This window comes from Neptunomonas japonica DSM 18939 (assembly GCF_000422765.1).
GTDB classification, from domain to species: Bacteria; Pseudomonadota; Gammaproteobacteria; order Pseudomonadales; family Balneatricaceae; genus Neptunomonas; species Neptunomonas japonica.
Map to the genome: position 1 here is coordinate 57,672 of NZ_AUGR01000018.1, position 49,108 is coordinate 106,779.

The window sequence follows — 49,108 nt, forward strand, 5'->3', positions numbered from 1 at the left end:
ACTGGTGAAAAAGTAAGCAATGTTAATAAGTTAACTATCATCAGTGGTTGCCGGGCATGCTTGTGTTGGTTCTATGTATACTACGAATTGACCAGTACTCTAGACCTAATTCTTCAAGACTTTTCACAAAGAATCCGTATAATTCGCGCCAATATGTCCCATGTGAATGACAAATTGTCACATTCATATGTTTTTAGTCGGCACGAAAATGCTGGGGCAGGCATCCGGTTGTTGGCGAAACCAAAAGTTTCGTTGCAGTGTGGCTTCTGAGTGATTTGCTTATGAGAGCCAGTACTATCGGGTGTGATTTTCAGATCCCATATTTATATTTGAAATGGTGAAGATCAAAATGATAGCAAAATCGGCAGATGTATTGTTAGTTGGCGCAGGTGCAATGAGCACTACCCTAGGTATGCTTTTGAAACAGCTTGACCCTAACATAAATATCGTGATGGTAGAGCGTTTGGGCCATGTTGCTCATGAGAGTACAGATGGGTGGAATAATGCCGGCACAGGGCATGCAGCATATTGTGAGCTGAACTATACCCCTAAAAAAGCTGATGGCAGTATTGATACTAGTAAAGCTTTTGCCATTAATTCCGCGTTTGAAGTCAGCCTACAGTTTTGGTCTTACTTAGTTAAGCAAGGTGCGCTACCAAAACCAGAAAATTTTATTCATGCGACACCTCATCAGAGTTTCGTTTGGGGTGAAGATAACGTTGAGTTTTTACGTAAGCGTTATGAAGCTCTAAGTAAGTCAGCGCAATTTGCCGACATGGAATACAGTGAAGATCCTCACGTTTTACGTGAGTGGATGCCGCTTATTGTTGAAAATCGCGATCCTATGGAGCCTGTTGCTGGTACAAGAGTTCGTTATGGTGCGGATGTAGATTTCGGCTCTTTAGCACGTAATATGTCGACTCACCTAGAGCAGCAAGATAACTTTGAGTTGCTGCTTAGTAACTCGGTTACAGACCTAGAGCAACAAGAAGATGGTTTGTGGCAGGTGGAGTTGAAAAACTCTAAAACAGGCGCTGAGAGAACAATTACATCTCGATTTGTCTTTTTAGGCGCCGGTGGTGGTGCATTACCTTTGTTACAGTTATCAGGTATCCCTGAAGGTGATGGTTATGGTGGGTTCCCTGTAAGTGGGCAGTGGCTGGTTTGTAAGAAGCCTGAGATTGTGGATAAGCATTTAGCAAAAGTTTATGGCCTAGCACCGATCGGTGCGCCACCAATGTCTGTTCCGCATTTAGATACACGTATTATCAGTGGGCAAAAAGCCCTGCTATTCGGGCCTTTCGCTGGTTTTACTACTAAGTTCCTAAAGCAAGGCTCTATGCTTGATCTACCAAAAAGCCTACGTATTAATAATTTAGTGTCAATGTTGTCTGTCGGTAAGAACAACATGGACCTAACTCGTTACTTGATTAGCGAAGCGATGCAGTCTCATGAAGAGCGTGTTGACTCTCTTCGTAACTTCTATCCTGAGGCTAAGAATGATGATTGGGAGTTGGCTGAAGCGGGTCAACGCGTTCAGATCATCAAAAAAGATGAAGAAAAAGGTGGGAAACTAGAGTTTGGTACTGAAGTAATTGCTTCGGCAGATCACACTTTGGCTGCTTTACTTGGCGCCTCTCCTGGTGCGTCAACAGCGGTGAATACTATGATTGATATTGTTGGGCGTTGTTTCCCTGAGCGTATGGCAACGCCTGAGTGGCAAAGTAAAATGAAGGAGATGGTTCCTTCTTATGGTGAGTCTTTACCAGATAATCCTGAGTTATTGAAAAGTGTGCGTCAATATACACTTTCAACGTTGGAGCTGGATTAGTAGTCGTGTTTGATCACTAAGTTACAGCTGTAAAAAAGCCGACAATCGTCGGCTTTTTTATTTGCTCATTGAAGTGACTTATTTATAGCCAGTCATCACGGCGTTTCTTCTTTTTAGGTAGGTAAGGTACCAGTAAGCCTAGTAATACGCCTCCTAATGCAACTAAACCGCCATAAGTGAACCAGCGCATGAGGTTGCTCTCATCCATATTGTCTATCTGGCGATTCAAATCTTTGATTTCGGTATTTAGTTTAGTTAGTTGGCCTGAGTAAGTTCCGTTTTCAGTTTTGAACGTATCTAATTCTCCTCTGAGGGTTTGGATTTCAGAAGATTGTTGTTTAACCAGTACTTGGCTTGTCTCTAATGCTGTTTCAAGCTTGGGTACTCGAATCTGGATGCTGTCACCATTATCCACATTGGTTGCATCTACCCAGCCTGTTTTTCCTGAAGCTGTGCGGATTTGAATAAATTTCCCATCACTACTCTTCCTGAGTATGTTTATCGGTGATCCACTGCGAACACGCCCGGAAATTTTGTACTGATTACTCGGTCCGCCATGAACAAAAACAAAAACATTGTCGGCAATATGGCCTTTTTCAGCATGGACGGGAAGGGATGCTGAGATGATTGCAGCAGCAAGTATATATTTCTTCATTAGTCAGAGAGCCTTTGTCTCGGATGAATGTATTGTATGAGTATCTCTGAGGAGAGCCTATAGTAAACGATTTTGTATCAAATACGATTGAAAATCTCTACTAAAGTTCCTTTTGATGTAGGTTTTTTTACTCCACACATGGATAATGCCGCTCTGTTTGTATAAGACCAATTAGACGAAGGAGTCATAAGTGGAAAAATTTCTAGATCCAGCGATGTTGATTAATATTCAGAATGAATATGTTCTACCTTGGGGTATTAATATTGTTATGGCGCTGGCTGTATTCATTATCGGACGGATTGTTATCGGACTGGTGATGAGGCTTGTAAGAAAGTTATTAAATAAGTCCAAAATGGACAATATGTTAATTAACTTTGTGACGTCCATTTTAGGCTCTTTATTACTACTCTTTGTTATTGTTGCATCGCTTGACCAACTGGGTGTGAATACCTCTTCTTTGATAGCGATTGTTGGTGCTGCTGGGTTGGCCATTGGTTTATCTTTGCAGGATTCTCTAAAGAATTTCGCAGCCGGTGTTTTACTGGTTGTGTTTCGCCCGTTTCGTGAAGGTGACTTCGTTGAGGCTGCTGGAGTATCTGGAGTCGTAGAGAGTATTTCGATTTTTAGTACAGTCATGCGTACGGGTGATAATCGTGAAGTGATTGTGCCAAACGGCCCTATCTATAGTGGTGTTATCACAAACTATTCAAAACGTGATACACGACGAGTCGATATGGTTTTTGGGATTGGTTATGAAGCAAACCTTCTGCAAGCTAAGCAGTTACTGGCAGATATTCTTGCTGAAGATGAGCGTATTTTAGCCGAACCTAAGAGTGTGATCGCTGTTTCAGAGTTGGCTGATAGTAGCGTGAACTTTGTAGTGCGTCCTTGGGTAAGAACTGGAGATTATTGGGACGTTCTTTGGGACACCACTGAAAAAGTGAAATTACGCTTTGATGAAGCGGGTATCTCAATTCCATTCCCGCAAATGGATGTACACGTACATAAGCAGGGCTGAGGTAGTGGACGCTAAATTCAAAAGTGAGTTTAGCGTGCCGTCATAAAGTCTATTTAAGTGAAGGGTTGCGAGGCAGCTGGGTTAGTTGGCTTCTCAATTCTTCATTTTCTTGATTAGCTCGCTGTGCTTCCATTCTGTATTTGAAAATCTCTTCGTACCTATCTTCCAGTTTTGTTTCGAGCACTACAATCTCTTTTTGTTGACCATTGACAGTGCCTTCCAAAGTGTCAATTTGAGACTGTAAATCTGACAGCATACCGAAACCGTTCGGCAGCAAATCTTCTTCATCGTTGTTTTTTTTCTGAGTGATGCTTTGTGTGCCTAGCTCGTTAACAATGTGGCTATATAGCGCTTTGAGATCGCTGGATTCGCGTTCTGTGTAACGAATGGTTTGTTCTAGCGCGCTGTGTGCGCTAGCTGCACCAATAGAGCCTGCCAATAAGTGCTCTAGCATACGATGGAATTCGATCAGCTCAATGATGGTTATATGTGTCTGACCAAGTACCTGTAGATCTTCAGCAATGGTGTATACGGATTCTCTGGCTTTGTCTGCGCTAAGGTATTGTGAGAGTAAGCTTTTAGCCTCTTCAATTTTGGTGTTCAGTGTTATATAAGCATCTAACCCAGTTGGGCGGGCTTTGTGGCCGGTTTTCTGTGGCTGAAGTGCTGTCATAAACTCAGTGGTGAGCGTTCTTTCATCTTTATGAGGCTGGTATACAAGAGAGCCAATAATATAAAAACTGATGTTGAAAAGTAGAGTCCAAATAACACTGTGTGTGAGTGGGTGTAGCCCATCTAGTCCTAAAAGGGCTTCTGGGTTTAATAACTCAATGCCCCAGGGGCCATGAATCAAAATATCTGGGTTCAACCAACCTTGTTTTATAAATGTGGGCAGGCCTAGTGTATAACACCAAAGGGCGAAACCTGCGAGCAGGCCTGCAAAAGCGCCGCCACTGTTGGCGCGTTGCCAAAACATTCCACCGAAGACGGCAGGAGCAAACTGCAAAATAGCAGCAAATGAGAGTAGGCCTATAGCCGCTAAAATGTAGGAGTCACTGAACTCGCGTTCAAACCAATAGCTACTAATTAAAATTAAACCGACCAATATCCAGCGAATTTGTAATAAATAGGCGCGTAACCGTTGCGCTGATGTAACGGATTCGATAATGGGTAAGACTAGGTGGTTCGATACCATGGTTGCTAGTGTCATCGTTGTAATGATGATCATGCCTGTGGCGGCTGAAAACCCTCCAATAAAAGCAAACATGGTGAGGCCGCTATAGCCCGCTTGTTGTGGTAAAAGTAATACAAAAAAGTCTGCGGATTCAGAGGGTAAGCCACTGAGTAAGCCTGCCGCCGCCAATGGTATAACAAATAAATTGATAGCAATTATGTAAAGCGGAAACAACCACATGGCCGTTTTTATATGCTGTTGGTCAGTATTCTCAATGACTGCCACATGGAACTGACGAGGTAAAAGGAAGATGCCGGCAAAACTTAATACAATAAGTGTCAACCACATGCTGGCGCTGTTCGTAGAAACGTCAAACTGGGTTAGGTATGAAAGGTTTGCTTCTGCCATACGTGTACTGATGTCGGCAAAACCATCATAAAGAATGAAGCAAACAAATAATCCTACACAAATAAAGGCGGCCAGTTTTACAATACTTTCAACGACAAGCGCTACAATCATTCCTTGATGGCGCTCTGTGGGGTCAAGCCGCCTTACGCCAAACATGATGGTGAAGGCTGTCATCAAAAGAGTTACTAGAAGACCGCTATACTCTCCGTTTGATCCTTGCTGATGGGTGATTATATCAAACGAATTAACAATAGCTTTGAGTTGTAGTGCGATATACGGAAGGATGCCAATAAGGGCAATGAGTGTTACTAGGCCTGCAATACGTTGTGAGCGTCGATATCGAGTGGATATAAAGTCGGCAATGCTAGTGATACGGAATGTTTCTTTTATGGCAACCATTTTTCGCAGAGTAACCCACCAAAAAACGATACCAATGAGCGCGCCAACATAAATACCTAAAAACAATAACCCAGAAGTGCTAGCGAAACCTACGCTTCCATAAAATGTCCATGAAGTATGAAACACAGCAAGCGATAGTGCATAAATCCAGGGGCTTTTTAGGGGGGTTCCTGTCTTGGTTATTCGCTTTTCAACCAGTTGCGCTACTACAAATAGCATTAGCATGTAGAGGATAACGGTTGAAATGACAGCTAAGGGCGAAAACATCAAAATTTGCCTTTCAATAGTGCTATTTTTGGAGAGGTATAACTTAGTTAGATATAGCCTAATTGTAACGCGTTTTTAGCGATAGGCTTAAATACTATTTCTTCGAATGTTAGGGGGAGTGCTCATTGTGAGGGCATTTGCAGGCAGGCGGTACGGGATCTATTCCACCTTCATGCCACGGATGGCACTTTAGTATCCTACGAGAACCCAGTCCAATACCTTTTAAAATGCCGTGGGTTTCAATTGCTTCGAGCATATAGTGCGAACAGCTAGGGTAAAAGCGGCAGTTACTACCAAGAAAGGGGCTGATGGCGTATTGATAAATACGGATTAAGCCTGTTAGTACTGCCGTTATAGCTTTTTTCAAAATATTAACTCTCGGCGCAGTTTTTTTCTGCGCGTAAAAGGAAATCATCAAATTGATGATCAGCTTCATTATCTAGTTCAGCGCCGCCAAAGCTTATATCAACCGGAATATTAGTATCTGCAATGGTTATATCTCGATTGGCAACGGCGGTTTTAATGCGGTGAGTGACAATTTCGATTTGTTCTAACGTTGCATCAATTAAGCAAATAACAAAACTCTTATTATCTAACCTTGCAGCATAGTCAGATTCGCGTAATACGTCTTTTAAGGAGCGTGATAAGTTGATCAGAATATGATCTCCCATCGCGTAACCGTAGCTTTGATTGATGTGGCGCATATTGGCTATGGTAACGACAAGAATGGATACTGGGTTCTTGTAACGTTTTGAACGGGCAATATCTTGGGCGCCCATCAAGAAAAGCTGTTGCCTATTGAAAAGACCGGTTAGTGGATCATGCGTTGCTTGTGCTTGCAGTGCATTTTCAGTTTTTACTTGGGAGCTAATATCTTGAAAAAAGACATAGACTTGTTTTTGAGCAAAAAAGAAGGTTGCATCGTAGTAACGAATACCTGCGCCGCTCATCAACGTTATATGCTGTTGATGTGAGCTTTTAGATTCGATTGCTTGCTGCGTATTTTGTGTTAAAACAGCAAGGCTTTCTTCGGATTGGTTTAAATTCGTTAAGGCTAGATTGATTAAGTCAGATACTTGAGTATGAAATACATGCCCAGCAGCTTCATTGGCATACACAATTTGCATATTTTCAACCACGAGAATGGCATTCGGGTTGAACTCTACTAAAGGATTTGAAGCGTGTTCTGTTAAAGCGGTCTCAATACTCATATAAAATCCATGTGTTTGCTTTGTGCTTCCATAATACGAACTAATAAACAGAATGAACATATAAAAAAGCTGCTGGAGTTGATCTCCAGCAGCTGGGTTATTATAAATTCTCTTCAGCGTACTCGGCTAGTCTTGAACGGAAGATTCCTTCAAAGTGGACGTTTGCTGCACCGTCAAATCCTTTAAAGCGTTCGACAATGTAGGTGAGCCCGGAAGTAAGAGGGGTAAGGTAGTTGGAATCAATCTGGGCTAAGTTGCCCAAACAGATCATTTTGGTGCCTTTTCCTGAGCGTGTCAGGATAGTTTTTAGTTGTGATGGCGTTAGATTTTGCGCTTCGTCAATGATGACGACAGCATCCTGAATGCTTCTACCACGAATAAAGTTCAAAGATTTAAATTGGATGTTTGCTTTTTCTATCGTGTACTTAACGCTGCTTAATGGGCGCTCATCATTTTCATGCATCGCTTCCAGATTATCATTGATCGCGCTCATCCACGGTGTCATTTTTTCTTCTTCAGTGCCGGGTAAAAAGCCGATATCTTCTGCAACAGGGGGGGTTGAACGTGTCACTATAATTTTATTGTAGCGTTTATCCTCTATTACCATTTCTAGTGCACTGGCTAAGGCTATCAGTGTTTTACCTGAACCTGCAGCGCCATTAAGAATGGCTAAGTCTATGCTTGGGTCTAAAACAGATTGCATAGCAAAAGCTTGGAATATATTGATCGGTGATATACCCCAGCAACTTTGTTGCATTAAGTGCTCGTAACCTAAGTCCAGTAAAATTATTTCGTTATCGTTAATGGCAACAACACGGGCTGCAAAATCTTTGGAGTCGTCAAAGATGTATTCGCTGATATATGCTTCAGGGATTAATGACTTGTCGACATGATGGTAGGTATGTCCATCTTTTTGAATACTCTTTACTTGGTCGACCTTTTCCCAGAAGGTGCCATCTAAATGTGTATGACCAGCAGGCAGTAAGTCGATATCCGACACTAGCTGGTCTGTGCGGTAGTCTTCAACCTGTTCAAGACCTGCGCCTAATGCTTTTAGACGCATGTTGATGTCTTTGGTGACGAGAATAACTTCTCTATGGGTGGTAGTTGATTGAAGGTGTAATGCGCAATTGATGATGAGGTTGTCTTTTTTATTACTGGTTAAAAATCCGGGGCGAGCGGTGAGTTCATGATCTGGAAAAATACTGAGTTTACCGAGTCGTTCCTCACGGTCCTTTCCTGGGAGGGGAATCTGAACGCCTTTAGTTATTTGTGATGGCGAAGTGGCGGTGGATAAAATGTCATCAATCGCTCTAATAGCGTAGCGTGCTTCTTGGGCGACATTTTTTTTACGATCCTTGATGTCATCGAGCTCTTCTAGAACCGTCATCGGGATCGCGACATCTTGCTCTTTAAATTCGTATAGGCATTTGGGGTCATGCAGCAGAACGTTAGTATCGAGAATATAGAGTTTTGTTGCGCTCATGGCTCTATCCTTTTATAGCCGAAACAGAGAATGACAAACTTAATAGACCTTCAATATTCATGATAGTCTAATGTTTTATGTTTGTGGTCAACCTTTCTGGAGAAGTGTATGGGGTATCAGTCAGTTGTTGTTCTAACGGGGGCGGGAATATCGGCTGAATCGGGAATTCGTACCTTTAGGGCTAGCGATGGGCTGTGGGAAGATCATCATATAGAGGATGTGGCAACGCCAGAAGGTTTTCATCGAGATCCTGAGTTGGTGCATCGGTTTTATAATAGTCGTCGTGAGCAATTATTGAGTAAAACTGTGCAGCCCAATGATGCCCATAAAGCACTAATAACGCTAGAGAAATACTTTAAGGATAACTTCCTCCTAGTAACGCAAAATGTTGATAATTTACATGAGCGTGCCGGCAGTGAGGAGATGATTCATATGCATGGTGAGTTGCTTAATATGCGTTGCAGCCAAACGGGCTTTGTTTCTTCTGTTAAGCATAATACTAGCCCTTTAGACCGATGTGTCTGTTGTGGGCTGCAAGGTACTTTGCGGCCTGATATTGTTTGGTTTGGTGAAGAACCTATGCAAATGAGTCATATCTATGCGGCCTTGAGTCAGTGTGATCTTTTTTTATCGATAGGTACCTCTGGGCATGTTTATCCAGCAGCTGGTTTTGTGGAAGTGGCTAACGAGGCAGGTGCTGATACGGTTGAAATTAATCTTGAACCTTCACGTAAAGAGTCCCATTTCAAAGCTCATTTTTATGGGCCTGCAAGTGAGCAGGTACCACGCTTTATAGATGATCTGCTCAGCTAAAGTTAAGTGAGAAAAATATAAGTTTTTGTTATTTATAGATATACCTGTAATAAAAAGTGAACTATGTTGAAGTATAAAGAGCTGTATATGCTCTTGTTAGATTTTATTTTTAAGGATGGGTGGCGTCTATGATCACTGAACATTTTATCAATGCAAGTGTAACGCCCTTGGAGAGCATGGATACTCTCTCTCCACACGAGGTTGCCAAATTACAAGATATAAGCCAAAGGGGGTTATATCGTTTATTTCGCCAGTGCTGCTTGGCGGTATTAAATACTGGAAGTGAGCTTGATAGTACGCGTACAGTGCTACACCGTTTTCGTGAGTTCGATATACGTATTAAGCACAAGCATAGAGGGGTTCAGCTTGAACTAATTAATGCGCCAGCCTCTGCGTTTGTTGACGGGGAAATTATACAAGGTATTCGTGAGCACCTCTTTACGGTACTTCGTGATCTATTGTATGTGGGGGATGAACTTGATCAATGCTGTGCTGGCTTAACTGAATCTGAGAGCATTACCAACACGGTATTTCACATCTTACGCCATGCTTCGGCTATGCGGCCGCATGTAAAACCCAACCTAGTGGTGTGTTGGGGGGGGCATTCAATTCAGCGCTTAGAGTACGACTATACCAAGGAAGTAGGCTATGAGCTGGGCTTGCGTTCTTTTGATATTTGTACCGGTTGTGGTCCAGGTGCTATGAAAGGCCCGATGAAAGGGGCCACTATAGCGCATGCAAAACAACGTAAAGAAAGCCCGCGTTATATTGGTTTGACTGAACCTGGTATTATTGCCGCTGAGTCGCCAAATCCTATTGTGAATGAGCTGGTGACTTTGCCGGATATTGAAAAGCGATTGGAAGCATTCGTGAGGCTAGGCCACGGGATTATAGTGTTTCCTGGGGGCGCAGGTACGGCTGAAGAAATTCTCTATATGCTCGGGATTCTACTTCACCCTAAAAATAGAAATGTTCCTTTTCCTTTGGTATTTACTGGCCCTGCAGGTAGTGAAGCTTATTTTGAAACAGTGGACCGCTTTATTAAAGCGACTATTGGGGAGCGCGCTGCTGAGCGTTATGAGATTGTTGTGGGCGACCCTCATGGTGTGGCCGTAAGAATGAGAGAAGGCCTTGAGAAGGTTTTGGCTTATCGCAAGAAGACTGATGAGTCATACCATTATAATTGGCAGTTACATATTCCGCATGAATTCCAGCAGCCTTTTGAGCCAACGCATGAAGAGATGGCGCAATTGAATCTTCGAGAGGGGCAGCCCGATTATATTTTGGCCGCTCAGCTTAGGAAGGCGCTCTCGGGTATTGTTGCTGGAAATGTTAAAGAGCCGGGAGTGTTGGCTATTGAACAACACGGACCTTTTGAGTTAACGGGCGATAAGGATATTATGCAGTCGCTGGATCAATTGCTGGCATCGTTTGTAGAACAAAAACGCATGAAGATTAATCATGAAGAGTATCAGCCCTGTTATAAAATAGTGAATTAGGGGTGCGCTTTTAAAGGTGATGTTTCTTGTTATTTTCATACAAACTTAAAGCTATAAAAAAGGAGTCTCAATTGAGACTCCTTTTTATTTGCTAGCTTAAGCTCAGTATTTATTGCTTAGACTCTCTCTAGTAAAGCGGCGATACCCTGGCCACCACCGATACACATAGTGACGACGGCATAACGTCCTTCAACGCGCTGCAGCTCGTACAATGCTTTTACTGTGATAATCGCACCAGTTGCCCCGATTGGATGGCCCAGAGAGATACCAGATCCATTGGGGTTTACCTTGTCAGCTGGTAGCTCTAGATCGCGTGCCACAGCCAGTGCTTGAGCTGCAAATGCTTCGTTCACTTCCCAAACATCAATATCGCCAACAGATAGACCTGCTTCATCTAGTAGTTTGCGAACTGCAGGAACAGGGCCAATACCCATATATTTAGGTTCAACTCCGACGAATGAGTAGCCAGCTAAGCGAGCCATTGGCTTAAGATCGCGTGATTTGGCTTCTTCAGCGCTCATCATGGTTACAACAGCAGCGGCATCATTTAAACCTGAAGCATTACCTGCCGTTACACTACCGTCGCGTTTGAAGGCTGGGCGAAGTTTCGTCATGTCTTCTATTTTACAGCCTAGACGGGTGTGCTCATCAGTATCAAAAAAGGTACTACCTTTACGGCTTTTTAATTCAATCGGCAAAATTTGATCTTTGAAACGGCCCGCAGCGGTAGCGGCTTCAGCACGTTGGTGACTCAATGTTGCTAATGCATCTTGGTCTTCACGGCTAATATCCCACTTCTCAGCAACATTTTCAGCAGTGATACCCATATGAGTGTCGTCAAATGGGCAGGTTAGGGCACCAACCATTGCATCAATAATAGCGCCATCGCCCATACGCTGGCCGAAACGAGCACTTGGCATCCAGTATTGTGAGCGGCTCATTACTTCGGAGCCCCCAGCTACTGCTGCAGTGCAATGGCCAAGTTCAATTTGTTGTGCCGCCGTAATAATGGCCTGTAAGCCACTACCACAAAGACGGTTTACAGTAAGAGAAGGTGTTTCATATGGCAGTCCACCATCAACTGCAGCGGCTCGACCAATATACATATCACGGCGTTCGGTATGGATTACATTTCCGATCACGCTATGTCCAAAAGCGGTAGGCTCAACTCCTGAGCGCTGAACGGCTTCGCTCACGACGGCTGCTGCTAGTTCACACGGAGTTTTAGTTTTCAGGCTGCCACCGAAACCACCGATAGCTGTACGTACGCCACTTAAAAAAACGACATCATGCTGACTCATACCCTACTTTCCTTTTTTTAATATAATAGTAACTCTAGCTCTGGTTCTGAAATGGGAAATATATTCAGAACCACTGAACATAAACCATATTTACTACAGTAGTTACACTGGTCTATAGACAATTGGTTTAGTTTTTAGACTATTGAGTAATGCCCAGAAGCGAATATAGCGGTGTTTTATGACAACTCTGAAATTTATGGGTATATTTAGCGCTGTTTGGGAAAGCCTTTAAGGGGCAGCGATTGAAGAATAAGTTAATAGTCACGTTAACAACCGTTCGTGGCTCACGTCAGTACTCTTTAGGGCAAGTTGCACGTTATATAGTGGCGCTGACTATTGTGTTGTTTGCTACAAGTTTTTTTATATCCAACTGGTTTTTAGTGAAGACAAGCGACGACTTATCTGATCTTGAAGAAGATCATGAGCAGCTAAGCGACCAGTATGAGATGATGCTGGGAACACAGAACCTATACAAAAATGAATTAGATCAGTTAAGCGTTTCATTATCACGCGTTGCAAGTCAGCGTGATAAGTTGCAAGCTGAAAACATTCGTATGGGTGATAAGCTTTATGAGGGGAATAACCGTCTTGGTGAGCTACATGCTACACTAGGCGCTAGTCTAAATGGCTTGGAGACTCTGCTAAATGTAGAGCCATCAAACGATATGTCAAAAGAGCGGCTTGAGTCTTTGACTATGATGGCTAACCAGCGTTTGTTTATGCTAAATAGTATTCCTAACGGTGTGCCTATCCAAGCTATCAGAATCAGTGATGGTTTTGGTATGCGAATGCATCCGATTCGTAAAAAACGTGTAATGCATCATGGCATTGACTATAAAGCGAACATAGGAACTCCTGTGTACTCGACAGCGGATGGCGTAGTAGAGTCAGCAGGCAATAAGCATGATGGGTATGGCAAGCAGGTTGTGATTCTTCATGGATTTGGTTTTAAATCCAGTTATAGTCATTTGAATAAAATTGAAGTAAGTAGTGGCGAGTTTGTTCATAAAGGACAGAAAATAGCAGAAAGTGGCAATACGGGTAAGTCCACCGGGCCGCATCTACATTATGAAGTTCGCCACCTTTATTCGAAGATTAATCCGGCACCTTTTGTAGCGTGGAATATAGCTAACTTTGATACAATTTTTTCTACAGTGAAGAGTGTGAAATGGGCATCCTTAAAAAATCTCTATCCTCTAAATCAAACCGTTCAGCCATAACTATTATTGCTGAAGGGAATAAGTTTTCTGGTGAAATGAATATCGTTGGGAAAATGCATATAGATGGGATGTTCGAAGGGAATATTAATTCGCTGGATAACATATCAATTGGTAAAACGGGGCACGTATCAGGCAATATCAAAGCCAAGCACATGACGGTTAGCGGCTTGTTAGAAGGTGAAGTCGTATGTGATGAACTGCACATAGAGAAAGGCGGGAAAGTTCGAGCGATGGTGCTGAGCAAAATTATGAGCATTGACCCTGCTGGTTGTTTTCAGGGGGAGCGAAGAGAAAATGCAAGCCCTGCTTATCCTGCCGCAAAAGCTGCCGACTATGAATCTGGTGTAGATGCTATTGATTCTTTGCCTGATAAGATTACTTTAACAACATCTGAAAAGCAGAACTCTTAGCCTATGTGTGAATTGCTTGGTATGAGTGCCAATGTGCCTACTGATATCTGCTTTAGTTTTAGTGGGTTGATGCAAAGAGGCGGTGAAACAGGCCCGCATCGCGATGGTTGGGGAATTGCTTTTTATGAAGGGAAGGGAGTGCGGACATTTCATGACCCCGCGCCGAGTTGTCATTCAGTCATTGCACGACTAATAAAAAGCCATCCAATTAAAAGTTTGGTGGTGATAAGCCATATTCGCCAGGCTAATGTAGGTCAGGTTTGTTTAGAAAATACTCACCCTTTTATTCGTGAACTATGGGGGTTTAGTTGGTCTTTTGCTCATAATGGGCAGCTGGATAAACGCATATTTGATCTCCCTTTGGTTTTTTACAAGCCGGTGGGGAGTACTGATAGTGAATATGCATTTTGTTGGTTGTTAGACCAAGTCCGTTTGGCGTTTCCTGAGCGTCCAGAAAATGTTGATGAGCTAACGGCATTTATTCATCAGCGTTGTGAGCAGTTACGAGAGTTCGGCGTATTCAATATGTTGTTGTCTGAGTCTGAATATCTATTTACCTACTGCACTACCAAATTGTCTTGGCTTACTAGGCGAGCACCTTTTGGTGAAGCGAGCTTGAAAGATGAAGATTTAACGGTAGATTTTTGTAAAGAAACGACAGATAACGACATTGTTACCGTTATTGCTACAGATCCGCTTACTGATAATGAAGCATGGATTACTTTAAAAACGGGTGAGATGGTGGTGTTTCAAGGAGGATTGGATAAGGACCGCCGTTTGTCACGGAGTACTCATGGTGAATGATGGCCGCATGTTTGCTGGTCATTATTATAAAACATGGATAGGACTATTTTGAATCAGACAACAGATCTGCCCGTTTCAACTATTACTGAGTTATTGTCTTTTTCATGTAAGCGTTACACTTATCATTCTGCATTTAGTCATGCTGGTGCTACGCTAGACTATCAAGAGTTAGATCAGTTAAGTACGCACTTTGCTTCTTATATTCAGCACTATACATCGTTAGAAAAAGGTGACCGGATAGCGCTGTTACTGCCCAATTTACTTCAGTTTCCGGTTGTTCTTTTTGGTGCCTTGAAAGCGGGTCTTGTCGTTGTAAATCTCAACCCTCAATTTACTGCTTATGAACTGCAACGACAAATACAAGACAGTGAAGCGAAAGCCGCTGTTGTGCTATCTCAAATGACTGCAAACCTAGCAGAAATAATTAATACGACATTGTTGCAAACAGTTATTGTAACTAATGTAGTCGATCTTCATTCGCCTATGATGCGCTGCTGGTACGCGCTTTCTAACAAATGGAGACAACCTGAAAATAGCCTAGATAGTTTTGCCGGTACGGTTGGGTTTAGAAAAGTACTTAAATTAGGTGAAAAGAAGTTATATCAAAAGGTTGATATTTCTCCTGATGATCTTGCTTTTTTACAATACACTGGGGGGACTACGGGGGTAGCGAAAGGTGTAATGCTTCATCATCGACAGCTTATTGCTAATATGCATCAGATTAACGATGTGCTTAGTGAAGTGCTTGTTCCTGGAAAAGAGGTGATTTGTGCTCCGTTGCCTATTTACCATATTTATTCTTTAACATTTCATTGTCTTGTTATGTTGTCTCACGGTAGTCATATGGTGTTAATCCCTAACCCTAGGGATCTCGATTCATTGGTGTCCGAATTTGTAAAGTATCCTTTCACTATTCTTGCGGGCCTTAATACACTCTTTATCGGCTTGTGCCAGCATTCAACATTTGTTCAGCTAGATTTTAATTCTCTCAAAGCAACATTTTCTGGTGGTGTCGCTTTAACTCAATCAGCGGCTCATGAGTGGGAAAGTGTGACAGGAAATAGGATTTTAGAAGGGTATGGGTTAACAGAAGCGTCGCCAGTTGTTTCGGCGAATGCTCCAAGGTCTGTGGCTGCTGGAACAGTTGGTAAACCTTTGCGCGATACCCAAGTTAAAATCTTAGGGGAAGAGGGAGATGTGCTTTCTTATGGAGAGACTGGCGAGTTGTGGGTAAAGGGGCCGCAGGTAATGCAGGGGTATTGGAATAAGCCTGTAGATACTAACCAGGTACTGGTGGATGGTTGGTTAAAAACAGGTGATATTGCAAGAGTCGATCCACAGGGTAATATCCAAATTGTTGATCGCCAAAAGGATATGATTAATGTCTCTGGTTTTGCGGTTTATCCTAATGAATTAGAGAAAGTAATTAGCTGTCATCCCGATGTGTTGGAGTGTGCTGCTATTGGTATTCCGGACGAGATTTGCGGAGAGCATATCAAGCTCTACGTAGTATCCTCTAATCAACGACTTTCGATTCGTGATGTTAGGGACTATTGTCGTGAGCGCTTAACCTCATATAAAGTGCCTCGTGTAGTCGAATTTAGAAAAAGCTTACCGCATAATGGTGTAGGTAAGGTTCTCCGGCGCCAGCTGCGTGAGGAGGAACTCAATGCTTTGCAACACCCTAAATATGGTCGTCATCTTTAATAAGACCTTTCTATAAAATATCTCATGTGAATTTTGTGAACGATAATACTCAGCAAACCTCTTCTTTATACAAGCAGCTTGATAAGTGTCGTACGGTTGATCGCGAGCGCTTGCGTCATTCTATTAATAAAATGGTAGAGCGCATAAAAAATGCGTTGCCGGTTGATAGGACTCTAGTTTCTATTGAATCCCAAATAGATGCGAGCCAAAAGCTGGTGTCACAGAAGCAGTTGTTGATAGGTGAGATTAATTACCCTACATTACCGGTCGCTGATAGAAAGGATGAAATAAAAGAAGCCATCAGCCAGCATCAAGTCGTGGTGATTGCTGGTGAAACGGGGTCTGGGAAAACCACTCAGTTACCTAAGATCTGTTTAGAGCTAGGTTATGGCACTCAAGGGTTAATAGGTCATACGCAGCCTAGAAGGCTTGCTGCACGAACTGTGGCCACGCGTATCGCAGAAGAGCTTGGTACTCAGGTGGGGGCTAAAGTAGGTTATCAGGTTCGTTTTACTGATTTAGTGAGTGATGATTCCCTTATTAAGCTTATGACTGATGGTATCTTACTGGCAGAAACTCAGCATGATCCGTTATTGTCGAAGTATCAGGTTATTATTATTGATGAGGCACACGAAAGAAGTCTGAATATTGACTTTTTATTGGGCTACATTAAACGTATTTTGCCGCAACGCCCTGATCTTAAGTTAGTGATTACTTCTGCCACAATAGATTTAGAGCGATTCTCTGAGCACTTTAATTATGCCCCAATTATTGAGGTGTCTGGTCGTACTTATCCTGTTGAAACAATCTACCGTCCTTTATTAAGTGATGAAGAGGGCTCTCAAGATAGAACGCTTCTACAGGGAACTTATGACGCTGTTAATGAGATTGTTGAGCTTGATAAAGCAGCGAAGCGAGCCGGTGCGCGGGATATTCTTATTTTTCTAAGTGGTGAGCGAGAAATTAGAGAATCAGCAGAAATGCTGAGGAAAGCGCAATTACGAGATACCGAAGTGATGCCATTATATGCGCGCTTGAGTGTATCTGAACAAAATAGAATATTTCAGGGGGCTCGCAGTGCCGGTAGACGAATAGTGCTTGCTACCAACGTGGCAGAAACTTCTGTTACCGTGCCTAACATTCGTTATGTGATCGATACAGGTGTTGCACGTATTTCACGGTACAGTTATCGCTCAAAGGTTCAGCGTTTACCCATTGAAGCGATTTCTCAAGCCAGTGCTAATCAGCGAGCGGGCCGTTGTGGGCGTGTTGCTGCTGGAGTTTGTGTTCGCCTTTATAGTGAGGAGGACTTTAAGCAGCGTCCGGCCTTTACTGATGCAGAGATACGGCGTACTAATCTAGCTGCTGTTATTCTTCAAATGCTCAACTTAAAGCTTGGCAATATTGCTGACTTCCCTTTTATTGATCCGCCTGACAGTCGTTTTATTAGCGATGGTTTTAAGTTGCTAGAAGAGCTTGGGGCTGTGACTACGCGCAGGCATATGACTTCGTTGGGTAAAAAGCTCAGTCAGCTTCCGGTCGATCCACGTATTGGTCGAATGATTATCGAGGCTGAAAAGCAGGGGGCTCTTAAAGAAACCCTGGTGATCGCTAGTGCGTTGAGTTCTCAGGATGCTCGGGAGCGTCCGCTCGATAAGCAGCAGGCTGCCGATGAAAAGCATAAACAGTTTGCAGATGATCAGTCCGATTTTGTAACTATGTTGAATCTCTGGAATCAGTATGAAGAACAGCGTCAGGAGCTTTCGCAAAACCAGTTACGAAAGTATTGCCAGCAAAACTTTCTTTCTTTTATGCGTATGCGAGAGTGGCGTGATATGCATCGCCAGTTGCATTTAGCGGCTAAGCAGTTAGGGCTAAAAGAAAATAAGGTTCCAGCGCAGTACCGGGAGTTACATGTTTCGCTGCTGTCGGGATTGTTGAGCCATATTGGTTTTAAGCAGGAGAATAAAGAGTTTCTTGGTGCCCGTAATCGCCGTTTCCATATTTTTCCAGCCTCCGGTTTATTTAAGAAGCCACCGAAATGGGTGATGGCAGCTGAAATGGTTGAGACCACTAAGTTGTACGCTCGTATGTTGGCTCGTATTGAACCCGAGTGGGCTGAGTCGTTGGCTAAGCACCTTGTGAAGCGCTCATACCTTGAGCCTTCTTGGCATAAAAAACGAGCACAGGTAGTAGCAACGGAGCAAGTATCGCTTTTCGGTTTGCTGATTATCCCTAAACGTACCGTGCACTACGGGGTTATTGATTCAGAAGTTTCGCATCAGATATTTATTCGCTCGGCGCTGGTAGAAGGTGACTTTTATACAAAAGGAAAATTCTTTAGTCATAACCGAGACTTATTAGAGCAAATTGAAACATTAGAAGCTAAATCTCGACGTAAAGACTTACTCGTTGATGAAGATACGCTCTATGACTTTTATGCACGTAAGTTTATTGGTTTGCAGGGAGAGCATATAGTTAATGGTGCAGGATTTGAGAAGTGGCGCAAAGAGGCTGAGTTTAAGCAAGCAGAAGTGCTTTATCTGACGGAAGAAGATCTTTTACAGCGCTGCGTGTCACATGTGTCGCAAAGCGATTATCCCGACGAGTTTGAGTGGAAGGGAATAAAGCTGAACTTAAGTTATCACTTTGAGCCGGGAGCCATCGATGATGGTGTATCCATTTCTGTTCCGTTGGCTCTTCTGCGCCAGTTGCCGGTTAAGCGACTCGAATGGCTTGTTCCAGGAATGATCAGAGAAAAATGTACTGCTTTGCTTAAAGGCTTACCAAAGCAGCGCCGTAAAAATTTTGTACCAGTACCTGACTATGCTGGAGCAATCGCTGAAGCAATGCTTTTTGCCGATGGTGATTTGTTCGACGCGATGGCTCATCAATTGTTGCGTATGAGTGGGGTTAGGCTTGAATCATCAGAGTTAAGTCAGATTCAGTTGGATGACCATTACCGTATCAATATTAAATTACTTGATGATCAAGGGCGTTTGGTTGCAGAGAATCGAGACTGGGGCTTCTTGTGCGAGCACTTTGGTTCGTCCTCTGATGCAGCTATAAAAGAAGGACCAGATGACAGTTGGGGGCGTAAAGGGATAACTGAATGGGACTTTGGTGAACTGGCAGAAAAAGTACAGTTGCGCCAAGCCGGTGGCATTATGATTGATGCTTGGCCAATGTTGGTAGATCGTAAAGACAGCGTTGAGCTCATGTTGGCGATGAATAAAGCTGAAGCTGTTCAAGCTTCTATACAGGGTTTTACGCGACTAGCTATGTTATCGATGAGCCAGCAGATTCGTACCAATCGCTCCAAAATTCCTCACTTAAATGAAAGTTTATTATTTGCTAGTAAAATATTTACAAAAAAAGATTTAGAAGAAAATATCATTCGCCAGTCTGTAAGACGTGTGATGAAATTAGATGAGATGCTTCCAGCATCAAGAGAAGAGTTTGCCGAAAAAATTAAGAAAGCAAAGATGGAATTAAGCGCCAGCGTGCAAGAGTTAGCTAAGTTAGTTTATTCAATACATAAGCAATACCACTCTATTGTAAAGCAGTTGAGTTCTAGTGTTTCATTCGAGTCGGTGACTATATTGAATGATATTAAAAGTCAGCTAGAAAACTTAGTTTTCAAAAACTACATATCCTACATCTCGTGGTCTGAGTTGCATCAATACCCAAGATATATGGATGCGATTATATTGCGCCTTGAAAAGTTTCCTCGTGAAATTCAGCGTCAACGCCTGTTAAGTGACCAACTTCAGCAGCTTTGGAAAGCATTTGTCGAGTTAAGGGAGCATAAAATAAAGTTGGGCGGGAGCAATGCTTTGTGGGTTGAGCAGCTCAATAGTTATCGATGGTATATAGAAGAATATAGGGTGTCACTTTTTGCCCAGCAGTTGGGGACGTCGGTCAGTGTTTCTGAAAAAAGAGTGCGTCAGCGTTGGAAAGAAGTACAAGCTGATTGAGATCAATAAAAAATAGATACATAAGTATTAAAGGGGGCCGGAAACTTTCTAAGGGTTGCGGTGTCTCCTTTGCTGTGGTTTAATTGCGCACAATTTAGTCATGTGCGTAAATTTAGTATTTTAGAGAAAAATGCTCATGATTCATTAAAATAACTGTTATTAATAAGGTAATGGTTAAAGAAGAATTGATAGGCATATGAAATAAAAGTAAAAAAAATTACTTCATATGTTTGAAATATTTTAAAACTATAGTACTTTCTTATATAGCACTGTTCTAAAAAAGGGCAGGCATTAAGAAAAATTTGAATTCACTACTAGTATGTTGAATCTTGAAGGGGAAATATTGATGAAAAAGTCACTGATCGCTCTAGCTGTTGCTGGTGCTCTGACTGCTCCAATGGTTGCACAAGCTGACGCTACACTTTACGGTTCTTTGCGCCTTAAAGTAGTTGCTGCAGAAGATAAAGATCTAGATGTTGCTGACAACGCTTCACGTGTTGGTATCAAAGGTTCTGTAGACACTAACATCGATGGCGTTAAAGCTATCTACCGTGGTGAGTGGAAAGTAACTGGTGGTGCTGGTACTGGTAACGAAGCTAACTTCGGTACTGGTCGTTTGGCTTACGTTGGTTTGACTGGCGGTTTCGGTACTGCTGCAATCGGTCAGCAATGGACTCCAGAATACAGCTTTGCTACTGGTTCTGTAGATATTCTTGATGGTAACTCTACTGCTCTAACGGTAGATCTTTTCCGTGCTGCAAACGTGATCTCTTATGTTACTCCTAACATGGGTGGTTTCCAGGGTGCTCTTGCTGCTGTAGCTGATGATAATGCAAACGGCGAAGACGCTGATTCTTATCACCTAGCTGCTAAATACGGCATGGCTGGTTTCACTGGTGCTGTTTCTTACATCAGCAATGAAGCTGCTAAGGATATGAACAGAACTGCTGTTTCTCTTGCTTATGCTGCTGATGCTCTATATGTTGCTGCTTTGATTCAAGATAAAGAAGCACTAGATGACAACCAGTACGAACTAGCTGGTTCTTACGCTTTCGGTAACACTAAGCTGCTAGCTAACTTCGCTAAAGAAGGCGATGCTAAAGGTTACGGTATCGAAGTACAGCAGACTTTAGGTAAGCAGGTTCGTGCATTTGCTAACTACTTAGAAGTTAATGACGATGCAGCTGCATCTAGCTTCGCTCAGAAAGCCGATACTTTCTCTGCTGGTATGCGCGTAGACTTCTAATCTAAATTTAGATTAGTCATTCGCTTAAAAGGCTCCTTCGGGAGTCTTTTTGCGTTTTATGAAAGTTTGATTTTATTTTCTAGTGCAGTGTCTTACAATTAAGTTTTAGTCGTTTCAGGAAGTGATGATGTTGAATAAGCAAGCAGCAGGCTTTGGGTGCGGTGTTGCACTCATGTTTTCTTTTTATACTTCTGGTGCTATTGCGGCTGTTGAAAGTGATCCTTGGGAAGGGGTTAATAGAGCAGTCTATAAAATTAACAAAACCGCTGACCGTACCCTTTTAAAGCCACTTGCCCAAGGCTACCACGCTGTGACTCCTGATATAGTCGAAGCTGGGGTGCATAACTTCTTCTCTAACTTGGGTGATGTCACTTCATTAGCGAATAATATTTTGCAGTTAAAGCTGGAAGGCACCGTTAAAGATTTTTCTCGGGTTGTTTTTAATAGCACATTTGGCATTGTTGGCTTGATAGATGTGGCAACGCCAATGGGTATTCAAAGTAGCGATGAGGACTTTGGGCAGACGTTAGGTTATTGGGGTGTAAAACCAGGGCCGTATGTCGTGTTGCCTTTGTTTGGTCCCAGTTCTGTTCGTGATGCTTTAGGGCGAATTCCAGATGCTGCTACGAATGTCTGGGCAAATGAGGTGGGGCATATTCCTACGCGTAACACGGGCTATGGTGTTGATTTATTAGATACGCGTGTAGGGTTGTTTTCAGCGGAAAAGCTAATTACAGGTGATGAGTATAGCTTCGTACGTGATGCTTACTTACAGCAGCGAGATTACGCTGTTAAAGATGGACAAATGGATGCTCAGTTTAATCAGGAAGATTTTTAACGATAATTTTTCTTGATCAGATTAAACTATTATTTATGACAACACACTTATCAGATATACAGCTAGTGGGTTTTAAAGAAGCAGACTTTCCTTTAATTAAGTCTGTTTTAGCTGATATGAACTCTGGTGCTCACTACTCTATTTCCACAGTGAATACTCCGCATTTTAAACACTTTGGTATATATGTCTTATTCATATCCGGCGAAGCTGATTTAGAGCAGTTGGCTGATTTGCTCAGTGACGACGGGCGATTTCCTATCGTGCTTGTTTTATCTAGCAGTGGCAACGTGTCTGTCATTAAGGCTTTGAGAGTGGGTGCAGATGATGTTTTTTATCTGGATAGCCTTCAGTCAGAATGTGAAGAGTTTATAAGCTCCCTACAAGCAAAGTTGACTCGATGTCGTCTGCTATATGAAAGGCTAATTTATCGAGAAGGTTTAGAAGCTTCCCTTGAGGAGCTTAAGGATGACCAATACGCTGCTTTTCAAGTGCAAAGCCGTTTACTCCCAGCACAAAAACAAGTAATACAGAACACTGAGTACCAATACAGTATTACCCCTTCACTTATCGTTAGTGGGGACTTTGTTGATGTTCTCCCTATCAATAATGAACTGACGTTATTCTATCTAGCGGATGTCTCTGGTCATGGAGCGTCATCAGCTTTAGTAACAGTACTTCTTAAAAATATAACCAGTCGGTTGCTTCGAAATTTTAAGCGTGATTCAAGTTATGACATCCTGTCACCTTTGAAAACCCTTAATCGTATAAATTCTGAGCTGTGTACATTAGCTTTGGATAAGCATTTGACTATCTTTGCTGGGTTGATTAATAATTCAGAAAGTACACTTACTTATGCGGTAGGCGGACACCATCCAATGCCGGTTTATAAATCATTAAATAGCACTTATGTGTTGGAAGGGCGTGGTATGCCTGTTGGTTTATTTCCTGACGCTGTTTTTTCTCAAAACCGGATAGAGTTGGATGCGGATTTTTCGTTGTCTGTATTTTCTGATGGCGTGTTGGAGCTATTGCCTCAAAGCTCAATTTTAGAGAAAGAGCAAAACCTTTTAACGTGGTTAGAGAGTAATGGTGCAGATTTAGACGCACTGAAATCCCATATATTTGATTCTAGTGAGCATCTGGAGCAATATCCTGATGATATTACTATAATGACTGTGTCGAGAGTTTTACCATGAGTCAGGGCTCAATTTATTATGCTGTAGTGGATAACCACTATGTCATCAAATTTGTTGGTGAGGTGCGCTTAACGTTATGCTCATCATTAGATACTCATATTGAGCGGGTACTATCATCGGATCAGTGTGATCAAGTTTTGGTGGATTTAACAGAAGCAACTTGTCTTGATAGCACGACATTTGGGCTCATAGCGAAGTTGGCTATACGTGCCAAGAATAAGAAATTCCCTACGCCTGTTTTAGTATCCACGCATGATGATGTGACGAAGACCTTATTGAGCATGGGGTTTGATCATATTTTTGTTTTACTTGAGTCTTTACCGAAGACTCAATGTGAGTTGCAGCAGGTCCCGGTAGTGCAAGAGTCTATCGAAGCTACTCAGCTTCGTATTGTTAGTGCTCATAAAATTTTGATGTCGTTAAATGATTCAAACTATGAGGCATTTAATAACTTGATTAGTGTGTTAGAGAAAAAATAGGACTTTTTCCTATATCCTCAATATATGCAATCTGTAGAATAACGGTTGTCAGGGATGCAGCAGGGATGTTGATTAAACGAATGGAATTGTTCGTCTGGCCATCGCATCAGGATAGTTGTGGTGATTTACAAGGATGTGAACGAAGGGCTCGTTGCAGGATGCATTAGAGCCCTTTATTTTTTATACACTTATTCAGTGGTTAGCTAATACCTGCTCTAGTTTTACTTGGTCCGCTGCGAAATTTCTTATACCTTCTGCTAGTTTCTCTGTTGCCATTGCATCTTCATTCATTAACCACCGGAAAGTTGCTTCGTCATTATCTGGGATGGCAATCTTTGATGTAGCTGTTTCTTTGCTTAGCTTTTGAGGTAATGCTGTATGAGAGCTTTCTAGTTCGCTCATTAGCTGTGGACTAATGGTGAGTCGGTCACAACCCGCAAGGCATTGTATTTCTGTAATGCTTCTAAAGCTAGCACCCATCACAATGGTTTTATAGCCATTTACTTTGTAAAAGTTATAGATGCTTGAAACAGATACTACGCCAGGGTCTAGTTCGCCAGAGTAGTCTTGTTCGGGCTGCTTTGCTTTATACCAGTCTAAAATTCGACCGACAAAAGGAGAAATTAAATAAGCGCCTGCATCGGCGCAGGCTGCTGCTTGTGCAAAGCTAAAGAGTAGGGTTAGGTTGCAGTTGATACCCTCTTTTTCTAGAATGCGGGCCGCTTGTATGCCTTCCCATGTGGATGCAATTTTTATTAGGATACGGTCATTGCTGATGCCAGCGTCGTTATATAAGCGTACCAACTGATGAGCTTGCTCAACTGTCGCGACAGTATCAAAAGATAAGCGGGCATCTACCTCGGTAGAAATCCTGCCAGGGATTATTTTAAGAATCTCTAGGCCGATTAAAACGCTGAGTTTTTGAGTCATCAAAGATAGCTGTGTTTTAGACTCTTGGCTTTGCTCATATGCCCACGCTTTGGCTTGGTCAAGCAAAGGGCTATAGATAGCTAGGCCAGCTGCTTTGAGTAGCAGTGATGGATTTGTTGTTGCATCCACGGGTGTGAATTGGCCGATAGCCTCTATATCACCAGTATCGGCAACCACGGTTGTCATTGATTTAAGTTGCTGCAGTTGGCTTTCCATGAGTTGGATTTCCATAAATTATCTTTCGATGAATTAGTTAAACTCTTTTATTTTAGCGAGGGCTTGTTGAATTACTTCAATACCCGCACCACGTTTGTGAGCTTCTTCACTAATCAAGCGGCGGAATTGCTTGCCACCTGGCATACCATGAAATATACCTAAAATATGTCGAGATATGTGATTTAGGTACACATCTTGTCTAAGTTGTTCTTCAATATAGGGTAAATACGCTTCAACAGCCTCTATGCGGCTCATAACTTGCTGGCTGATGCCATATAGAGCACTATCAACTTCGGCGAGTATATAGGGGTTTTGATAGGCCTCTCTTCCCATCATGACGCCATCAACATGTTTAAGGTGCTCTTGAGAGTCATCTAAGGTTTTGATACCGCCGTTAATAATAATTTCAAGTTCAGGAAACGCTTGTTTTAGCTTATAAACCCTATCGTATTGTAGCGGTGGCACATCTCGGTTTTCTTTCGGGCTAAGGCCCTGCAAAATAGCTTTACGGGCATGTACGATAAAAGTGCTGCAACCTGACGTTTGTACAGTATCGACAAAGTGATGAAGAAGTTCGTCACTGTCGAGGTTATCAATACCTAAGCGGTGCTTAATGGTGACCGGGATATCCACGGCGTCCTGCATAGCTGACATGCAATCACGAACTTTTTCAGGGTACTCCATTAAGCAAGCGCCAATCATATTGTTCTGAACGCGATCGCTCGGACAGCCAACATTCAAATTGACTTCATCATAGCCATATTCTTGAGCCAGACGTGCACATTTTGCTAGGTCTATTGGGTCGCTGCCACCTAGTTGAAGAGCGACGGGGTGTTCGCCTTCGTTATAAGCTAGATGACGATGTTTATCACCAAAGATCAGCGCGCCAGATGTAACCATCTCTGAATAAAGCACAGTGTTTTTAGATAATATACGATGAAACATACGACAATGTTTGTCTGTCCAATCCATCATGGGTGCAATGCAGAAGCGCCGATCCAGAGTATCCCGCGTGGTACCTGGCTTTAAGGCTGTATTTGTTGAGATATTCAATGTTCTATTTTAGGCCGTTTTGGGTTGTTGTAGAGTGCTTTGGCGTATGTAATGCGACATAATTTCGTCTAGCACTGAAAAACTATATGATTTCTATTGCACCGCGTTAACGTGCAGATGGATCAACTGCAGAATTTTTATTAAGCGGGATAGGCAGATTATATACGAAGAGGCTCAAACTTTCGAACAGCGAAAGCTTGCTGAACACGGGATGTGAAAGTGTTCGGTTTTTATTGATGAGGTTTTAGGTATGTGTGGTATTGAGCGCTTGGAATGGGCGATTAATTAGATGTAAAAGCAGAGCATGTTGGTTGATTTAGAACTGGTTGGGCATTTATAGTGACGCATTCGGTGTGGATTAAGTCTGCTAGCACGCTGGGTAACTAGTCTTATGCTTTATGCTCTTGTTATAAAACAGATAATACCCATTACAAGCGCACCGGACAAGGCGGATAGTACGCAAGCTATTATCATTGGTTTATATTCGTTATTCATGTAACTCCCCCCTTTCTGTCTTGATTCAGTATAGCTGCTTGTTTGAGGCAGTGGGGTTAATAGAGCTTAACAAATGAAATAAAAAAGCCCTGCAAAGAGCAGGGCTTAAGAGTTTCAGATAAATGGAGATAGTGAGTTTAGCGTTGGTCGAAATCGACCATGACTTTATCTGATATAGGGTGTGCTTGGCAGCTCAGAATGTAGCCGGCTTCGATCTCGTGTTTTTCAAGACCGTGAGTGATGTCCATATCGACTTCACCTTCGACTAGCTTGCATTTGCAGGTAGAGCATACTCCGGCTTTACAGGCGTAAGGTAGCTCCATGCCATTGTCCATGCCAGCATCTAAGATGTTTGAGCCTACTGTTGCCAGTTCAAACATGATTGAGCGGCCATCAGCAACAACAGTGACTTTGCTGAGTTTTTCTTCGCCAAACTCTTCGATACGTTTCTGGGCTTTGTCCAGAATCGCTTGGGAGTCGGCTGATGAGTTGGCGAACAGCTCATAATGAATCTGGTCATCGTTCAAGCCTTCCATACGGAAGCCACGCGATACTTCAGACATCATTGATTCGGGGCCACAAATAAAGGCTTCGTCAGTGCTTTTGATATCAATCAGGCCACTTTTTTGAAGGGCGAATCCTTTCTTGTTATCAATACGGCCATTGAGTAAGTCAGCTCCTTGGTCTTCAAAATCCATAATGTTGATCCACTGGAAGCGGTCCATATAACGGTTTTTGACAAAGTTTAGTTCTTCTTTGAACATCACTGAGTTACTACGGCGGTTTCCGTAAATCAAGGTGACGCGACTCTCTGGTTCAACATCCAGTACGGATTTAATGATCGAGATCATCGGCGTAATACCTGAGCCTACAGCGATACACATGTAGTTCTTGGCATTGTCGGCTTTGAGTTCGGTATGGAAGCTACCTTGAGGAGGCATAACTTCTATTTCATCACCGGCTTTAAAAGCATCATTCGCAAAGTTTGAAAACTTACCGTTTTTTACGCGCTTGATACCTACGCGCATATGCCCATCGTTAATGCCTGAACATATTGAATATGAACGACGCACATCTTCACCGTCGATCATGGCTTTAATAGTCAAAAACTGACCTTGGATAAATGTAAATTTTTCTTTTAGAGCTTCTGGAACATCGAATGTTACACAGACAGCCGTATCCGTTTCCGGTTGTACGTCAGCTATCTTTAATGTGTAGAAATTGGTGTCAGACATCGCTTCACCTATATCTTTTTAAAATAGTCAAATGGCTCACTGCAATCATTGCATTGGAACAGCGCTTTGCAGGCGGTAGAGCCAAACTCACTGATCCTACGAGTATTTCTGGAATTACAATGTGGGCATTGGGCATGTGCTTCTGGTGTTAAACCTTCTTCACAAAGATCGGCATCTTCAGGTGGCGCAATGCCATATTCGCGAAGATTCTTACGTCCTTGTGGCGACATCCACTCTGAACTCCAGGCTGGCGAGAGCTTGGTCTTTATAACCACCTCTTGATAACCTGCTTTGTTGAGTTCGGCTTTTACATCGCTACTGATGGTATCCATAGCAGGGCAGCCAGAGTAGGTGGGAGTGATTGTCACTACCACGCTGCTTCCGTCGCGCTCTATATCACGCAAAATGCCTAGATCCCAAATACTCAGTACGGGTACTTCAGGATCTTTTACTTCATCGAGAATATCCCAGAGATTTTTTACCTCTGCGTTATTGCGTTGTTGCAGACGTTGGTACTGTTCGTCTGGCATCAGTGAGATCTGTTTCATCATCAATTACCACTGGCAACCGGGGTGGGAGCGGTGCACAATTTGCATTTGGGTCAGCATGTGGCCCAAGTTTTCTGTGTGATAACCGGTGCGTCCACCACGTACAGCCCAGCTGTCTTCAGGAACTGTTATGGTTGCTTCGGTGAGAATAGCACTGACTTCTTTGTGCCATTGGTCACGTAACTTAGAGACATCAACACCGATACCGTTGTCAGCCAATAATTGCTCAGTTTCATCCATATCGAACATCTCATGGGTATAGCCCCATAGCTGATCAACCGCTTTTTGAGTGCGTTTATGGCTTTCTTCGGTACCATCTCCAAGACGGTGAACCCAGTCACGACTACGGCGCACGTGGTATTTTGTTTCTTTGACTGCTTTTGCAGCGACTGCGGCGAGCCTTTCATCTTTTGATTTTGCAAGCTCAGGTAGTACTAGGCTGTAGTAAACATCAGCAAGCAGCTGACGAACTTGCGAATAAGCAAAATCACCGCGTGGCATTTCTAATAATAGCAGGTTGCGATAGTCTCGATCACTGCGCATATAGGCAAAATCATCTTCGGTACGGCCATCATCAGCAAGCTCTGCTGCATAGGTGTAGAACATACGTGCACGACCTACGTAATCTAATGACACGTTGGCGTAAGCGATATCCTCTTCTAAAAATGGGCCATAGCTTACCCATTCAGATATACGGTGTCCCAGTACAACAGCATCGTCGCCTAAGCGAGTCGCGTATTCCAGTGTGGCTGCTTTAATTGCATCACTCATCTTAAATAGTCCTCACTGAATTACATGTTGTTAACGGGGTCAGGCAATACATAATAAGTCGCGTGACGGTACGGTTTGTCATCTGAAGGATCGTAAAAGCTCTCAGCATCATCTTCTTGAGAAGCGCAGATATCGTTTGATTTCATCACCCAAATGCTAACGCCTTCGCTACGACGCGTGTAACAGTCGCGGGCGTATTCTAATGCCTGAGCGTGATCTTCTGCGTGTAAGCTGCCGACGTGTTTATGATCAAGACCACGCTTTGAGCGGATGAATACTTCAAACAGTTCTAGTTTTTCAGTTGTCATGTCAGATACCCCTTACGCCACGTTTTTTATTTTGTTGGCATTTTTTTTGTCGTTATATGCAGTAATAGCATCACGTACCCAAGCGCCTTCTTCATGAGCGGCAACATGGTGCTCAATACGCTGGCGGTTACAGTGGCCATTTCCGTTGATTACGCTGTAGAACTCTTCCCAGTCAATATCGCCATGATCATAGTGACCACGTTCTTCATTCCATTTGATCGCTGGATCTGGGTGCTCTAATCCTAAAAATTCTATCTGAGGGACTGTCTGGTCGATGAATTTCTGGCGTAAGTCGTCATTGGTTTCACGTTTGATCTTCCACTCCATTGATTTTGCAGAGTGAGCTGATTCTGAGTCGTGTGGACCAAACATCATCAGTGCTGGCCAGTAGAAGCGGTTCAGAGAATCCTGTGCCATCTGTTTCTGTTCCGGCGAGCCTTGAGCCAGAACCAGTAGTGCTTCATAGCCTTGGCGCTGATGGAAGCTTTCTTCTTTACAGATGCGAATCATGCCGCGTGCATACGGGCCGTAAGAGGTACGTTGTAGAGATACCTGATTCACAATAGCCGCGCCATCAACCAGCCAGCCAATAGCACCGACATCACCCCAAGTAAGGGTAGGGTAGTTAAAAATAGATGCGTATTTGGCAGTGCCTTTTTGTAATGCTTCGATCATTTCAGCACGAGAGATGCCGAGCGTTTCACAAGCACTGTAAAGATACAGCCCGTGGCCTGCTTCATCTTGTACTTTGGATAGCAGAACGACTTTACGACGCAAAGAAGGCGCGCGGGTGATCCAGTTTCCTTCAGGTTGCATACCGATTACTTCAGAGTGTGCATGCTGAGACATCTGACGGGTAACATTCTTGCGGTATGCATCCGGCATCCAGTCCTTAGGTTCGATTTTCTCTTCAGCGTTGATCTTACGCATGAAATTTTGTTCTTCTGGCGTCATTGTTCTGCTCTCCGATGTTCTGGTTCGTTTGTCAGACTACGAATTTTTTATTGTCTTCATAGCAGTCAGCATCTATCCAATCTTGCTATTGGTCTTGCCATTTATAGTATAAAAAACTCGCCTTTGAGGAAGGCTCATCAGTTACATATAACAGCGATAGAATAAATGTACCTCGAAACTTTTTTAAATGATACATAAAATTATATAAAAACATAAATTAGTGTATCACTTGTTTGGGTTTTGTCACTTGCATCCCAGTGTTTATGAGACTTTTGGCGATACTCTAAAGGTTAGATTTATAAATTAATAAGATTGAAATCAAGATGTAAGTTTAAAAAAAGGTGAGAGAATAGAGATGAAATAGAGATTTTTTTATAAAGGAAAGCGAGGAAGAGTAAGAAAGTTAGAAGATGACTAAGCGTATATATCGTGATGCGTCTGGTTAACGAGAGGTTAAAGCAGGTGAGGCGTGTCTGATATAATGCTGTTTACACCCATTCCCCAAAGTTCTTTAGCGGCACTGGAGTCATTGCATGTGTAGACGATCAATTGGCAACCGGCCGCTGTAATGGCGTGTGCCAATGATGGTGTTAAGTATTCCCAATCGCAATGTAAGCTAACGGCATTGAGCTCTTGCATTGTGCTGTGCCAGTAACTGTCTATATCTTCGTAAAGTAGACCCAGAGGTTGCTCTAAATCGAGTTGTCGATAATAGCGTAAAATATCATGATCAAAACTACTGATCAGCAGAGGCTTACTGCTGTTCCAGTGTTTTTTGATAATGGGGCGGATAAGGGATGTTATCTTTAGAGGTGAGACTCCTTCCTGTGGTTTTAACTCAAGATTAAGACCCATATTTAGACTAGACATTAATTTCAGTGCTTCGGCTAGTGTGGGAATTCGCTCACCACTGAACTTCTCAGAAAACCATCTGCCAGCATCTATGCTTGGCAGATGCTCAGAAGTAATATTGAGTAAATGACCTTGGCTATTGCTACAGCGTTCTAATGTGTCGTCATGGCAGAGAACGACGGTATCATCGCCTAAAATGCTAACATCAACCTCAACCCAGTCTATTTTATGTTGAGAGGCCGCTTTAATAGATACCAATGTATTTTCAGGGGCTAGGGATGCTAAACCTCGGTGGCCAATGATACGGCTCGCTTTCATTACAGCGTCTCCTAACAATATCCGCTACGCCTAGCTTACTTTATGCTTCTCAAAATTTAATACTAGGTACTTTTTTAACTTCAGCCGCTTCTGTTTCATCTAATTCAAAAAACTCAAACTTAGTAAAGCTAAAGCGCGTTGCTACTAAGTTGGATGGGAAGCTGTCGACCATGATATTGAGGTCTCGTACTGAACCATTGTAAAAGCGCCGTGCCATTTGGATTTGGTCTTCCAGCTCTTTTAGCTGTCCCTGCAGATCTAAAAAATTAGTATTAGCTTTTAAGTCTGGATAATTTTCCGCTAGTGCGAACAGTTGTCGCAGAGCACCAGATAGCATCGTTTCGGCTTGAGCTGTAGAGTTTGTCGTTGTTTGTCCTGCTTGTATTGCTGTGTTGCGTGCACTGATGACGGTTTCTAAGGTTGTTTGTTCGTGCGAAGCATAGCCTTTGACGGTTTCGATAAGGTTGGGGATTAGATTATGACGGCGCTTTAGCTGCACCTCTATACCGCTCCATGCTTCTTCTGTTCTCGCTCGTTTATCAACCAATCCGTTGTACAAGCTAATAACGTAAAGAACCAGAGCAATAATAAGCCCAAGAATAATTGAGAGTGTTAACACAAGATTTATCTCCGTCACTGTACTTAATCAGACATGCTAAAGGTTGAAGTTAAGTTTTGAAGTTAAGTTTTGAAGTTTAGCTTACAGCAACTGAATGCTTCCCGTCTTTTTACCAACCACCACCACCGCCGCCACCCGATGAGCCACCACTAAAACCGCTGCCTGAGGAAGACGGGGGTGTTGAAGACGATGCAATAGCGCTATCTAGCCCATTGGCTAGATTTGATGATAATGAAGAAGCATGGCCGTAGCTGTGGCCTTTATACCAGTGTAATGAGTTGCGACTGCTGGGTGTTTCAGCCATCAGTATTTCAGTAAATTTTTCACCCCATTCATTTTCTACCCCAAGTGCGATGGCATAAGGCAAGTATCGCTCAAATAACTCGGGTGTTTTTTCGGGCGGGTGTTGGGCGTTAAGTAAGTCTTTTTCCGCTATAGCGAGGTAGCTTTTAAAGCCTTCGATACTATCCAGAGTTACCCTGCCTGCTATGGTAGGGGCCTCCAGTAGCCAGTAAAACAACATGAGGGAAAGTCCTGATATTAAGCAATATGCCGGGACGGCAATGCTCTCTATATCGAATGAGAACTGCCCAAACATCGAGATGAAAGGTCCGCCAGCGATAAAAATGAAAACTGCAGGCAAAAGTGTAGGTATGAGGTTAAAAAATTTTCTGGCAGGTGATGAAGAGTTAGCCGCACGGATAGAGCGGCGAACCGCTGTGATAAATACACTACCAAAGATGCCGGCAAATACCGATAGGAATATTAGCTCAACACGCTGGTCTTGAATGGCCATAAAAATGCCTAGAACAATGGCAAGCGCCGCTCCGACAAAAAACCAGAGCCGGTTGTTAGAAAAGTTTTGCTTGGCATACTCTCGAATCAGAGTCTTTTTAAGTTTTATTTGCGCGTTAGAGACTGTTGATGAATATTTGCCACCAATACTTCGTTGTTGACGGTTATTTTTAAATAGCTCTGTAGCCAATACTTGTTCACTGGGAAACAGCTCTGTGGCGCTCCCCATTCTAGTGACTATGTAACTAGTGTTGTTCGAAGTGGGTTCAATTGTTAAGTAACCTTTTACGGCGAGATTAATTAATGCAGCAGAAAAAGCAGAGGGTTTAACGCGTCGGTCTTTTATGAACTGACACGCTGCTGGAGATAACCCTTTTGGAGGAGAGAATAGAGGGATAATGGTTCCGCTCTTAGGATCCCGACCTACTGCAAACCAAGCAAGCAATAAGTAACCTAAAATAATTAAGGTGCTTACCCCTGCAAAAATAGTCATACGAAAATCTTGAATGAGCCAGCTACTTTGTTGTGATGCTGATGGCGCGTTTATGACGCCTTTATTCCAAGCGACAACAATACTCATTCCTTCGCGAATGTTGAGCATTTTGCTGCTATTAAATGAAACTTCAAATGGAAGTTTTTGTACCGCATTAGCATAACGTGAAGTGCTGCCCATCTTACCGGTATAGACGGTATAGTCTTTAATAATAGCGTTTGAGGGCAGTGATATGGTTGCGCTTGCCTTATCAATAGGAAATGTAAACCCATGGCCTATTGCATTAAAGTAGAGCTCATCTTGTTGTGCTAAAAATTGTATTTGTCGATTAGTGCGGTAAAAAATTTCATAAGTATGCTGGCCTTTAGGTACATATTTATTTTTATCGCCAATATATATGCGGATGCCATTTTGTTGCTTTTTGGTGTGATACGGCTCGTTTTCTCCATCACGCATTACGCTAATAACTTCAAAACCAACATGGTGCTTCTTAGAGAAGCTTAGGGCGTTAGACGCTGTGGCAGGTATAACATAGGTCGTGGGAAAGTCACGATAGATTCCACGCCTGATAGCGGCATGCTCTACGATTACGGTGATTGTTTCAGTGACGAGTAACTCGCCATCTTCTGTCACTAGAATACGCGTGTCGTAATTGAGTATGCGCTCTTGTGAGAAGGCTGAAGATCCACCCAGTAATAAAAATAACAGTATGATATAGCGTACGAATGTAATCCTTTTCACTGTTGCTTTCCTAGTTACTTAGATAAAACCTAATCAAGTTTAGCGTTATCTTCTTTTATAGTCTGCGTCGTTATGCCACATTTTTCATGATATTAGCGAGTGCTAAAATCGAATTTTCTAATATGATGGGAATGTCGTGTGAAAAATGCTCGAAAAGTTCTTTGTGTTTGTGTGTCGTTAGTGTCTGCTAATGTTGTAGCGGATGAGAAGCCGTTAGAAATTGAGGTTACTCGAGGCGCGCTAGAAGACGCTTCGATTAAACGCTTTTTTCCTGACTCCCTTACTGTAAAGCCAGCATCTGATATGGCTGAGCTTTTAAGCTCAGTTAATGGCGTGTCGGGAGGGCGCATGGGAGGGAGAGGCACCGATCTTATTATTCGTGGGCAACGCGAAACACAGCTGAATATTTTGTTAGATGGAGCTTACCTTCACGGAGGTTGCCCGAATCGGATGGACCCCCCAACTGCTTATGCTTCTGGCGATAGTTATGATTCAGTTTCCCTTATCAAGGGGGGCCAAACAGTTCTCTACGGAGGTGGAGGAAGCGGAGGTTCTGTCATTCTGATGCGTAATAACCCAGCTCTAAACGAGAAGGGATATCATGTTAGTTTATCGGGTGTCGCACGAAGCAATGGTGAGGGTGGCTCTATTTCTGCGGATATTGCTGCAGGAAATGATAATGGTTACATACGCTTTATCGGTGAAGTTGCTGATGTAGATAGCTACGAGGATGGCAATGGGGATACAGTGCGTTCGGCGTATGAGTCTCGTTCTGGCTCCCTTATTGTAGGGGCTCAGCTGGGTGATAATACTGATTTCACAATGAGCTATGACCGTAATGAAGAGCGTGATGTTCTATATGCCGGCGCTAATATGGATTCGCCCGAATCTAATGCTGATATTTACCGGATGAAACTTGAACATCAGTTCAGCTATTCTGCAATTCAGAGCCTAAAAGCTGAGCTATTTCAAAGTAATGTTGATCATTTAATGGATAGCTACTCTCTTCGAAATCGGGCGATGGGTATGTATGCACCTAGTACTTCAGATACCACGGGTGGGCGCATAACGTTAGACGCTTGGTTTGGTGCTCATCAAGCGACGTTTGGTGTGGATTATCAAAAAAATTCCCGTAATGGAGTGGTCTATAATTATCCTGCTAACCAGCCAATGGGGCAATTATGGCCTGATGTAATAATTGAACAGGTGGGCATTTTTGGAGAAGTAAACCGGAGGCTCTCGTCACTAGATCAAATTAAATTGGGGTTGCGTTATGACTACATTACTGCCAATGCTGATAATGTAAACTCTCCGTTTATGATGATTCAGACAGCAGCGGGCCTATATGGTGCGGAACCGAAGCAACAAAATGAGCATAATGTTGCGGGGTTTGCTACGTGGCAGCATAAGCTTGGAACTGACTACCAGCTAGCAATGACAGCTTCGCGAAGTGTTCGTACAGCTGATGCAACAGAACGTTATATGGCAAAAAGTAATTGGATAGGTAACCCTTGGATAGCTCCCGAGAAACATCATCAGCTTGAATGGGTTTTCAGTAATATAGGTGAAACTCCATGGTCAATTTCAGCATATTACAATAGAGTGAATGACTATATTCTACGTTATAAAGATAGTGGCAAAGATCGTTATCAAAATGTTGATGCTGAGATTTATGGGGCTGAACTGGAATACCAATACCCCGTTAATCATCAGTGGTTATTGAAGAGTAGTCTGAGCTATACCGTGGGGAATAACGTAGATAGTAACAAGCCATTGTCTCGTATTTCGCCGTTATCTGCACAATTACAAGCATTATACTCAGCGACTACTTGGGAAGCGGGTGTAGTTGGTAGGTTTGTCGCTGCACAGAATAATGTGTGTTTAGCCGCTTCCGACTGTGGAGGCTTAGATGTTACGAAAACACCCGGGTACGGTGTGGTTGATTTGTTTATGGATTACCGTTTATCACCTGCTATATCGATGGCGGTTGGTGTCGATAACCTATTTGACAAAACATACCGCAATCATGAAAGCCGTGATGATGTGTTTGACCCTACACCATCGCAAGTTAATGAGCCGGGGCGTTCTGTTTGGCTAAAGTTAACCGGTCGTTTTTAAAGCGCTAGGTTATGAGCATTAGTTTTGAATTAATGCATCCTTACGTTGTTATCTGTTGGATATTTAACATAGCGAATATACGTAAAAGTATATTCGCTATGTATAAGCTATCAGCCGACTTTTAATATGAATAGGACACAGTCAGCGAACCGTAGCTTTGAGCATCCACCTGCGTTTCGAACTCTTTAGTACGATAGACACGCGCGAAAGATACTTTCCACTTGTTGTATACCCCAGCTACACCAATAGCCGCATCTGCCACTATGTGCTTTTTAGAGACTGAATGGCTATCTTGGTAAGAGTTTCCATCAAGAAATATGTTTCGTAAAACTAAGCGTCCATCAAAAGAAGCAAATGCATGCAGCCCCCAGCCTTTTCGCAGGCGAGGGTCTGCATTGCCTGGAGCGCTGTTATCACCTCCAGGGCGTAATGCTGATGTACCAAAGTCATCTGGTAGGCGAAAACCAAAGCGTAGTTCAGCACCGGTATTGGCATAGGTGGCTACATTACCCAAGCTGCCACCGTAATGGGTAATGAAATCGTAACTCAAACGGCCATAAATGGGACGTTTAGAGAGGCGGTGTTTATGCTCCCAAACTACTTGAAGCCCGGGCTCGTTTTTTAATTGGTTATCCCATCCTTGAAACAGGTCGATACCTCGGGTGCGATGTACTAAATCTTGGGCTTCTTGTGCAAAGGCCGCTGGGCCTACAACACCTAGATTAACTTCAACAGAGTTAAGCGTATTTTGGGTCTTTGCGTGATAACCAAAACCTGCATATAGCCAGCCTGCATACGGGCGATCACTTGGGTCGATGGTGGTTCTATCAGGGTCTTCAGGTGTATACATCTGCTGGCCAATCGTGAAAACCAGGTTGCGGTGTATATTGTCCTTGCTGTTTTCTGGGTCGGGGTAAAGCGGCGTGAACCAATAGTTTACTTCTCGTAACCAAGAAGGGAGTTCAGGGTCATAGAGGTATGTATCTATATCAGGTGAGACCCACGCTAAGCGAATACCGTTGGTGTAACTTTGGTCGGTGTCGGCAAAGAGATCGTTCTCAAAGTAGAGGTTGTGCGTCCATGGAGCAGCAACCGCAGAAGTCGATGATAGCGCCAGAGCTATTAATAGTTGTAGGTATTGTGGTTTCATTTTAGAAGAATAATTTAGGTTCAGGGCGTCGGGTTAGCAATCGCCATGTGATAAGAAATAGGAGTATAAATACACCCATCGTTATTTGGGGTAACGATATCCCAAGATACCGCCATGTGTTGTCTAGACATTCATTATTGTTAGCTAGCAGTGTTTGTAGGTCAAACAAAAAGGGCAAAGTACTGCCCAATGCTTCAAAACCGCGACTAAAACCAGCACTACAGAGTGTTTCGGCTTGCTGTAATTCTAACCATACGTAACGACCAGCAGCAGTTAACCCTAAAATAGCGAATAACCAATTAATCAACCCATATAGACGCTGACCAAAGGTCCAAGGGTTATGCAAAAAAGCTAAGAAAAACACTATGCTCATGCATAATAAACACAGCCGAACGATGCTGCACAAAGAGCAATTAATCGAGCTGAGTTGTTGTTCTAGGGCTGTTGATGCATAAGCTAGGGAGGCGCCAGTAATGAATAAACCTACTAAATTTAGCCTTCGATAAGAAAATAGCGTGTTATCAGTTTTCTTCACGGCCAGCCCTATACTTAGTAAGTTATTCTAGTGTTAAGAGTGTTACTTTTTCAGCCACTGTCCATTTGGTTTTTGCACATAACTGCCTTGTGAAGCCCTATCATATAAGCGTTGCCCAATGCGTACTTCCATTACCTTGAGTGTCACTCCGGCTTTCTTAGCACTTTTAGTATAGGCTGCTTTTCGTTTAGCGTTGATATCATTCATTAAGCGAAGGGTGTTGCTATTGGGTGTTGCGTGCACACTGGCAAGGTAGCCAGAAGGCGTTTCACCAACGAGTCCTTGTGTTTTTGCTTCGCCTAACGTTATCGCCCAAGCGGGTGTTGCAATAACACTTACTAGAAGTAACAGAGTGCTTAGGAGTTTAGTGGTTGTCTGTATCATCAGTCTTACTCCTAGAATAAATCGCTTTGGTCACTGAGAAGGTCATCAATCTCGCGATCAACTTTGATAAGAATTTTGTGCTCAATTTTAACATTCAGGTTAATATTTATAGGTTCGTTTGGGACAGCAACCTGTACCTTGGGTGAGCAGCCCATTAACAGGATACTGCTAAGCAGCACTCCTGATAGAGCCGTAATATTGCGTTGCATAAAGGTGTTCCTTCAACATTCGTCTAAGGTGTACGGTAACGTTTCTCTATCCTGTTCGTCAATTCGTCAGTGAATTGTAAGGTTTTCATGAGCTTATGCAGGTTCTCTTCAATATTCATTGAAAAATTGACCTGTTGTCCATTGTTCCATTCAGGATTGTTGCCGCCTAACTGTGTTTTTAACAAGAGAGCTCCGTCTGGGGAGTAGTCTGCCAATATAGACAACTTATTATAGTGAAAGTTAGAAAGTGCATCTAAAGCGATACCTAAGCCTAAATAAGACTCTCGCAATGCTTGGATACTCGCATCTGGTTGGTAACGAATAATGCCTGGCCCGCGCGCATGTAACTTTCCTTCTGAAACACTCAAACCCACAGTGTTATAGCGAAGTGGTAAATCACCATCAAGAATACCTTCTCCGCTAAGTCCTGGCTGTTGCTCTAACTGTAATAACGCGTCAAGGGAGAGGCTGCGAAGGTATAAGTCTGTGTTTATTGTTAGAGGACTAAGCACGCTGTAAAAAGGGGCCAATTGAAATGTCCCTTCTAGTAACGAACCTGACAGGTGTCTAATGTCTGCTATGGCATTCAATGTCCCTAGCTTATTGAGACGGAATTCTGACTTAAGGTTACTGATTAGTATCCCCGCATCAATTTTGTCTATTTTCAGGGAGCCTTGTTCATCTATGCGCTCGCCTCTGAGGTGGGTTTTGCTGTTTATGGATACTCCCTCTACAGAAATATTTTCATGGGTAAGGCTTATGTTATTTGCGATATGACTAATTGTGCCGTCTAAACGCCCGCTAAACCATTGAAAGTGCCCGGTCTGAGTATAATTTCCACTGGTAAAGGTTAACGCCTCTGGCAGCATAAAAGGTAAGTAGGGCTGCCATTGGGCTTTGCTGCCTGCTAGTGAGATCTCTTTAATCCGCCATTGCGCATCAATTAATTCTTTATCTAAATCAGCACTCATACTGATCGCTGTGTTTAGTGCAATCTCTTTGCTTTGAACACTAAGGCCTACCTTGATATCAGGTAAGTGGGTATAGATATTCCCGCTAACAATCAAACCGGGTAGTTTTTGCTTGCCTTGTTTTAGATTAATTAAACCTGCCTTTATGTTTATTGAAGCGATTTTCTGAGTAAAATCGATATCTTTAAATACTAGCTTGATGGGTTGGCTGGCTATATGCATATCTGCATTACGAATAGCGTGGGGTGTAATAGTAATGCTGAAAGGTTCTATCGTTGTTGTTCCATTTTCCTGGATATTGAAAGCGGTATTTAATGTAAGGTTGGCTTTTGTTATTGCTAGCTCGTTTCGTTTGAACTGAACAATCGATAACTCACTTTCGGGTGCTAGGCTGAGTTTTAGCTTGTTGGGGTAGCTGTATCCTATAGCTGAAGAAAGATTTAAATATAGGCTCTTTAAGCTGATGTCTTCAGCTGTGTTAAGCGTGCCGTTAGCACCTACGAAAGGGGTACTTGCCCACATGTTGAGTCGGTTGTCTTGTGTTGTTGTAAGGTTTGACAGCCACTGCTCAAGATTTCCTTCATAGCGCTTTGCAAATGAAAAATCAGTTTTTCCTGAGTAAGATCCACTGATAGCGGGTATTTTCTCTATTTCGGGAAGCGCTAGCAGGCGTGCTAGTTTTTGGGTTTTTTCTAAATCTAAGGAGTGTAATGTTTGCAGAGTAATGGTGTCGTCATCGCTGGACAATTGCCCCGTTAATCTGAGAACAGGATTGAAGATTGGTGTTGCTCGGTCAATAACATTTATTTTAAAGCGGTTATCTTTTAATAGCATAATGTCAGAGTGAGTTAGCTCTTTTTCGTTAATGCTGCTGAGTACGCGACTGAGTAGTCGTTCCTGAGTTAGAAATATATTTCCAGTAAAACGATAAAGGGGCTGGTTAGGGCCGTGCCACTTTACATCTAATTGGCCTATGACTAATTCATCCGCGGGGGCAAAATCCAGCCATGAATCTGGCAATAACAATGAGAGGTCAAGTGAAGAGGGCTCTTCCTCTGGCTCTTCTACAGAGTTTTTACCTGTCATAGCAATATCAAGACTGGCAGAAGGGATTTCTATACGGCTAAGCTCACCTCTAAGAAATAAAGCCCACGGCTCGTAAGTGATACGAATGGGGCCGGCAGTAAGTGTAGAAACTCGATTATCAGTATGTTTCTCAACGCTGATTTGGGTAATAAGCAGTTCTCGATGGCTCGGGTATTCAACGCTAAATACAGGTTTTTGAAAGCCTTGGTCGAGTAACCAGCTCTCTACTACATTTTTAGCAATGAAGGGCATCGCAACATAGCTCAGCGAAGGTAGTGCCAATAGCACTACCAAACTGAGCAAAAGCCAGCGTTTCATTTTGTTACCCAACTAGCATGCTAGATGTTATCCAGCATAATATCGTCGAGACGAGCAACCGCTATTTTTATCATGAAAATAAGCTCCGAATAATTATCCGTATTCGCTTCAATATCTAAATCCCCCAAGCGATCCGCTATTTCATCCAAGGTTTCTCCTTGAGGGCTAATGTTGTTCTCCCTAAGTGACCAGTGCACCAGACCTGTTACTTCAGCTGCATTGCTTACATCATCTAGATTATCTAAGAATTGATCACGCTTTTTGCACAAAGTGGGCATGAGTGAATCATTATCATCAGTGCTTACATAGAGTCTAAGGAGCTCATCGGCCGTCGTTACTTTTTGAAGGTCTATGTGTTCACTCATTAGCGAATTTTCCTGACGATATTCAGGCCGTCTCGCACAGTAAGAAAAACATTTTCCATATCGGGGTCATCAGCAATTAAACGGTTTGTTTCTACTAGCGTATCGTCTATTTCTGATTCGGGTTGTAATACTTTTCCTGACCATAATACGTTATCTAAAATAATGAGTCCGCCTGGGCGCGTAAGCTCTTTTACTTTCAAGTAATAGTTAAGGTAGCTACGTTTATCAGCATCAATGAAGGTGAAATCCAGAGGGCCATCTAAAGTTTCTAGCGTATCCAGTGCTTTACCAAAGATGACATCGATTTTATCGCCATGCTCGCTGCGTTCAAAAAAAGTTTTTGCAAACTCTATAGCGCGAGGGTTGGTTTCACAGCAGATAAGTTTGCCATCAGCGGGCATGCCTTCGGCGATAGATAATGCTGAATAACCAGTAAACATACCAATTTCAAGAGCGCGTTTAGGCTGGTGGATGGCGCTTAGCATTTTAAGCGTACGGCCAACCAGTCTGCCGGATAGTTTTTGTGGCCAACCCATAGTTTCATTGGTGGCAGAGATTAGTTCTGTTAGCAGAGGTGGCTCTTCACTTGTATTGAGAAAAGCATAATCTTCAACGGCTTCGTTAACCAGGTACTCCATTAGTGCGGAATCTCTCTTAATAAGGCTTTGCTGGCCCAGCCGTTTATAGCTGCGCCAGAAATAGGGGTAAAAGTAAATTTGCAGAGAATAATATCACTTTCTACACAATGATTGATGCTTACTTGTGCACCCGCAGGAGCAAGTTGGCAACCCGTAGCGGGTTTATTGCCCACTCCATATAAGGCGTAATGAAGTAGCTGGCGATAATTTTTTTCAGAATCACATATTTGGTAGCCGCCTTCAGCGACTCTCCATTGATCTGCAAAAGCGGTTAACGAAAAGCTGAGTAAGGATGTTAAAACAACGGCTGTTTTAATCATGAGAAGCCTTAGCGGTTATCAGTTGGTAGCCATGGTAAACGTGAAGTCGCTATCTGCAAAGTTGTAGGAGTGATTAAACGCAGAGATGGGTAGGGTTAGCCGTGAAATTCCTCTACAATCACGGCTATCAACCCCTTTGAGTGGAGTAACGGCGCGTGGATCCTATTTTTACCTTTTTGATTACTGGTTTTGTTTCAATGTCTGCAGCATTAAGCGCGGGTGCAATTAATAAACTGCCAGACGAACAGAAAACAGGAAAGCTAGCTGAGCGTAATACCCAAGTTGCTATCATCATGGCAGGTAATTTAGCTGCGTTAGCAATGATTGGCGCGATGGCATTTGGTATGCTTAATTTAGTATGGTGGATTCCACTAGTCTGTTTGTTTATTTCTTTTCCTGTGGTACATATTTTGGTTATGCAACGCTTGATAGGTGATGTTAAAAACTTGATATTAATGACGCCATTGGTCATTGGCTCTATCGCGACTCTCTATTATTACTGGTAAGCACTGTGACTTTAGCGCAAATATTAGCTGGTTGGGATATGGCTAGCTCGCTAATAACAGCGTTGCTGGTCAGTGTGATCGCGTTACTCTTATCGCAACTTATGCGAGCAAAGTGGCAATATCAACGCGAGCAGTTAGAAAAGCGTTTGCATCAGCAGGAGCTAAAAGAGGTTCAGTATCAAGAGCGTTTATCTTACCTGTCTAAACTTGAAGATAAGGTTGATAACTTGGATTTTGATCGTTCTGATTTAAGAGAGCAGTTAGCTATTCGACAAGCTCAAGTAGCGGAGCTAGAGGCTAGGTTGCATGCTGATAGAGAGTCAGCTGAAGAGAAGCTTGTTTTGTTGACTGAGGCCAGAGATCAGCTTAAGCAAGAATTTCAAAACTTAGCAAACCAGATATTTGATGAAAAGTCTCAGCGCTTTTCTGAGTCTAGCCGTAAAGAGATGGGAATGTTGCTCACGCCTTTACGTGATCAGCTTGGTGACTTCAAGCGCCGTGTCGAAGATGTATATGATCGCGAAGCAAAAGACAGGCGTGCTCTGCATACAGAAATTAGCCAGCTTAAGCAGCTAAATGTTCAGATGAGCCAAGATGCAATCAACTTAACCCAAGCGCTTAAAGGCGAGAGTAAAACGCAGGGTAATTGGGGAGAGATTGTTCTTGAGCGCGTACTTGAAGAGTCTGGATTACGTAAAGGTCATGAGTACGAAGTGCAGGTCTCTTTAAAAGACCAGCAGCACCGTTATCAGCCCGATGTGATTGTCCACTTGCCTGATGGTAAAGACGTTATTATCGACTCTAAGGTGTCACTAACCGCTTACGAAAAATACTGCTCAAGCGATAACGAAGCACATAGATTGCATCACAGAAAAGCCCATGCTATTTCATTACAAAATCATGTGCGGGGTTTAGGTGACAAAGCCTATCAAAAACTAGAAGGGGTTCGCTCCTTAGATTTTGTGCTGATGTTTGTGCCCATTGAAGGCGCTTTTTTGTTGGCACTAGAGCATGACCCAGAACTTTTCCGGTTTGCTTTTGAGCGCAATATTATGCTGGTTAGCCCAACTACATTGCTAGTCACGTTACGTACCATCCAAAATATTTGGAGATACGAGCATCAAAGCCAAAATGCTCAAGAGATAGCTAAGCGTGGTGCCGACCTATACGACAAGTTCGTTGGTTTTGTTGAGTCTCTTGAAGATGTAGGAAAGCACCTTTCCCGCGCGCAACAAGCCTATGATGTTTCGTTTAACCGTTTGTCTTCGGGCAGAGGTAACCTGATTCAGCAGGCAGTGGCATTAAATAGTCTGGGTGTGAGTGGTAAAAAGGTGCTTTCTAAGCGTTTTACAGAAACTTCAGAAGCTCCACTTGGAAATGAGGAGCTTTAAAGCTCGTCAATATGAGCCGCTCTCCATGTTATGAGTTCACGCGTTAGTTGTTGTCTTTTGGGCTTTCAAAGAAAGCTAACAAATGTTTTATACTTCCGTTTTAAGCATATGTTTGATACAAATGTTTGTCTGGGTTGTTTGAAACTATCGCTGAACTAATTGCTTGTCAATAAATTTTACATCTATATTTTTTAAGATAATTATTTGTTTTCAATATCTTGAATGCTATAGCAATAATTTTTTTGGTTTGAGCTTTGCATGTGTTTATTTGTCTTCCGTTTTAATTCCTTTGAGAGGGAGTAAAATTATGAAATGGAACAAATATTTAAGCATGACCGTGTTGGCATCTGGTTTTTTGTTGTCATCAATGTCGGTTCAGGCAAATGTTTTAACTTATGATACTTGGACTACCAACTCTGGCGGTTCTCCTAATTACATCTTTACTGTAGATGATTCGACTGCGGGTAAGTTTAACTATAATTTAACAATTGACCCTTGGAATGCAGAAGCATTGGGCTTGTTTGTTGATTTTGGCAATGAAGATGTGGGTAACGCGGTGGCTGTAGGGTTTGTTGATACTACTGTCATTGTTCCTGGTGGTTCGGGGGCTAGTTTGTTTGCTACTGATACATCCTCGAATAACTGTGGGGGTGGTTGTAATCTTAGTGGTTTGAATCCATCGTTAATTGCTCCTGATGGTGAATGGGAGTTGGTATTTCGTTTGGGGGATCAGGGGTATCAAGGGCAGCAAACCTTTAGCTGGGTAACGAATAGTTTTGGTCTAGGTTTATCTGACTTTGGTTTGGTAGGTGTTCGTTCGCAGGTTTTCTGTAGTGGTACTGATTTACTTCCTGGTGATCAAAGTAGTTGCGGGGGGAGTGATAAATCGTATAGTTCTACACCCAATAGTCCTCCTAATAACAGTGTGCCAGAGCCGTCAACGCTCTTGTTATTTTGCTTCGGTCTTGTAGGCTTGGTCTATTCTCGCCGACAAGTGTTGAAAGTATAGAGAGCCTAGTATTTAGAGGCTCTCTATATTGGAGGCGATGAAAAATAGGTGGTTAGCTGCGACGCATTTCTCTATCAAAGTGAAACTTGCGTGAAGTAACGTGCTCTTCCATAGCGCGTATTCGCTTGTCTACCTTGGCCATTCTTGCACGTATTTCTTCAATACGGTTTGATGCTGATGCGCCGTAGTCAAACATCTTCTGCTTTAAATTGGGCTTTTGCTCGCTGTAGGCATGTGAAGCGAAGTTGCCTTCATGTGTGTTTTCTTTATGCGTCTTGCTTTCATAAGGTCTGCTTGATAGCAAGAACACAGCGGCTATATAAACCAGTACAGCAAAAGCACCGGTGAACATAAATAATAAAATGGTGCCTATTCTGACACCTGTAGCCGACCACTGCATATTTTCTGCAATGCCGCCGCACACTCCGGCAATCCAGCGTTTGCCTGTGCTGCGGTATAAGTCAATGTCATAACCTCGGTATTTAGCTGTGAACATACAGCCTCCTTAATCTACTGAATGACGAGTTTGCCAATCAGGTTGCTCTGCGTCGAGAATGGTTTCAAGGGTTTCAAGTCGGCTTTCAAGGCGTTCTACTTCCCCCATGGCAGCTTCCAGTGTTTGTTTATCTTCAGCCGAAAGCCCTTTGGAAGAGCGCCATCTGCTGACGTAGTGCAATACTAGCCAGAGAGGGAGCACCATGCCCAGAAAGATAACTGTCGGTACGAAAAAGAACACGAAGCTAGACATTATTAATCACCAGATTTGTTTTTGTTCATCTGAGCTTTAAGCTTTGCCATTGCTTGGTCAACTTTCTCGTTGCGTTCGAGATCTTCAATCTCGTTGGCAAGGTCCTTAGTGCCTAGGTCATAGCTTTCTACTTCAGCTTCCATATCATCCATCTTACGCTCATAACGTTCAAATTTATCAAACGCTTCATTTAGTTTGTCACGGTTAAAGCGACGTCTAATTTCCAAGCGTGACCGTGTGGTTTGTTCTCTAGCCAGTAGCGATTTTTGTTTAGCTTTAGCATCATCAAGTTTGTGTTGTAGTTGAGATATTTCGCTATTTAAGTCATTCAGGTGTTCTTCAATAGCATCAAGTTCTTGGTGTGCAATTTCTAAGGTTTCTGTAGCAGCAGCTTGCTCTGTCAGTGCTGCACGAGCAAGGTCTTCACGTTTCTTATTGAGAGCGAGTGTTGCTTTGCTTTCCCACTCATCAGCATCTTTTTGTAAAGCGATGGCTCTGCGCTCCAACATTTTCTTGTCAGCAATTACTTTGGCAGATGTAGTGCGGACTTCAATTAACGTTTCTTCCATTTCTTGAATCATCAAGCGAATCATCTTTTCTGGATCTTCAGCGCGATCTAATAGTGAATTGATGTTGGCGTTAATAATGTCCTGAAAGCGAGAAAAAATACCCATTACGGTTCTCCTGAGTCGTTCGTTATTCGCTTACTCGTTTTTTGAATGAGTGTGCGTACTTACTGGTAGCTATAGCGATTTTTGTGCCAGCTCATTAACCAATTGATTTTATTGGTATTTGTTGGATGTGGTTAATGTCTAATTATTTTATTATGACTATTTTAACTAAAATATAGCTTTTTTAGCTAAAATATAGTTCATGAGACTATCAAATAAAAAAGCAATGTTAGGTGAATCCCCTTTAATGCTGGATCTCTCTGACCAAATCTCCCGAATAGCACCGCTCAATAAGCCGGTGTTGGTATTAGGGGAGAGAGGTACAGGTAAGGAGCTCGTTGCAGAACGTATTCACTTTTTATCGAAGCGTTGGGACCAAAGCTTTCTTAAAATAAGTTGTGCTTCGATGAATGATAACTTGCTTGATTCTGATCTTTTTGGGCATGAGGTTGGAGCTTTTACCGGCGCTACAAAACGCCACTTAGGGCGTTTTGAGAGAGCAGAAGGTGGCACTCTTTTTCTTGATGAGGTGGCAACATGTTCAACTCAGGTACAAGAAAAGCTGTTGCGAATTGTTGAATATGGAGAGTATGAGCGCTTGGGCGGACAGCATACTTTGCAGGCAGACGTCCGTCTGGTTGCTGCAACGAATGCCGATTTACAAAAAATGTCTGAAAAAAATGAATTCCGGGCAGACTTATTAGACCGGTTGGCATTTGATGTTATCCATATTCCCCCCCTGAGATATCGCCAGGAGGATGTTTTAATTCTTGCTGAGAGTTTTGCTTTAAGCATGTGTTTTGAGCTTGAGCGACAGTACTTTTCTGGTTTTACCGAGAATGCAAAAAACCAGATGTTGGAGTATGGCTGGCCAGGCAACGTGAGGGAGTTGCGTAATGCTGTTGAGCGAACTGTTTACAGGCAAGAGTCTGCTGATGAGTCAATTAATGAGTTGGTTTTAGATCCTTTCAAAGCGAGTTGGCTGCAAACGAAGAAAAGCTTTTCCGATGGGGGGGCGCTTCCTGTTGAAGATGTTGCTGAGAGTGGTCTGTCAGATCAGGTTGAAGCGCTTGAGCAACAGCTTTTGTTAGATGCACTTAAAGCTACGCGTTTTAATCAAAAGCAAGCAGCTGAAAAATTAAATTTGACTTATCACCAGCTGAGGTCGCAATTGCGAAAACATAAAATGATTCCTTTAAAGAGCTTTCTTGATCGTCATCATTCAGGTATTGCGGCGGGTAAAAGGTAGGTTTTTCGAATGCTTTAAAATATAACGGGCATAAGTTTTATGCGAATTTAAAATCAATATGGAATTTTGATAATTGGTCGATATGTCGTAATTCGATTTTGATGTATTGTTTATAAGTCAATATTAAGTTTTGATTTATACTCTTTTTTCAATATTCGATATTGATTTTTGTTTATATCCACGTAAAAGTTTTATTGGGGGTGGATAATATTGAAAGCGGCAATATTTTGCACAGTGGTAATGGCTATCTGGTTGAAAAATAGAGAAATATCTAAAGAAAGGAAAATAACTGCCGAATAAGTATTGGTATATATTGGTGATTTTTTGTACATTATTAATTATTATCCAGTAATAGCAGTCGTTGCTGGATTTAAAAGATTATTGGCTTATAATTTGCTAATTAGAATTAAGCGCTTTAATAAACAGTACAAAACATTGATAGAATTTTAAATATTTTATTAATTAATGGTTAATTAAATGAATACTGATCACAACATGATCGTCGCACTGGATATCGGCACCTCTAAAGTGGTGTGCTTGGTAGCCGAGGTAATGCCAGATGGCCATATTGAGGTTGTCGGTATCGGCTCGCACCCATCGCGAGGACTAAAACGCGGTGTTGTGATTAATATCGAATCGACGGTGGGTTCTATTCAGCGTGCCGTTGAAGAAGCAGAGTTGATGGCCGGTTGTAAAATACACTCGGTAACTGTGGGTATTGCTGGTAGTCATATCAGTAGCTTGAACTCGCACGGGATTGTTGCCGTACGTGATCGCGAAGTGATGGATCATGATCTGGAGCGTGTCATTGATGCGGCCAGTGCTGTTGCTATTCCGGCTGATCAGAAAATCCTGCATATCTTGCCGCAGGAATACCTGATAGATAATCAGGAAGGTATTAAAGAACCCTTGGGTATGTCGGGTGTTCGCTTAGAAGCCAAAGTGCATTTGGTCACCGGTGCCATTAATGCTATCCAGAATATAGAAAAATGTGTCCGTCGTTGTGGCTTAGAAGTCGACGGCGTCGTGCTAGAGCAATTGGCCTCTAGTTATGCCGTATTGACCGAAGATGAAAAAGACCTTGGTGTCTGCATGGTGGATATCGGTGGCGGTACCACAGATATTGCTATTTTTACCGGCGGCTCTATTCGCCACACCGGTGTGATCCCTATT

The 49,108-nt window shown here is 42.7% G+C and carries 46 protein-coding genes; 19 read left to right on the forward strand and 27 right to left on the reverse strand.

The window, feature by feature from the left end; translation table 11 throughout:
• Positions 1–349 precede the first annotated feature (349 nt).
• Positions 350–1,831 carry a malate dehydrogenase (quinone) gene (mqo, locus tag G511_RS0112670; protein ID WP_028469960.1) on the forward strand — a complete coding sequence of 494 codons (1,482 nt, stop codon included), beginning with the start codon at positions 350–352 and terminating at the stop codon, positions 1,829–1,831.
• 82 nt (positions 1,832–1,913) lie between these two features.
• Here mqo and G511_RS0112675 read toward each other — a convergent pair whose 3' ends face one another.
• Positions 1,914–2,486 (reverse strand): TIGR04211 family SH3 domain-containing protein, encoded by a 573-nt coding sequence (locus tag G511_RS0112675; protein WP_028469961.1) that lies wholly within the window; start codon positions 2,484–2,486, stop codon positions 1,914–1,916.
• A gap of 214 nt (positions 2,487–2,700) precedes the next feature.
• Between G511_RS0112675 and G511_RS0112680 the strand changes: the two genes are divergently transcribed.
• Positions 2,701–3,504 (forward strand): mechanosensitive ion channel family protein, encoded by an 804-nt coding sequence (locus G511_RS0112680; protein ID WP_036552004.1) that lies wholly within the window; start codon positions 2,701–2,703, stop codon positions 3,502–3,504.
• 49 nt (positions 3,505–3,553) lie between these two features.
• Here G511_RS0112680 and G511_RS0112685 read toward each other — a convergent pair whose 3' ends face one another.
• The 4 genes from G511_RS0112685 to G511_RS0112695 form a co-directional block, all read right to left on the reverse strand.
• Positions 3,554–5,752, reverse strand: a complete 2,199-nt coding sequence (locus G511_RS0112685; protein WP_028469963.1) for a sodium:solute symporter family protein — start codon at positions 5,750–5,752, stop codon at positions 3,554–3,556.
• 109 nt (positions 5,753–5,861) lie between these two features.
• Positions 5,862–6,119 carry a membrane protein insertion efficiency factor YidD gene (gene yidD / locus G511_RS24230; RefSeq protein WP_245574009.1) on the reverse strand — a complete coding sequence of 86 codons (258 nt, stop codon included), beginning with the start codon at positions 6,117–6,119 and terminating at the stop codon, positions 5,862–5,864.
• Between the two features lie 4 nt (positions 6,120–6,123).
• A complete protein-coding gene (locus G511_RS0112690; RefSeq protein WP_028469964.1) occupies positions 6,124–6,963 on the reverse strand; it encodes a GGDEF domain-containing protein in 840 nt (279 codons plus the stop codon).
• Positions 6,964–7,063: 100 nt separating this feature from the next.
• Positions 7,064–8,449: a PhoH family protein gene (locus G511_RS0112695; RefSeq protein ID WP_028469965.1), complete on the reverse strand. Its 1,386-nt coding sequence runs from the start codon at positions 8,447–8,449 to the stop codon at positions 7,064–7,066.
• Between the two features lie 108 nt (positions 8,450–8,557).
• Here G511_RS0112695 and cobB point away from each other — a divergent pair, with 108 nt between their 5' ends.
• On the forward strand, positions 8,558–9,262 hold the full coding sequence (gene cobB / locus G511_RS0112700; protein ID WP_028469966.1) for a Sir2 family NAD+-dependent deacetylase: 705 nt from the start codon (positions 8,558–8,560) through the stop codon (positions 9,260–9,262).
• Positions 9,263–9,390: 128 nt separating this feature from the next.
• Positions 9,391–10,761, forward strand: coding sequence for a nucleotide 5'-monophosphate nucleosidase PpnN (gene ppnN, locus G511_RS0112705; RefSeq protein WP_028469967.1), 1,371 nt, complete (start codon positions 9,391–9,393; stop codon positions 10,759–10,761).
• Positions 10,762–10,877: 116 nt separating this feature from the next.
• On the opposite strand, the gene bktB is transcribed toward ppnN, so the two are convergent.
• Positions 10,878–12,062 carry a beta-ketothiolase BktB gene (bktB, locus tag G511_RS0112710; RefSeq protein WP_028469968.1) on the reverse strand — a complete coding sequence of 395 codons (1,185 nt, stop codon included), beginning with the start codon at positions 12,060–12,062 and terminating at the stop codon, positions 10,878–10,880.
• A 242-nt stretch (positions 12,063–12,304) separates the two neighbouring features.
• On the opposite strand from bktB, the gene G511_RS0112715 reads away from it, so the two are divergent.
• From G511_RS0112715 to G511_RS0112755, 9 genes are all read left to right on the forward strand, one after another.
• Positions 12,305–13,282 (forward strand): M23 family metallopeptidase, encoded by a 978-nt coding sequence (locus G511_RS0112715; protein ID WP_028469969.1) that lies wholly within the window; start codon positions 12,305–12,307, stop codon positions 13,280–13,282.
• Positions 13,231–13,692: a bactofilin family protein gene (locus G511_RS0112720; protein ID WP_028469970.1), complete on the forward strand. Its 462-nt coding sequence runs from the start codon at positions 13,231–13,233 to the stop codon at positions 13,690–13,692. Before G511_RS0112715 ends, G511_RS0112720 begins: the two co-directional genes overlap by 52 nt.
• Before the next feature lie 3 nt (positions 13,693–13,695).
• Positions 13,696–14,496, forward strand: a complete 801-nt coding sequence (locus tag G511_RS0112725; protein WP_028469971.1) for a class II glutamine amidotransferase — start codon at positions 13,696–13,698, stop codon at positions 14,494–14,496.
• A 48-nt stretch (positions 14,497–14,544) separates the two neighbouring features.
• Positions 14,545–16,203, forward strand: a complete 1,659-nt coding sequence (locus tag G511_RS22790; RefSeq protein ID WP_245574011.1) for an AMP-binding protein — start codon at positions 14,545–14,547, stop codon at positions 16,201–16,203.
• Between the two features lie 35 nt (positions 16,204–16,238).
• On the forward strand, positions 16,239–20,180 hold the full coding sequence (gene hrpA / locus G511_RS0112735; RefSeq protein ID WP_028469972.1) for an ATP-dependent RNA helicase HrpA: 3,942 nt from the start codon (positions 16,239–16,241) through the stop codon (positions 20,178–20,180).
• 346 nt (positions 20,181–20,526) lie between these two features.
• Positions 20,527–21,426 carry a porin gene (locus G511_RS22795; protein ID WP_084629104.1) on the forward strand — a complete coding sequence of 300 codons (900 nt, stop codon included), beginning with the start codon at positions 20,527–20,529 and terminating at the stop codon, positions 21,424–21,426.
• A gap of 124 nt (positions 21,427–21,550) precedes the next feature.
• Positions 21,551–22,264 (forward strand): MlaA family lipoprotein, encoded by a 714-nt coding sequence (locus tag G511_RS0112745; protein ID WP_051222013.1) that lies wholly within the window; start codon positions 21,551–21,553, stop codon positions 22,262–22,264.
• A 35-nt stretch (positions 22,265–22,299) separates the two neighbouring features.
• The gene (locus G511_RS22800) at positions 22,300–23,460 is read left to right on the forward strand and encodes a PP2C family protein-serine/threonine phosphatase (RefSeq protein ID WP_051222015.1); all 1,161 of its coding nucleotides are present in this window, start codon (positions 22,300–22,302) and stop codon (positions 23,458–23,460) included.
• Positions 23,457–23,939: an STAS domain-containing protein gene (locus G511_RS0112755; protein ID WP_028469974.1), complete on the forward strand. Its 483-nt coding sequence runs from the start codon at positions 23,457–23,459 to the stop codon at positions 23,937–23,939. Before G511_RS22800 ends, G511_RS0112755 begins: the two co-directional genes overlap by 4 nt.
• Before the next feature lie 192 nt (positions 23,940–24,131).
• On the opposite strand, the gene tal is transcribed toward G511_RS0112755, so the two are convergent.
• The 10 genes from tal to G511_RS0112805 all read right to left on the reverse strand — a co-directional run bounded on the left by tal (position 24,132) and on the right by G511_RS0112805 (position 34,267).
• Entirely contained in the window at positions 24,132–25,085 is a 954-nt protein-coding gene (gene tal / locus G511_RS0112760) for a transaldolase (RefSeq protein WP_028469975.1), read from the reverse strand.
• A gap of 33 nt (positions 25,086–25,118) precedes the next feature.
• Entirely contained in the window at positions 25,119–26,138 is a 1,020-nt protein-coding gene (gene dusA, locus G511_RS0112765) for a tRNA dihydrouridine(20/20a) synthase DusA (RefSeq protein WP_281170420.1), read from the reverse strand.
• Positions 26,139–26,770: 632 nt separating this feature from the next.
• Complete coding sequence (paaE, locus tag G511_RS0112770; protein WP_028469977.1) at positions 26,771–27,868, reverse strand: 1,2-phenylacetyl-CoA epoxidase subunit PaaE; 1,098 nt, start codon at positions 27,866–27,868, stop codon at positions 26,771–26,773.
• 8 nt (positions 27,869–27,876) lie between these two features.
• Entirely contained in the window at positions 27,877–28,419 is a 543-nt protein-coding gene (paaD, locus tag G511_RS0112775; RefSeq protein WP_245574012.1) for a 1,2-phenylacetyl-CoA epoxidase subunit PaaD, read from the reverse strand.
• 3 nt (positions 28,420–28,422) lie between these two features.
• On the reverse strand, positions 28,423–29,187 hold the full coding sequence (gene paaC / locus G511_RS0112780; RefSeq protein ID WP_028469979.1) for a 1,2-phenylacetyl-CoA epoxidase subunit PaaC: 765 nt from the start codon (positions 29,185–29,187) through the stop codon (positions 28,423–28,425).
• 20 nt (positions 29,188–29,207) lie between these two features.
• Complete coding sequence (gene paaB, locus G511_RS0112785) at positions 29,208–29,495, reverse strand: 1,2-phenylacetyl-CoA epoxidase subunit PaaB (RefSeq protein ID WP_028469980.1); 288 nt, start codon at positions 29,493–29,495, stop codon at positions 29,208–29,210.
• A 12-nt stretch (positions 29,496–29,507) separates the two neighbouring features.
• On the reverse strand, positions 29,508–30,449 hold the full coding sequence (gene paaA / locus G511_RS0112790) for a 1,2-phenylacetyl-CoA epoxidase subunit PaaA (RefSeq protein ID WP_028469981.1): 942 nt from the start codon (positions 30,447–30,449) through the stop codon (positions 29,508–29,510).
• 453 nt (positions 30,450–30,902) lie between these two features.
• A complete protein-coding gene (locus tag G511_RS0112795; protein ID WP_028469982.1) occupies positions 30,903–31,619 on the reverse strand; it encodes a glycerophosphoryl diester phosphodiesterase in 717 nt (238 codons plus the stop codon).
• A gap of 49 nt (positions 31,620–31,668) precedes the next feature.
• A complete protein-coding gene (locus G511_RS0112800) occupies positions 31,669–32,238 on the reverse strand; it encodes a LemA family protein (RefSeq protein ID WP_028469983.1) in 570 nt (189 codons plus the stop codon).
• A 109-nt stretch (positions 32,239–32,347) separates the two neighbouring features.
• Positions 32,348–34,267, reverse strand: coding sequence for a DUF2207 domain-containing protein (locus tag G511_RS0112805; protein WP_028469984.1), 1,920 nt, complete (start codon positions 34,265–34,267; stop codon positions 32,348–32,350).
• 138 nt (positions 34,268–34,405) lie between these two features.
• On the opposite strand from G511_RS0112805, the gene G511_RS0112810 reads away from it, so the two are divergent.
• Entirely contained in the window at positions 34,406–36,385 is a 1,980-nt protein-coding gene (locus tag G511_RS0112810; protein ID WP_028469985.1) for a TonB-dependent copper receptor, read from the forward strand.
• 121 nt (positions 36,386–36,506) lie between these two features.
• Here the strand turns inward: G511_RS0112810 and G511_RS0112815 are convergent, their stop codons facing one another.
• From G511_RS0112815 to G511_RS22810, 8 genes are read right to left on the reverse strand one after another with little or no spacing between them, the layout of a single operon-like run.
• Positions 36,507–37,535, reverse strand: a complete 1,029-nt coding sequence (locus G511_RS0112815) for a lipid A deacylase LpxR family protein (RefSeq protein ID WP_028469986.1) — start codon at positions 37,533–37,535, stop codon at positions 36,507–36,509.
• 1 nt (position 37,536) lies between these two features.
• Positions 37,537–38,070 (reverse strand): disulfide bond formation protein B, encoded by a 534-nt coding sequence (locus tag G511_RS0112820; RefSeq protein ID WP_169565775.1) that lies wholly within the window; start codon positions 38,068–38,070, stop codon positions 37,537–37,539.
• A 42-nt stretch (positions 38,071–38,112) separates the two neighbouring features.
• Positions 38,113–38,454, reverse strand: a complete 342-nt coding sequence (locus G511_RS0112825) for a YdbL family probable chaperone protein (RefSeq protein WP_051222018.1) — start codon at positions 38,452–38,454, stop codon at positions 38,113–38,115.
• Between the two features lie 11 nt (positions 38,455–38,465).
• Complete coding sequence (locus G511_RS0112830; protein WP_028469989.1) at positions 38,466–38,663, reverse strand: YnbE family lipoprotein; 198 nt, start codon at positions 38,661–38,663, stop codon at positions 38,466–38,468.
• Positions 38,664–38,686: 23 nt separating this feature from the next.
• A complete protein-coding gene (locus G511_RS0112835) occupies positions 38,687–41,038 on the reverse strand; it encodes an intermembrane phospholipid transport YdbH family protein (protein ID WP_028469990.1) in 2,352 nt (783 codons plus the stop codon).
• 20 nt (positions 41,039–41,058) lie between these two features.
• Positions 41,059–41,403 (reverse strand): hypothetical protein, encoded by a 345-nt coding sequence (locus G511_RS22805; protein ID WP_051222019.1) that lies wholly within the window; start codon positions 41,401–41,403, stop codon positions 41,059–41,061.
• On the reverse strand, positions 41,403–42,041 hold the full coding sequence (locus tag G511_RS0112845) for an O-methyltransferase (RefSeq protein ID WP_028469991.1): 639 nt from the start codon (positions 42,039–42,041) through the stop codon (positions 41,403–41,405). Before G511_RS0112845 ends, G511_RS22805 begins: the two co-directional genes overlap by 1 nt.
• Positions 42,041–42,361: a hypothetical protein gene (locus G511_RS22810; RefSeq protein ID WP_051222021.1), complete on the reverse strand. Its 321-nt coding sequence runs from the start codon at positions 42,359–42,361 to the stop codon at positions 42,041–42,043. The genes G511_RS0112845 and G511_RS22810 overlap by 1 nt, the downstream gene beginning before the upstream one ends.
• 155 nt (positions 42,362–42,516) lie before the next feature.
• On the opposite strand from G511_RS22810, the gene G511_RS0112855 reads away from it, so the two are divergent.
• From G511_RS0112855 to G511_RS0112865, 3 genes are all read left to right on the forward strand, one after another.
• Entirely contained in the window at positions 42,517–42,867 is a 351-nt protein-coding gene (locus tag G511_RS0112855; protein WP_028469992.1) for a hypothetical protein, read from the forward strand.
• 5 nt (positions 42,868–42,872) lie between these two features.
• A complete protein-coding gene (locus G511_RS22815) occupies positions 42,873–44,258 on the forward strand; it encodes a DNA recombination protein RmuC (RefSeq protein ID WP_245574015.1) in 1,386 nt (461 codons plus the stop codon).
• Positions 44,259–44,565: 307 nt separating this feature from the next.
• Positions 44,566–45,267 (forward strand): PEP-CTERM sorting domain-containing protein, encoded by a 702-nt coding sequence (locus tag G511_RS0112865; protein WP_028469993.1) that lies wholly within the window; start codon positions 44,566–44,568, stop codon positions 45,265–45,267.
• 52 nt (positions 45,268–45,319) lie between these two features.
• Here the strand turns inward: G511_RS0112865 and G511_RS0112870 are convergent, their stop codons facing one another.
• Genes G511_RS0112870 through pspA form a run of 3 tightly spaced genes read right to left on the reverse strand, consistent with a single transcriptional unit; the run spans position 45,320 to position 46,689 of the window.
• Positions 45,320–45,763 (reverse strand): PspC domain-containing protein, encoded by a 444-nt coding sequence (locus tag G511_RS0112870; protein WP_028469994.1) that lies wholly within the window; start codon positions 45,761–45,763, stop codon positions 45,320–45,322.
• 9 nt (positions 45,764–45,772) lie between these two features.
• Positions 45,773–46,015 (reverse strand): envelope stress response membrane protein PspB, encoded by a 243-nt coding sequence (pspB, locus tag G511_RS0112875; protein ID WP_028469995.1) that lies wholly within the window; start codon positions 46,013–46,015, stop codon positions 45,773–45,775.
• Positions 46,016–46,017: 2 nt separating this feature from the next.
• Entirely contained in the window at positions 46,018–46,689 is a 672-nt protein-coding gene (gene pspA / locus G511_RS0112880) for a phage shock protein PspA (RefSeq protein ID WP_028469996.1), read from the reverse strand.
• Positions 46,690–46,888: 199 nt separating this feature from the next.
• Here pspA and pspF point away from each other — a divergent pair, with 199 nt between their 5' ends.
• The gene (pspF, locus tag G511_RS22820) at positions 46,889–47,935 is read left to right on the forward strand and encodes a phage shock protein operon transcriptional activator (protein ID WP_051222023.1); all 1,047 of its coding nucleotides are present in this window, start codon (positions 46,889–46,891) and stop codon (positions 47,933–47,935) included.
• 477 nt (positions 47,936–48,412) lie between these two features.
• Positions 48,413–49,108 (forward strand): cell division protein FtsA (gene ftsA, locus G511_RS0112890; RefSeq protein ID WP_028469997.1); only part of this gene is annotated, 696 nt, incomplete at its 3' end.

What these genes read in the sequence shown, in the direction of transcription:
- G511_RS0112675 (WP_028469961.1), bottom strand. Translation starts at nt 2,486, where the DNA reads ATGAAGAAATATATACTTGCTGCTGCAATCATCTCAGCATCCCTTCCC.
- tal (WP_028469975.1), bottom strand. Translation starts at nt 25,085, where the DNA reads ATGGAAAGCCAACTGCAGCAACTTAAATCAATGACAACCGTGGTTGCC.
- paaD (WP_245574012.1), bottom strand. Translation starts at nt 28,419, where the DNA reads ATGATGAAACAGATCTCACTGATGCCAGACGAACAGTACCAACGTCTG.
- G511_RS0112825 (WP_051222018.1), bottom strand. Translation starts at nt 38,454, where the DNA reads ATGATACAGACAACCACTAAACTCCTAAGCACTCTGTTACTTCTAGTA.
- G511_RS0112830 (WP_028469989.1), bottom strand. Translation starts at nt 38,663, where the DNA reads ATGCAACGCAATATTACGGCTCTATCAGGAGTGCTGCTTAGCAGTATC.
- G511_RS22800 (WP_051222015.1), top strand. Translation starts at nt 22,300, where the DNA reads ATGACAACACACTTATCAGATATACAGCTAGTGGGTTTTAAAGAAGCA.
- G511_RS0112680 (WP_036552004.1), top strand. Translation starts at nt 2,701, where the DNA reads ATGTTGATTAATATTCAGAATGAATATGTTCTACCTTGGGGTATTAAT.
- G511_RS0112870 (WP_028469994.1), bottom strand. Translation starts at nt 45,763, where the DNA reads ATGTTCACAGCTAAATACCGAGGTTATGACATTGACTTATACCGCAGC.
- G511_RS22805 (WP_051222019.1), bottom strand. Translation starts at nt 41,403, where the DNA reads ATGAGTGAACACATAGACCTTCAAAAAGTAACGACGGCCGATGAGCTC.
- G511_RS0112685 (WP_028469963.1), bottom strand. Translation starts at nt 5,752, where the DNA reads ATGTTTTCGCCCTTAGCTGTCATTTCAACCGTTATCCTCTACATGCTA.
- G511_RS0112755 (WP_028469974.1), top strand. Translation starts at nt 23,457, where the DNA reads ATGAGTCAGGGCTCAATTTATTATGCTGTAGTGGATAACCACTATGTC.
- G511_RS22810 (WP_051222021.1), bottom strand. Translation starts at nt 42,361, where the DNA reads ATGATTAAAACAGCCGTTGTTTTAACATCCTTACTCAGCTTTTCGTTA.
- paaC (WP_028469979.1), bottom strand. Translation starts at nt 29,187, where the DNA reads ATGAGTGATGCAATTAAAGCAGCCACACTGGAATACGCGACTCGCTTA.
- cobB (WP_028469966.1), top strand. Translation starts at nt 8,558, where the DNA reads ATGGGGTATCAGTCAGTTGTTGTTCTAACGGGGGCGGGAATATCGGCT.
- G511_RS0112845 (WP_028469991.1), bottom strand. Translation starts at nt 42,041, where the DNA reads ATGGAGTACCTGGTTAACGAAGCCGTTGAAGATTATGCTTTTCTCAAT.
- G511_RS0112835 (WP_028469990.1), bottom strand. Translation starts at nt 41,038, where the DNA reads ATGAAACGCTGGCTTTTGCTCAGTTTGGTAGTGCTATTGGCACTACCT.
- pspF (WP_051222023.1), top strand. Translation starts at nt 46,889, where the DNA reads ATGAGACTATCAAATAAAAAAGCAATGTTAGGTGAATCCCCTTTAATG.
- paaE (WP_028469977.1), bottom strand. Translation starts at nt 27,868, where the DNA reads ATGTCTGACACCAATTTCTACACATTAAAGATAGCTGACGTACAACCG.
- G511_RS0112795 (WP_028469982.1), bottom strand. Translation starts at nt 31,619, where the DNA reads ATGAAAGCGAGCCGTATCATTGGCCACCGAGGTTTAGCATCCCTAGCC.
- G511_RS0112690 (WP_028469964.1), bottom strand. Translation starts at nt 6,963, where the DNA reads ATGAGTATTGAGACCGCTTTAACAGAACACGCTTCAAATCCTTTAGTA.
- G511_RS0112725 (WP_028469971.1), top strand. Translation starts at nt 13,696, where the DNA reads ATGTGTGAATTGCTTGGTATGAGTGCCAATGTGCCTACTGATATCTGC.
- G511_RS0112695 (WP_028469965.1), bottom strand. Translation starts at nt 8,449, where the DNA reads ATGAGCGCAACAAAACTCTATATTCTCGATACTAACGTTCTGCTGCAT.
- mqo (WP_028469960.1), top strand. Translation starts at nt 350, where the DNA reads ATGATAGCAAAATCGGCAGATGTATTGTTAGTTGGCGCAGGTGCAATG.
- G511_RS0112720 (WP_028469970.1), top strand. Translation starts at nt 13,231, where the DNA reads ATGGGCATCCTTAAAAAATCTCTATCCTCTAAATCAAACCGTTCAGCC.
- G511_RS0112815 (WP_028469986.1), bottom strand. Translation starts at nt 37,535, where the DNA reads ATGAAACCACAATACCTACAACTATTAATAGCTCTGGCGCTATCATCG.
- pspB (WP_028469995.1), bottom strand. Translation starts at nt 46,015, where the DNA reads ATGTCTAGCTTCGTGTTCTTTTTCGTACCGACAGTTATCTTTCTGGGC.
- paaB (WP_028469980.1), bottom strand. Translation starts at nt 29,495, where the DNA reads ATGACAACTGAAAAACTAGAACTGTTTGAAGTATTCATCCGCTCAAAG.
- paaA (WP_028469981.1), bottom strand. Translation starts at nt 30,449, where the DNA reads ATGACGCCAGAAGAACAAAATTTCATGCGTAAGATCAACGCTGAAGAG.
- G511_RS22795 (WP_084629104.1), top strand. Translation starts at nt 20,527, where the DNA reads ATGAAAAAGTCACTGATCGCTCTAGCTGTTGCTGGTGCTCTGACTGCT.
- G511_RS0112865 (WP_028469993.1), top strand. Translation starts at nt 44,566, where the DNA reads ATGAAATGGAACAAATATTTAAGCATGACCGTGTTGGCATCTGGTTTT.
- ppnN (WP_028469967.1), top strand. Translation starts at nt 9,391, where the DNA reads ATGATCACTGAACATTTTATCAATGCAAGTGTAACGCCCTTGGAGAGC.
- G511_RS0112745 (WP_051222013.1), top strand. Translation starts at nt 21,551, where the DNA reads ATGATGTTGAATAAGCAAGCAGCAGGCTTTGGGTGCGGTGTTGCACTC.
- pspA (WP_028469996.1), bottom strand. Translation starts at nt 46,689, where the DNA reads ATGGGTATTTTTTCTCGCTTTCAGGACATTATTAACGCCAACATCAAT.
- bktB (WP_028469968.1), bottom strand. Translation starts at nt 12,062, where the DNA reads ATGAGTCAGCATGATGTCGTTTTTTTAAGTGGCGTACGTACAGCTATC.